The following is a 54,936-nucleotide window of genomic DNA, read 5'->3' as shown; positions in this document are numbered from 1 at the left end:
TTGACGGCGTTGAGTCGGTAGACGATGGCGTAGCGGTTGGCTGCGTCCAGTTGGTCGAAGGTCGCGGCCGCGGCGGGATTGGCCGCCAGCGCCTGAGCTAGATCGGGCGGGGTCTTCATGTCGGCCTGCCCGCGGTAGGCCGCTTGCCACCGTCCTTGCGCCTTGGCCGCATCGACGGCCGCGACTCCGGCCGGCCGCATCCGTCCGGCCTGGGCGAGGCGGGCGACGTGCTCGACGTTGCGCGCGGACCAAGGGCTGTTCGGCCGACGGGGCGTGAAGCGCTGGCGATAGCTGTCGTCGTCGCGTCGAGCGATCTGTCCGTCGATCCAGCCGAAGCACAGCGCTTCGTCGAGCGCTTCCGCGTAGGTCAGGGCCGTCGTCTGTCCGCCCTTCTTGTGAAGCACCAGCCAGACCCCAGGGTGGTCGGCATGGTGGCTGTCCAGCCAAACGTGCCACGCCTCGGCGTCCTGGACGAGAAGCTCCGTGAGATCGGACACGGCGCGACGCTACGGCGTGGCAGCAGGACGGGGACTCAGGCAGAACGGTTGGCCGTCGGGATCGAGCAGCACCCGCCAGCGCCCGGCGCCGGGTTGGAAGTCAGGTTGACTGGCTCCGATCGCGCACGGGCTCTCGGCCGCCTCGTCGAGGTCGTCGACCTGCAGGTCGAGGTGGAAGCGTTTGGCGCCGGCCGCGTCGGGCCACTGCACGGGCTGGAATCCCTCGACCTTGCCGAAGCCGATCCTGATGCCGTTGCCTTCGACCATCCCGTAGCTGTCGTCGCTGTAGGTGACCTCCCAACCCAGCGCGGCCGCGTAGAACCGCGCCAGTCCGGCTGGGTCAGAGCTGTCGATATTGACCATCGACAGCTCCGCCGTCGATTCGCCGCGTCCTCTTGTAGATTGTGTGTGACTCATACATATAAGCTAGGGCCATGTCGCGAACCAAGTCAAGCCGCCAGCACGCAGCCAACGTCCTCGGTGCCTTGAGCCTCGTAGTCGCCGACCGGATGAACACCGCCGTCGAAGCGATTGCGACGCTCGGCCCGTCGGCCCCGGCCGCACTCGTCGCGATGCACGAGTTCCTCGACGGCGGATCGGTAACGCAGCTGAGCTCCGTGCTCGGCCTGACCCACTCGGGCACCGTCCGTCTCGTCGACCGTCTCGTCGCCAAAGGCCTCGTCGACCGCGTCGGAGCACAGGATGGACGGGCTGTCTGCGTTGTCCTGACCCAACGTGGCCGGCGGACGGCCGCACGGATACTTCAAACGCGCGAGAAGTCACTGGCGAGCGCGCTGTCCGCGTTGTCCACGGACGAGATCGACAATCTTGCGGCAGCGCTGGACACGATGTTGACCACGGTGACCCTCGCCAGCATTGAGGAACGCTCCGCCCCCACCAACGACCGTCCACAGCCTTGGCTGTGCCGCCTCTGTGACTTCGCCGCGTGTGGCCGTAGCGAGGGCAACTGCCCAGTCAATAACGCAGTTACGACCAGCAACAGGAGTTAACACAACGCTGCAACTCGGCTCGGGGTAGGCAGTCGAGTCACCAAATCGACGGTGGCCCACCACTTCCGCATCCTGAAGCAGGACTGACCCTGACACTGGTCGCCGACCGCACCCACTCGCTCCAACTGCGCCGCGCTGAGCTGGGTGTGCGATTCCCCTCGTGGCGTGGAGACGCCAGCGCCGCCCGCTGGCACAGACGCGGCGGGGCCACAGATGTCCAGGAATCTGGCCCCGCCTGTCGTTATTAGAAGGTTTGACGACATCCATGCGAAGCACACCGAGACGGCCAGAAAAACCGGACAACAGGGAATGAAACACCCCGCCGGGTGGCCCGATCCGGGTATTAATTGACGACAGGATTTCCCGACAGATAGAACGGGGCTCCGTACGACCGAGGAGCGCCGGTGCGGATCGTTTACTCTCGCTCGTCCACCGCGACCCAGTCACTGCTCCGGCAGCGGCACATCCTCACCGAGGCCGGCCTGCTGGTCCGGACCGAAGGAGTCGCCGAGGGATTCCACCCGGCCGAGGGGGTGCTGCTGTTCGAGGACCCGGCGACCACCTCCAAGATCCCCGCACTGGAACGTCCCGCGTTCGCCAAGGTCGCCTCCGCCGCCCACCCCGGCGACACCCTCACCGTCTCAGAGCTGTTCCGGCTCTGCCGCGACCTGATGGACATCCACGCCGTCCGGGACTGGTGCCAGGCCCGCGGCGTCGTGCTACGAGTCCTGTCCGGGCCGCTGTCCAACTTCCACGACCTGGCCGACGACGACGCCACCACCGCCCTGATCATCAACGTGATCACCGCCGTCGGGCAGTTCCAGCGCGACCTGCAAAACGAACTGACCGCCGAAGGGATCGCCGCGGCCGAAGCCGAAGGCCGCTACCGCGGCCGGCCACCCGCACTCACCGGAGACCAGCTCGAGGAAGTACGGGCGGCGTTCCGTGACCAGGGCGCCTCGATCGCGGGGCTCGCGCGTGAGCACGGGGTGAGCCGAGTCGCCGTGCGCACCGCACTGGCCGACCTGCTGCCCGGCCCAAGGACCCCGCCCCCTCAGTCCTGATCGACAGATGGGCCACCCGCATTCGGACGGTGGACGGCGGTAACTCCGCCCGCACCGGCTCGCTATCGCCGTTGGCCGTTCGGTTGCTGCTCACGGGCCGATACGTACCAGCGGCCAGCGGAATCCTGGGAAACGGTCACGGTCGAGGGCTCTACACCATCCGGCAATGGCCTCGACCAGACGATGGCCAGCGGCTCGGTCATCTTGGCCAGGGTCAGCTCGCCGTCGCGGAACCGGAAGGCGCTACGCGTATACTCGGCGGATTTCCGCGACTTCTTCTTCGCTTTGAAGCGCGGGTACCTCGCCTGCTTGGCGAAGAAGTTCGTGAACGCCGTCTGCAAGTGGCGCAGTGCCTGCTGCAACGGCACGCAGGACACTTCATTCAGAAAGGCCAGTTCCTCGGTCTTCTTCCAGGCCGTCAGCAGCGCGGACATCACGTTGTAGTTCATCCGCTCGCCGCGGACATGCCACGCCTCGGTACGGGCGGTCAGCGCCATGTTGTAGACCTTCCGCACACACCCGAACGTCCGGGCAAGCTCGGCGGCCTGCTCGGGCGTCGGGTAGAAGCGGTACCTCAACGCCCGCTTCACACGGCTGGTCGACATGGCGCGTAAGTTAACAGCAACTCACAGAGAGCCGCGGGCAGACGACCAATCGCCCCGGCAAGTCGCCTTTGCCAGCCGATGTCAGGGGTCGTCCTCGACGCGGTGTACGCCGAGGACGTGGTGGCTCTGCTGTTCGACGAGGTGTGGGCGGTCGCCGCCGACCTCGAGCACGAATTCCCGCGCCTGCTCACCGATGTTCGCACCATGCGGGTCACCCGGGCGGACGGGGACCGGTTCGAGGCGCTGGCACGGGGACGGTTCGGGCAACGAGCGCGGTTCGACGGCGTGCTCCGCCCGGGATGGTGCTGGATGCAGAGCCGATTCCTGCTCGGCGGGATGGCGGCAGTGGCCGAGGAGGACGGTACGAGGTTCGCGTTCATGGGTGCGCTGCGCGTGCCCGGCGCCCGGCTCGTCCACCCGCTGTCGCACGTCTTCGGCGGTTCCCCGGGCTCCGGCGTGATCCGGCGCGTGGCCGAGCGAGCGGCCGCCCGCACACGGAACTGACCCCCGCGCGCCGGCGTCTTGCGGAATTCTCCGCATTATTGGATAGTTGCAGTATCCAAGATTGGATAGTGACGCTATCCGTTGTGATCGGAGAACCATGGTCTACCTCGTTCTCGCCGGTGGCCTGCTCGGCTTCCGCCTGCTCGGGGCGCTCGGCGTACGCCGGTTCGGCGGTTGGTCGGCCAGTGCGGCGCACGCGCTGGCGCTCATGCTCGTCATGACCGCGAGCGCGCACTTCGTTCCGGCGAGCGTCACCGCAATGCCGAACCACGCGGACCTCGTCCGGATGGTCCCGCCGTTCGTGCCGTTCGCCGACGCGATGGTGTACCTGACGGGAGTGCTCGAACTCCTGGGCGCGGTCGGGCTCGTCATCCCCGCGACGCGCCAGGTCGCCGGGATCGCGCTGGTCGCCCTGTTCATCCTGCTGCTTCCCGCGAACATCTACGCGGCCGTCGACCACGTGCCGTTCCACGGCGAGAAGCCGACGTCCTTGTGGCCGCGCATCGTCGAGCAGGTCCTCTACATCGCCGTCGCACTCTGGGCGACCCGATCGGCCGACGCCACGGCGCTCCGGCGCCTCACTCAGCGCCTGCGCGGCGGCTCCGCCGACCTCGCGCCCACACACTAGGAGACCGCCATGCACGCCCTGACCCTCAGCACCGAGTCGCGGATGATCGCCGGTGCCGTGCTGCTCACCATCGTCACCATCGAGATCGGCGGCTGGTTCATGACCAAGATCGCCCGTGGCGGGGTGCCGATGACCGACTTCCAGAAGTCCTTCGCGCGCGCCGGCCACGGGCACGCCGGGGTCCTCGTGCTGCTCAGCCTGATCGGCCTGCTCTACGCGGACGCCACCGGCCTGAGCGGCGTGCTGCTGTGGGTGGCCCGGCTGGGCGTGCCCGTCGCGGCGATCCTCATGTCCGCGGGATTCTTCGCCGCCTCGGCGGGACGGAACGCCACGGGACCCAACCGGTTCATCTGGGTGGTGTGGATAGGAGCGCTCTCCCTCGCCGCGGGCGTGCTCAGCCTCGGAGCCGGGCTGCTGACCGCCTGAACGGCGCGGCCCGGCGTCCGCCGAGCGGCTCGGCTCGCCGGGTCACTCCAGCACGAAGGTGACCAGCATGTTCACCTTGTAACCGGTGACCTCGCCGCTCTCGGACAACTGCACCTGCTGCTCCTTGATCCACGCGGACTGGAGCTTGCGCAGCGTCTCTCCCGCCCGGCTGATGCCGACCTTCACCGCGTCTTCGAAACTCTTCTCCGAGATGGCGCTGATCTCGGTGACACGCGCCACTGATGCCATAGGTGCCCGACCTTCGTCTCGTCGTGACCGCCGCTCGGCGGCACGGCCGTCATGATCGACGTCTACCCGCACCCACGCTGGACGTATCGGCTACCTACGTAAAGTGATGACGATGGTCGGAGCACTCGGACCAGGAGTCGCTCCGGTGGTCAGAGAGCGGTTCGGACGACCTCGACGAGGCGCTCGGCGACGGCGCGGGCCTGCTCCGTTTCGGGGGCCTCGACCATGACGCGGACCATCGGCTCGGTGCCGCTGGGACGGATCAGCACCCGTCCGCTGTCGCCGAGCTCGGTCTCGGCGGCCTCGACCGCGGCGGCCAGCTCCAGGGACGTCTTCGCCTTGGACTTGTCGACGCCCTTGACGTTGATGAGCACCTGCGGCAGCCGGGTCATCACCTTGGCGAGCTCGTCGAGCGGGCGGCCCCGGCGGGCGACGGCGGCCAGGAGGTGCAGTCCGGTGAGCACGCCGTCGCCGGTGGTGGCGTGGTCGAGCATGATGACGTGGCCGGACTGCTCACCGCCGAAGGCGTATCCGCCGGCCTTCATCGCCTCCAGGACGTAGCGGTCGCCGACGGCCGTCTCGACGACGCTCAGGCCCTGGTCGCGCATGCCGAGCTTGAACCCGAGGTTCGACATGACCGTGGCGACGACCGTGTCACCGGGCAGCTTGCCGGCGTCCCGCAGCTCGAGCGCGAGGATCGCCATGATCTGGTCGCCGTCGATGGCCTCGCCGGAGGCGGTGACGGCGAGGCAGCGGTCGGCGTCGCCGTCGTGGGCGATGCCGGCGTCCGCGCCGTTCTCGAGCACCGCGCGCTGCAGCCGCTCCATGTGAGTGGAGCCGTAGCCGTCGTTGATGTTCAGGCCGTCGGGCGAGGCGCCGATGGCGACGACGGACGCGCCGGCGCGGCGCAGGGCCTCCGGGGAGACGCCCGAGGCGGCGCCGTGGGCGCAGTCGACGACGACGCGCACGCCGTCCAGGGAGCCGGGCAGCGTCGACAGCAGGTGGGCGATGTAGCTCTCGACCTCGCCCTGCGCGTCGCGGACCCGCCCCACGCCGGGTCCGGTCGGGCCGGCCCACTCCTGGCCGAGGTGAGCCTCGATCTGGTCCTCAATGTCGTCGGGGAGCTTGTGCCCGCCGCGCCCGAAGAACTTGATGCCGTTGTCGGGCGCGGGGTTGTGCGACGCGGAGAGCATGACGCCGAGGTCCGCGCCGAGCGACTGGGTGAGGTACGCCACGGCGGGGGTGGGGAGCACGCCGAGCCGGAGGACGTCGACGCCGGCGGAGGCGAGGCCGGCGACGACGGCGGCCTCGAGGAACTCACCGGAGGCGCGCGGGTCCCGGCCGACCACCGCGACGGGCCGATGTCCCTCGAACGCGCCGACCTCGCCGAGGACGCGGGCGGCCGCGACCGACAGGTCGAGCGCGAGGTGAGCCGTCAGGTCGCGATTCGCGACCCCACGTACGCCGTCGGTCCCGAACAGACGCGCCACTACAACACCCCACGATCGAAAGCACGGACTGGCCGCGCCCCGATCCGCTCGCCGAGACGCGACCGCGGAAGAAAAGCGATCAGCGGCCCCGCCGCGTGGCGGGACCGCCGAGATCCTGTCCGCCGACCCGGGCCGCCACACGGGCGGAACGGTCGGAGCGGCGGACAGGCAGGATCAACGCTTGCTGTACTGCGGAGCCTTACGGGCCTTCTTGAGGCCGTACTTCTTCCGCTCCTTCGCCCGCGCGTCACGGGTGAGGAAGCCGGCCTTCTTCAGGGCCGGGCGGTTGTCGGGGTCGACCAGCTGCAGGGCGCGGGCGATGCCCAGCCGCAGCGCACCGGCCTGGCCGGTGACGCCGCCGCCGCCCACGCGGGCGATGACGTCGAACTGGTCCTCAAGGCCGAGGGTCACGAACGGCTCGTTCACGACCTGCTGGTGGACCTTGTTGGGGAAGTACGTGTCCAGGGAGCGGCCGTTGATCGTCCACTTGCCGGAGCCCGGGACGATGCGGACGCGCGCGATGGCCTCCTTGCGGCGGCCGGTGCCGGCGGCCGGGCCGGTCAGCACCGGGCGAGGAGCGTCTTCAACGACGACCTCCGCGGACTCGGAGGTGTAGTCCCCCACGTACTCTTCGAACTCGGCGCCCTCAATGGGCGTCTCGACACCGGTGGGCTCGGCCACGGTACTCCTCAGATCTCTTTCGATGCCGCGCGTTACTGCGCGATCTGCTTGATGTCGTAGGGAACCGGCTGCTGCGCCTGGTGCGGGTGGTTCGGGCCGGCGTAGACCTTCACCTTGCTGGCCATCTTGCGGCCCAGCGTGTTCTTGGGAAGCATGCCCTTGATCGCCTTTTCCACGGCGCGCTCGGGGTTCTTCTTCATCAGGTCGGCGTAGGCCATGGAGCGCAGACCGCCGGGGTAGCCGGAGTGGCGGTAGGCCTTCTTCTGCTCGAGCTTCTTGCCCGACAGCGCCACCTTGTCGGCGTTGATGATGATGACGAAGTCACCCGTGTCGAGGTGTGGGGCGTAGATCGGCTTGTGCTTACCCCGAAGCAGCGTCGCGACCTGACTGGCCAGCCTACCCAGCACGACATCGGTCGCATCGATGACGTGCCACTGACGCTGGACGTCAGCAGGCTTAGGGGTGTAGGTGCGCACGGTCGTAAGCCTTCGTTTCGTGTCTGACAACAGAGACTGGGTCCGCCGGACGGTCTGTGCCGCCGCAGGCCCGGTGGGTCGAGCGACCCGATCACGGGCACGCTGACGCACACAACGAACTAGCAGAATACCGGCCCACGCGCCAGCGAGCAAAGTGAGCGCCGCGAGCCGCCCTTCCGTCGTCAGACGCGACGATCGTACGGCTGTCCCTCTTGGACACCATATACCTGGGAGTATCCAAGAACGTCGCACTTGGCGTGCTTCGCGGGCATATAGTGCTGGTCCTCCGCTCCCCCCAGGAGGCTCCCCTGTCCGCGAAGCGCGTGAAACGCCGCGTCCAGGCATTCGTGTTGCTGGCGATCGCGGTCTTCGTCTCCGGCGGCTTCGCCGCCCGTTCACTCTGGAACGCCGCGCAGCGGCACTCTCCGTCGCCGATCACCAGCCCCGCCCGCGACCTCGTCGTCCCCAGCCCCCAGGGCGCGGCGGTCCACCCTTCCACCCCCAGCGCGCGCCCGTCCGCGACGCCCCACCGGTCCAAGAGCCCGGCCAAGAAGCGGAAGTCGCCCTCGCACAGCGCCACCCGGTCGACCAAGACCGCCACCGCCCCAACGACCGGGGGGACGACGGCCGCCGCCCGGGCGGAGAGCGAGGCCGTCCGCCTCACCAACGTCCAGCGCGCCCAGCACGGCTGCACGGCCCTGCGGGTGGACACACGGCTGCGGACCGCGGCCCGGCTGCACTCGGCGGACATGCGTGACCGAAATTACTTCGACCACAACTCGCAGGACGGGCGGAGCCCCTGGGACCGCATCAAGGCGGCCGGTTACACGACCCCCGGCGCGGAGAACATCGCGAAGGGCTACCCGACTGCGGCGGCCGTTATACAAGGGTGGATGAACAGTCCGGGGCACCGGGAGAACATCCTTAACTGCAAGCTCAAGGCCGTCGGAATCGGCGTCGCGTACGGTTCGGGCGGCCCTTGGTGGACGCAGGACTTCGGCTATCAGTGATCGCCTGATCACGCATTCGACCAGGTAGGGTCGCTTTCATGGCTTTTCCGGGTGATAAACAGCAACCCGGCGGCTGGGGCCCCCCGCAGCCGCCGCAGTCGCAGTACGGCCCGGCCGAGGACCAGGCCACCGGCAGCGGCTCTCTATTCGATCGCCCGTACGGCACCGACGCTCGCCAGGACGAGGAGCCCGCGAACCGATACGGCAGCCCACCCTCGTACGACCAGGCTTCTCCCTACGGCACTCAGCAGCCGAGCGGGGCTTCTCCCTACGGCGCTCAGCAGCCGAGCGGCTCCGACCAGGAGACACGGTTCTACGGCCAGGAGGCCGGTGGCTCCGCGGAAGGCCCGTACGGGGGCGGAGCGGGCGGCTACGGGCCTCCTGGAGACCCGGGCCGGTACGGCGACGGCCCGGGCGGGTACGGCGAGGAGGCGGCGCCCTTCGCCCCTGGCGGCGAGGAACGGTCCGGCTCCGGAAAGAAGCCCCTGATCATCGGTGCGGCCGTCGTCGCCGGCGTCGTGGTCCTCGGCGGTGGAGCGGCCCTGGCGCTGTCCGGCGGCGGTGACGGCAAGCCGAAGCCGGCGGCGAGCACCAAGGCGGCCGCCGCCCCGAAACAGTCGCCGACGGCGAACCCGACGCCCACGCCGACCGAGACCGGAAAGGGCGAGCGGCTCGCGAGCCGGGCGACCGACCCGGAGCCGCTGACGCTGAACGAGGTCTTCAAGAACAAGAAGTTCAAGGCGGGCGGCCGCAGCTACGTGCTGACGACGCGCCGCGCGGACCCCAAGTGCACGACGGCCGTGCACGGCACGACCTTCACCAAGGCCATCAAGCGGGCGGGCTGCACCCAGGTGCTGCGGGCGACGTTCAGCAATGGCAAGTTCATCGGCACCATCGGCGTGCTCAACCTCAAGACGGACAGCGTGGCCAGTGCCGCGCAGAAGGCGTCCCGCCCGAAGGACGCGTACATTCTGCCGCTGCCGGGTGCGGGCAGCACCAGCAAGATCGGTAAGGGCCTGTCGCTCACGACCGCCGATCCCGAGGGCCATTATCTGATCATGAGCTGGGTGCAGTACCCGAACGGAAAGAAGATCGCCACGAGCGATTACTCCGGCGTCACCGCGTTTGTACAGAATGCGACAGTAGGTAGCAATCTGCGACCAGCCCTGAACTATCGGTCAATGGTCGGCAAACCGGCATAATGAACGCCATTCGCTAATAATCTAGTGACCCATGTCTGGCCGTGACGAGACTTTCGTACCGTCCGAAAAGGAAGGGCCGGAGCCTCCGCCGCCGTATCCGCCGCCCCCGGCACCGCCGGGGCCCGGCGGCGGCGACCCCCTGACCGAGGCCCCCCTCGTCACACCCCAGACCGCCGATGCGCCGCCGGGCGACCCGGCCCCTCCCGGACCGCCCCCGACGCCCGACGTCGAGGAGAGCATGACCGCGCCACCCCCGCGCCCCGGGCATTTCCCTCCCGATCCGGACGCAAACGCAACCGTGTCGTTCGCGACCCCGTACGGCTCCGCTCCGACGCCGTCCGGCCCGGCCGCCGGGGCGGCGTCCCCGTTCGCGGACATGGCCGCTGACGCGGCCGAGAAGACCGTGACGGACGTGCTGGAGCCGGAGCCGAGCAGGTCGGTGGCGCGCCGCGAGGGCGAACCGCCGCTGTCCGCGGCGGAGAGCACCACGCCGCCGCTCACCCCCGACGCGATCCTCCCGCCGGGGACGGTCCCGGACGAGGCGGCGGAGCCGGAGCCCGAGCCCGAGATGGACGCCACCCGGCCGACACCTCAGATCGGCTCCGGAGAGCCCGGCGGGCCGCGCGGACCTCGCTGGCCCGGCCGGTCAGGGCGGGGCGGGGCCGGTGTGCCCGGGGCGGTCCTCATCGGCGGCGGCGCCTTGGCGGCGCTGCTGCTCGGGGGCAGCGGTGTCCTCGCCTACACGACGATGTCCGACGACGCGCCGAAGAAGCACACTGCCCCGCCGACGCATGCCACGCAGCCGACGCCGACGCCTGTCGTGACCTCTCCGACACCCGCCAAGACGTCCGAGAAACCCAAGCCGAAGCCCAAGCCGACGCCCATCGACATCAGGGACGAGAAGAAGGATCCGACGCCCCTGGGCGTCAACGAGGTCTTCCCCAACACCAAGATCCAGGTGGCCGGGCATACCTTCGTCCTGATGAAGACCGTGCCCAACGACCACTGCGACCTGGCCGCCAACGGAGCGTTCAGCGACGAGCTGACCCGCCAGCACTGCCGCAGGGTCGTCCGGGCGACCTTCGTCTCCGACGACAAGAAGATCGCCGTGACCACCGGCATCGCGGCGATGCCGACGGACGCCGCCGCATATTCCGCGATGAAGTCCCAGGACACGGCGCACTACGAGTGGTTCCGCGGCATGAAGGCGACCGACGCCCCCAAGATCGACCAGGGTGGCGGATACCCGGTGAGCGTGGTGCGCGGCCGGTACATCATCTACGCGTACGCCATGTACGCCGACGCGCACAAGCCGAAGCCGGACGACAAGACCCTCAAGGACGTCAGCACCGGCTTCCGCGACACGACGATCAAGCCGATCGAGGCTCGCCAGAAGGGCGACTGAGCGGGACGGGTCGGCGGCGCGCGCCGGCCCGGAACGACCGACGGCTCACTCAGTTCGAGTACACCGGCTCCGCCATCGCCCGACCATCATCACGACGACGCTGGGTGTGCACACGTGGTGCACGCCCGGCGTCGTCATTCGTCCGTGTCAGCCGGCCTGGCGCTCCTCCGCCGGTGTCACGCCGAGGACGCGTACCCGGCGGGTCTCCTGGGCCCGGCTGGCCAGCAGCCCGGCCTCCGGGTAGGTGACCTCCTCCAGCGACAGGCCGTGCGGCGGGAGCACCTGGACCGCCGAGTCGCGGGTGCCCGCGGCCAGCACCGCCGCCGGCCACTCGACCGGCCTACGACGGTCCCCGACCGCCAGCAGCGCGCCGACGATGGCCCGGACCATGGAGTGGCAGAACGCGTCGGCGACGACGGTCGCGACGGCGACGTCGGCCGACTCGCGCTCCCAGTCGTAGCGCACCAACCGCCGGATCGTCGTCGCGCCCTCGCGCCTGCGGCAGTACGCGGCGAAGTCGTTCTCGCCCAGCAGCAGCGCGCTCGCGGCGTTCATCCGGTCCAGGTCGAGGGGGCGCGGGTGCCAGAGCACCTCATGACGCCGCAGCGGATCGACGCCGACCGGGTTGTCGCAGACACGGTAGGCGTACCGGCGCGACAGCGCGGAGAACCGCGCGTCAAAGCCCTCCGGCGCCTGCTCGATGCGCCAGATCCGGACGTCGGGCGGGAGAACGCCCGCCATGCGCCGCGGCAGCGTGCCGTTGATCTGGGCGTAGGCGGCGACCGGGACGACGACGTGCGCCACCTGGCCGCGCGCGTGGACCCCGGCGTCCGTACGGCCCGCGACCGTCAGCACCGGCGGCGGGTCGAGCCGCAGCACCCGCCCCAGGGCGTCCTCGATGACGCCCTGCACGGTCCGTCGTCCGGGCTGACGCGCCCAGCCGGCGAAGCCCGCCCCGTCGTAGGCGAGGTCGAGCCGGAGACGTACCAGAGCGGTCATCGGGATCGCGGCGTCCGGCCTTCGGTCAAGCACCGAACCGGGAACGCCGCCGCCCCCCTTCTGTTACCGTGAGCGAGCCGAGGAGGCCATTGAGCCGCGGCCATCCGCGCGAGGCGGAGCGGTCCACCGGCTTCCCCTTCATGAATGGTCGAGCCTCCCGCCGCCGGCGGAAGAGCAGGTCGAAGCACAAGTCTTTCAAACAACGAGCCCGCCGTCCCGTAGGGGCACGGCGGGCGTCGTCGTAAACGTCGGGCTACTTCTTCTCGTCAGGCTCGGTCTCGTCCGCCGGAGCCTCTTCGGCCGGAGCCTCGGCCGCCGGGGTCTCCTCGGCCTCCTCGGCGGCGGGCGCCGGGGCCTCCGTGGCCGGAGCGGCCGTCGTCCGGGTCGTCACCGCGGACGGCGCGGCCTCCTCCACCAGCTCGATCAGCGCCATCGGGGCGTTGTCGCCCTTGCGCGGGCCGAGCTTGGTGATCCGGGTGTAACCGCCGGGGCGGTTCTCGAACCGCGGGCCGATCTCGGTGAAGAGCGTGTGGACGACGCCCTTGTCCTTCACGACGGTGAGAACCTGACGCCGCGCTGCGAGGTCACCGCGCTTCGCCTTGGTGATCAGCTTCTCCGCCAGCGGACGCAGCCGCCGGGCCTTGGCCTCGGTCGTCGTGATGCGGCCGTGCTCGAACAGGGCCGTGGCGAGGTTCGCCAGGATCAGCCGCTGGTGCGACGGGCTGCCACCGAGACGAGGGCCCTTGGTGGGCGTGGGCATGAATCCCTCTCCTTGTTTCAACCCGCACCGGCCGTACGAGGTACCGGTGTCGGTCCGGCGAGGCCGTACGCCTCGCCGAGTGTCGGTGACCGCGGAGCGGCCCCCGGAGGAGCCGCCCGCGACCGAAATGACTAGTACTGCTCGGTCTCCGCGTAGCTCTGGTCCTCGTCGCCGTAGGCGTCCGCCGCCGCGGTCGGGTCGAACCCGGGCGGGGAGTCCTTGAGCGTGAGGCCCATGTCGTTGAGCTTCTGCTTGACCTCTTCGATCGACTTGGCACCGAAGTTGCGGATGTCGAGGAGGTCCTGCTCGCTGCGGGCCACGAGCTCACCCACGGTGTGGATGCCCTCGCGCTTGAGGCAGTTGTAGGACCGAACCGTGAGGTTGAGCTCCTCGATCGGCAGCGCCAGGTCCGCCGCGAGCGCGGCGTCCGTCGGGGACGGGCCCATGTCGATGCCCTCGGCCTCGACGTTGAGCTCCCGGGCCAGGCCGAACAACTCGACCAGGGTCTTGCCGGCGCTCGCCACCGCGTCGCGCGGCAGCATCGCGGGCTTGGTCTCGACGTCGACGATCAGCCGGTCGAAGTCGGTGCGCTGCTCGACACGCGTCGCCTCGACCTTGTAGGTGACCTTCAGCACCGGGGAGTAGATCGAGTCGATCGGAACCCGGCCGATCTCCTGACCCGGCTGCTTGTTCTGGGCGGCGGAGACGTAGCCACGGCCACGCTCCACGGTGAGCTCCATCTCCAGCTTCGCCTTGTTGTTCAGCGTGGCGATGTGAAGCTCGGGGTTGTGCACCTCGACACCGGCCGGCGGCGCGATGTCGGCGGCGGTGACCTCACCGGGGCCCTGCTTGCGGAGGTACATCACGACCGGCTCGTCGTGCTCGGAGGAGACGACGAGCTCCTTGAGGTTCAGGATGATGTCGGTGACATCCTCCTTGACCCCCGGGATCGTGGAGAACTCGTGAAGGACGCCCTCGATCCGGATGCTGGTGACTGCGGCACCCGGGATGGAGGACAGGAGCGTACGGCGGAGCGAGTTGCCGATGGTGTAGCCGAAGCCCGGCTCCAGCGGCTCGATCGTGAACCGCGACCGGAACTCGTCGACCTGCTCCTCGGTGAGGGTCGGTCGCTGTGCGATGAGCATTTCTTACTTCCTTCCCGCGGCGCCCGCTATATGACTGCCGCGATCTCGCACTGCGGGGCGCACGCCAGGGGGCGTGCGCCCGCACGAGTGGACGTCAGCGCTTGGCGTACCACTCGACGATGAGCTGCTCCTGGACCGGCGCGTCGATGTGCTGCCGGACCGGCATGGAGTGCACGAGGATGCGCATCCGGTCGGGGACGACCTCGAGCCAGGCCGGGACCTGACGCTCGCCGACCTCGGCCCGGGCCACCACGAACGGGGTGTCCTCGAGGGACTTCTGGCGCACCTCGATGATGTCGCGCTCGCTCACGCGGAACGACGGGATGTCGACCTTCCGGCCGTTGACCGTGAAGTGGCCGTGCTTGACCAGCTGACGGGCCATGTCGCGGCTCTTGGCGAAGCCCGCGCGGTAGACCACGTTGTCGAGGCGGCGCTCGAGCAGGCTCAGCAGGTTGTCACCCGTCTTGCCCGTCCGGCGGTTCGCCTCCTTGTAGTAGTTGACGAACTGGGCCTCGAGGACGCCGTAGATGCGACGGGCCTTCTGCTTCTCCCGGAGCTGGAGCATGTGCTCGCTCTCCTTGGGACGGCCACGACCGTGCTCACCCGGCGGGTACGGCCGGATCTCGATCGGGCACTTCGGGCCCTCGCACTTGCTGCCCTTGAGGAACAGCTTCATCTTCTCGCGGCGGCACAGCTTGCAGTCGGCGCCGGTGTATCGAGCCATCTCTCTTCTTCCCTAACTCAGACGCGGCGGCGCTTCGGCGGACGGCAGCCGTTATGCGGCACCGGGGTGACGTCCTGGATGGAACCGACCTCGAGGCCGGTCGCCTGCAGCGACCGGATCGCGGTCTCGCGGCCCGAGCCCGGGCCCTTCACGAAGACGTCGACCTTGCGCATGCCGTGCTCCATGGCGCGGCGCGCGGCGGCCTCGGCCGCCATCTGAGCGGCGAACGGCGTCGACTTACGCGAGCCCTTGAAGCCCACGTGACCGGCGCTGGCCCATGCGATCACGGCGCCCACGGGGTCCGTGATCGTGACGATCGTGTTGTTGAACGTGCTCTTGATGTGGGCGTGCCCGTGAGCGACGTTCTTCTTTTCCTTCCGGCGCACCTTCTTGGCGCCGGGGCGGCTCTTTGGCGGCATCTGCTCTCAAGTCTCCTGGAGGTCGTCGATCCGTCGGCCCCGGACGAGGGGCCGAGGACTACTACTTCTTGCCGGCCTTCTTCTTGCCGGCGACCGTCTTCTTCTTGCCCTTGCGCGTACGCGCGTTGGTCTGCGTCCGCTGACCGTGCACCGGCAGGCCACGACGGTGCCGGATGCCCTGGTAACAGCCGATCTCGATCTTGCGACGGATGTCGGCCTGGATCTCGCGGCGCAGGTCGCCCTCGATCCGGTAGTTGGCCTCGATCCAGTCACGGAGCTGGATCAGCTCATCGTCACCGAGCTCGTGGACCCGACGGTCACCGCTGATGCCGGTTTCCTTCAGCGTCTCGAGCGCACGCGTGCGGCCGATGCCGAAGATGTAGGTGAGAGCGACCTCGAGGCGCTTGTCGCGCGGGAGGTCGACGCCGAGGAGGCGTGCCATCTCGGGCAGTTCCCTTCTGTTTCACGGAGGTCTGCGCACCGCACCCCCACCCCTGCCCGGGTGAGGCCCCGGCCTCCGACCGGGGGTTGCTCCTTACGGAGCCGCGGAACGTCGGAATATGTACGGCCGCGCCATGTCACGTCGTGTGGATGGCGCGGCGGTGCCTCTGTCGTCAGCCCTGACGCTGCTTGTGGCGCGGGTCATCGCAGATGACCATGACCCGGCCGTGCCGACGGATGATGCGGCACTTGCTGCAGATCTTCTTGACGCTCGGCTTGACCTTCACTGGGTCTCCTCTTGCAGGGTCACCCCCGCGCTGCCGAGTCCGTCGGCGAGCCACGACGGCATCACTGCCGAAGCCGCTCACCAACCGACTATACGCGGGGAAGGCAACCCCAGTGGGTGGTTACTTGTAGCGGTAGACGATCCGACCGCGCGTGAGGTCGTAGGGGCTCAGCTCCACGACGACGCGGTCATCGGGCAGGATACGGATGTAGTGCATCCGCATCTTTCCGCTGATGTGGGCGAGCACCTTGTGCCCGTTGTCGAGCTCCACCCGGAACATGGCGTTCGGGAGCGACTCGACGACGGTGCCTTCGATCTCGATGGCCCCTTCTTTTTTGGGCATGTCCTCCGCGCTTCACTGATCGGTTCGTCAGGAGAACGGCCTCCGTGGAGCACCCGGCACGCAGCATAGGCGTGCGGGCATGAGCCAACACGGGACCGACAAAAGAGTGTACGTCACACGCCCACGGAATACGAAATCCGCGTCCGGACTCCGTGTCGGAGGCGTCACTCCCTCTCCCCCAACTCACGGAGGGGCCGCTTCATTCCGCCCCGCACCAACCGACCCTCTCGCACCTCGCCTTGACGCCACCCCGGAACGATCACTACCGTTCTACTAACATCATAGAAGAAGGGATGAAGGATGTTCCAGTTCCGATTGGACGGATCCAGCGGCGTCCCGCCCTACCTGCAGATCGTCCACCAGGTGCGCCAGGCCCTGTTGCTGGGTTACCTGCGGACCGGGGATCAGCTGCCGACGGTGAAGGAGGTGGTCGCCGCCTTGGCGATCAATCCGAACACGGTGGTGAAGGCCTACCGCCAGCTGGAGAACGAAGGGACGGTGACCGCCCGGCCGGGGCAGGGCACCTTCATCACCGCCTCCATCGAGCCGGTGGCCCCAGGGCCGTACGCCCGGTTGCGGCGCTCGCTCGAGCAGTGGGTTCGCGACGCCTATGCCGCCGGGCTGGACGACGAGACGGTCACGGCCATGTTCGCCACCATCCGCAACGAGCTGCGGGCCGAGGGGGTGGCATGAGCCCGGCGCTGGAGACCAAGGGGCTGGGCATGCGGTACGGCAGGACGTGGGCGTTGCGTGACTGCTCCGTACGGCTGCCCGCCGGGTCGGTGATCGCCTTGGTCGGCCCGAACGGCGCCGGCAAGACCACCCTCCTGCAGCTGGTCACCGGCCTGCTGCGCCCGACCGAGGGCACCGTCGAGGTCTTCGGCCAGGACGCCCGCGCCGGCTCGGCCGAGGCGCTGGCCCGCGTCGGCTTCGTCGCCCAGGAACACCCGCTCTATCCGGCCTTCTCGGTCGCCGACCTGCTGCGGATGGGCCGTTCGCTCAACCTGCGCTGGGACCAGCCGCTGGCCGAACGGCGGCTGGAGGAGCTCGGGATCCCCCTGGCCAAGCGCGCCGGAGCACTGTCCGGCGGCCAGCAGGCCCAGGTCGCGCTGGCGCTGGCCCTGGCCAAGCGGCCCGCACTGCTCGTACTGGACGAGCCGCTGGCCAGCCTCGATCCGATCGCGCGGCGCGACTTCATGCGCACCGTGATGGCGGCCGTCGCCGAAGACGAGATCACCGTCCTGCTGTCCTCGCATGTGATCGCCGACCTGGAGCCGGTCTGTGACTGGCTGGTGGTCCTCAAGGACGGCCGGCTCCAGCTCGCCGGTGAGATCGAGGACGTACTGGCCGGCCACCGGATGCTCACCGGGCCACGCACCGACGACGAGCCGCCGGTTCCCGGGCTCGTACGGGTCACGCACAGCGACCGCCACACCGATCTGCTGGTCCGCACCGGGACCAACGGGCCCGAACTGCACCCGACCTGGCGATCTCACCCGGTCGGGCTGGAAGAGCTCATCCTCGCCTACCTCGAGCAACCGACGGAGATCGCCCGATGATCTGGCTCACCTGGCGGCAGCACCGCGCCCAGGCGCTCGCCGGCCTGGTGCTGATCGGCCTGGCCGCCCTGCTCTTCCTGCCGTACGGCCACGCGATCCGCAGCTCCTACACACAGCACGGCATCGGTCCCTGCCTCCTCCAGGACACCGGCGGCGACCACTGCCAGTCGGCAATGAACGCGTTCATGGACCAGTTCAACGACATCGCCAATCACCTGTCGACCTGGTTCAGCCCGCTACCGGGCCTGATCGGCGCGATCGTCGGCGCGAGCGTCCTCGCCCGTGAGTACGAGCACGGCACCTGGCGCCTGGCCTGGACCCAGGCCGTCCCCAGGATCCGCTGGCTGACAGTCAAGATCCTCCTGGTCGGCGCGGGGATCGTCGCGGTGACCGCTGCCCTCAGTGCCGTCTTCACCTGGTTCCGCAGCCCGGTCGACCAGGTTTCCGGCAGGTTCGCCCCAGGCGCGTTCGACCTCGAAGGGCTGTCCCTCACCGGGTACACCCTCTTCGCGTTCGCCGTCGGCGTCCTGGCCGGGCTGCTCCTGCGCCGCACCGTACCCGCGATCGTCGCGGCATTCGCGGCCTTCATGGCAGTACGTCTTCCGGTGGAATTCTGGCTGCGGCAGCGCTACCAGACCCCGATCACCCAGGTCCTACCTCCAACGGTCAACCGCACCATGGGCCCGCGTGCCATCCCGACCTCGCCCGGAACCCCGCGCTGGGTGCTCGGCCAAGACCTGGTCGACAAGACCGGCCACCCGATCTCTGCCGCCTTGGAGAACAAAATCTCCCAGCGACCCTTCCATGGCTCGGCCGAGGGCGACGCCTACCTACGCGGGCTCGGATTGCATCTCAGGGTCGTCTACCAGCCCGCGAGCCGGTTCTGGACCTTCCAGATCATCGAGGCCGCACTGTTCATCGGCCTCGCCGCCGTACTCCTCTGCGTCTCGGTCCGGCTGCTGAGCCGCCGCAGCGCCTGACGCCCGAAACCCACCCCTTGAGCACCACGAGCTCTATCGGCATGCCCTGGCAAGGAGAAAGATGATCGTCCGAATCGGCGTCCGTCCGGACGTCTCACCGCATCCGCGGACACGGATCGCGACGGGCCTCGCCGCGGCGGTGCTGCTCACCGCCGCGGCCGGGCGCGGATCCGCGGGCGCCGCCCGACCCGTATCAGCCAGTCCACCCGACGGTGTGGCGACGGCCTGCGATTCCCTGACCACCTGCTATACGCCCCACCGGCTCCGGGTGGCGTACGGCATCCAGCCACTGCTGGACCGCGGGATCGACGGCCGCGGCAAGACCATCGTGGTCCCCGCACTCGCCGCCGAGCAACTGGCTCCGCCGAAGGTCAGCGACATCCGCCAGGACATGAAGACGTTCGACGACCTGTTCGGCCTGCCCGCCGTGCGGCTCAAGGTCGACGCCACCCTCGCCGGGAAGGTCTCGCCCTGGCCGGCCACCGCGGAGGAAGTGCAAGACGTCCAGATCCTGCACGCGGTCGCGCCCGCCGCGACGATCCGCGTGGTGTTGGTCAAGCCGACGGCCCTGAGCAGCCCCGCCAGTGCCATGGCCGCGCTGACCGGTGCCCTGCGGCGCGGCCTCGCTCAAGGTGACGTGATCTCGATCAGCGCCGGTTGGGGCGAACACTGCCTCACCCGCGCTCAGGTCACCCGGCAGCACGCCGTCCTGCGGGCGGCGCGGGACCGCCACGTCACGGTCGTCGCCGGCTCAGGCGACACCGGTGCCGTGAGCCGGCCCTGCCCCGGCTCCACACCCCAGGACGCCTGGGACCCGGTCAAGGAGGTCAGCGCACCGGCCTCGGACCCCCTCGTCCTCGCCGCCGGCGGCACGACCCTCACCGCCGACCACGAGACCGGCGCGTACCTCGGCGAGACCACCTGGAGCGTCCCGTCACACTCCCAGGGAACCGGCGGCGGGTTCAGCCACCTCTTCTCCCGGCCCGCCTATCAGAAAGACGTTTCCGCTCCGGCCCGCGCGGTGCCCGACGTGGCCGCCGACGCCGCTCCCAGCACCGGAATGGCGATGGTCATCAGCGAGAGCGACCAGAAGTACACCATCCGCGGAGCCAGCGGCACCAGCGCCAGCACCCCACTCTGGGCGGGGCTGATCGCCCTGGCCGACCAGGCCGCCGGACACGACCTGGGCTTCGTCAACCCGGCCCTCTACCGCATCGGCCGCAGCGCCCGGACGGCCTTCCACGACGTGACCACGGGCGACAACACCGTGACCGTCTCCGACAAGACCATCACCGGCTACCCCGCGGCACCGGGCTACGACCCGGTCACCGGCTGGGGCAGCCCGAACGCGCACGTACTCGTTCCCCTGCTCGCCCGTTAGTTATGATCTTGAACCGCGTCGACTGAACCCAGGGCGATACGCCGTCGGTCACGGTGCCGGCGGCTCTTGACGGGCTCATGAAGTCGGCCACGCGACGTCGTCGATCGCGAGCCACGGTGCGACGGCCACGGCCGTGGGGGTGAGGCCGGCGAACGTCTTGACCTCGCGGTGGAGGTGCGACTGGTCGACGTAGCCGCACTCGGTGGCAACGCCGGCGGCGGCGTGACCCGCCGCGAGAAGGTGGGCGGCGTGGTCGAACCGCACCAGTCGGGCCGCGCGTTTGGGGCTTATGCCGAGCTGGGACCGGAAGCGGGACCACAGTCGCTTTCGGCTCCAGCCGACCTCGTCCGCCAGGCCGTCGACCCGCACTCGTCCCCGGCTGGTGAGCGTCCGCCGCCAGGTGTGGGCGACCTCCGGATCGACCGGTGGGCGGGCGCCCAGCCGACGAGCGAGGATCTCCGCCGCGATCGTGAACCGTTCGTCCCACGAGGCGGCGGCGCGCAGCCTGTCCTCGGCTCGCCCGGCGTCGCGGCCCCAGACGTCCTCGAGGGAAACCACCGTCCCGCTGAGCTCGGTCGATGCGCCGAGCATCACAGCCGCTACGACCGGCTCCAGCCGGATCTGGAGGCACTCGCCGATCCCTCGGCTGACCGCCCGAAGATCGCCGGGGAGGAGCCCGACGACGACGCTGCCGCGCTGGCGCCGACCCTGGGTGTCGTAGACGATGCCTTTCTCGCTCAGGTCGACGAGCAGGGTGACGGATGGGTGCGCGACCATGGCGATGTCCACATGTGCGGGCGCACGATGGCGGAACCCGGCCATGCTGATCCCCGGCAGCCGATCTGACGGGCGCGGGACTGCGACGTCCACCCACGCCCAGTCGAGTGTCCCGGTCGACAGCACGTGACCAGCGTAGGACTCAGGGATCACGAGCGGGTGTCAGTGGTCCGTCGCCGTGAAGCCGAGCAACAGTTCGCTGGTCGTCTCGGATGCCTCGAGTATGGGTAGGTGCCCGACTCCGGACAGCAGCTCGACCCGCGCGCCGGGCACCGCGTCGTACTGGTGCGCCGAAGACGGGTCCCAGCGGGGGTCGGCACTGCCGAAGATCACCAGCACGGGGACCTCAAGGATGGCGAGACGCTCGGGGACGCTCCGCTCGGCGACGTACGCGGAGTTCCGGCGCAGCACCGCCCTGAACGCGCGGTACGTGATCCCCCGTACCCCGGCGACCAAGTCGTCCGGTACGTCCACCGGGCGAGCGGCCGTCACGCTGATCCCCCTGCGGATCACCGCGTCCGAACGCCTCGACCAGAGAATCGGGCCGAAAGGCGGGCCCAACAGAATCCGGAGGAGGAGAGGCTGCGGAAGGAACGCATCGAGACTCGGCCCGGTGCTGATCAGTGCGAGCGACCTCACCAGGTCGGGGCGCTGTTCGGCGAGCGCGGTGGCGGTGTAGCCGCCGCTGGAGTGCCCCGCCACGGCGACGTGACGAAGGCCGAGGTCGTCGAGCAGCGCCGCCACCCGGCCCGCCTGCGCGGGCACGTCGTATGACGGCGCCGGCGGGGACTGACCGCAGCCCGGGAGGTCGACCCGGATCACGTGATGGTGGCCGGCCAGTGCCGGGACCATCGGACCCCAGCACCCGCCCGCGGCCCCCGATCCGTGGATGAGCAACAGCGGCGGCGCCTGGCGCGGGCCGTCGTGGACCACGTGCATCCCACTCGAGTGCGGGGCGTCGTACTCACTCATGCAGGGGATGATGCACGGGCCGCCGACCATCGGTCTTGGACAAATGTCGTCGTGGAGTTGACGCCCGCCGGGCTACGCGCCGGTCGGCGCTCGAGAGCCAGGTCCCCTACTCCTGCCCGACCGCCGCCGGTCATGGCGCCGACGGCTCTTGACGGGCTCGGGTCAGTGGCGTTCTTCGTGGGATCCGAAGAACTGGCCGGCCAGCAGCAGCGCGCCCCAGGGGCCGGCGACCCAGATCCACCAGGGGTACCAGGCGCCCGACGACACGGCGGTCAGCAGCCAGATCACGATGCAGACCAGGTTGATCGAGGCGTACGACGCCCAGCCCGCGCGCATGCCCTTCCGGTACACCGCGCCCGACGGACGGCGCGTCGGCGTCGAGCGGCGGTACGCCGGCACTGGAAGCTCGTACATGTCCTCTTCGGGAAGGTCGCTCGTCACCTTCTGCAGGTCGCCGAGCGTCCGCGCACGGTAGGCGACGTCGAGGCGCTCGTTGAGCTCGTCGACGCCGATACGTCCCTGAGCACAGTGCTCCCGAAGCGCCGCAGCGACCCGATCGCGATCCGCGTCGGAGGCTCGTATCTCAGGATTGAACGCCATTGTTGATCCTCTCCCGAAGCCCCCAAGTTCCCACAATCCAGAGGCTACGCTGCGCCGCGCCCGTTTCCACCGCCACCACGGCTGTCAGCTCCCTCAGGCGCTCCGGGCCGAAGCGTCGGGCCACGGACATCGGGCGTGCCCTACGCGGCGGCTCTGGCGTCTCGTACGCGGCGTTTCGGGCGGTGCCTCGTCGCCACCGACGGCAAGGCGTCAACGCCGGCGGCAAGTGGCGCGGTGGTCAAGCGCTCTTCAGCCGCTCCTGGCCACCGTCCAGGGCGGTCAGGACCCACGGGCCGTCCTCGGTGACGGCGAAGGTGTGCTCGAAGTGCGCCGAGCGGCGGCCGTCGGCGGTGATGACCGTCCAGTCGTCCTCGAGCAGGATCGTCTCGGCCGTCCCCAGGTTGACCATCGGCTCGACCGCGAAGCACATGCCGGGCACCAGCAGCGGCCCGCGGCCCGGCTGCCCATAGTTGGGCACCGCCGGGTCCATGTGCATCTCGGTGCCGATGCCGTGACCGACGTACTCCTCGACGATGCCGTAGTCGCCCTGGCCGCGGACGTACGTCTCGACGGCGTTGCCGATGTCGCTCAGCCGGCCGCCGACCCGCCCGGCCGCCAGGCCGCGCCACAGCGACTCCTCGCAGACCTCGAGGAGCCTGCGCTCCTCGGGCGTGATCTCGCCGACGGGCACGGTCACGGCCGAGTCGCCGTGCCAGCCGTCGACGATCGCGCCGCAGTCGATGGAGATGACGTCGCCCTCGGCGAGCACCTTGGACGGGTTGGGGATGCCGTGCACGATCTCCTCGTTGATCGAGGTGCAGATGCAGGCCGGGAACCCCTGGTAGCCCTTGAACGACGGTGTCGCGCCCGCTGAGCGGATCGACTCCTCGGCGATGGCGTCGAGGTCCGCCGTCGTGATGCCGGGCTTGACGGCCTCGACGAGCCGCTCGAGCGTACGGGCGACGACGAGGCCCGCCTCGCGCATCACGTCCAGTTCGCCCGGCGTCTTGATCTGAATGGCCGGCTTACGCTTCTTCCACACTCTTCGCTCCGCAGGTAGATCCGGGGCGCGCCCGAGGAATCCGGCCGCGCCTCCCCACCGGATCAGTCGGTGAACGGACGAAGCGCGGCGAGCGCCCTCTCGGTGACCTCTTCGACGGGCCCTGTCGCGTCGATACCGACCAGAATGCCCTCATCGGCGTAGAACGACGCGAGAGGCGCGGTCTGTTCCTGGTAGACCTCCAGGCGGTGCCTGATGGTCTCCTCGCGGTCGTCGTCACGCTGGAACAGCTCGCCGCCGCAGACGTCGCAGACGCCCTCCTTGGACGGCGGGTCGAACGCCACGTGCCAGATCCGCCCGCACTTTCGGCAGGTACGGCGCCCGGACAGCCGGCGTACGACCTCGTCGTTCTCGACCACCAGCTCGAGGACCAGGTCGAGCCGCTGATCCATCTCGGAGAGGATCTTCTTGAGGGTCTCCGCCTGCGGCACGTTGCGCGGGAAGCCGTCGAGCAGGAAGCCTTCCTGCGCGTCCTCTTCGGCCAGCCGGTCCCGCACCATCGCGATGGTGACCTCGTCGGGGACGAGGTCACCGCGGTCCATGTACTCCTTGGCCTTGCGGCCGAGGGGCGTATTGCCGCTCACGTTGGCGCGGAAGATGTCACCTGTCGAGATCTTCGGGACCGACAGATGCGATGAGATGAACTGGGCCTGAGTCCCCTTGCCCGCTCCCGGGGGGCCCACAAGCACGATACGCACTACCGCAGGAAGCCCTCGTAGTTACGCTGCTGGAGTTGGCTCTCGATCTGCTTCACCGTGTCCAGCCCGACGCCGACCATGATCAGGATGCTGGTGCCACCGAAGGGGAAGTTCTGGCTGGCCCCGATGAGGCCGAACGCCACCATCGGCACCAGCGCGATCAGACCGAGGTAGAGCGCACCGGGCGCGGTGATCCGCGTGAGCACGTAGTCGAGGTACTCGGCGGTCGGCCGCCCCGGACGGATGCCCGGAATGAACCCACCGTACTTCTTCATGTTGTCCGCGACCTCGGTCGGGTTGAACGTGATCGCGACGTAGAAGTAGGTGAAGAAGATGATCAGCAGGAAGTACAGGGCCATGTAGATCGGGTGATCGCCCTTGACCAGGTACTTGGAGATGAACGTGGCGATCGGGTTCGAGCTGTGCCACATCTGCACGATCAGCTGCGGGAGGTACAGCAGCGACGAGGCGAAGATGACGGGGATGACGCCCGCCTGGTTCACCTTGAGCGGGATGTAGGTCGATGTGCCGCCGTACATCCGGCGGCCGACCATCCGCTTGGCGTACTGCACCGGGATGCGGCGCTGCGCCTGCTCGACGAAGACCACGCCGGCGACGATCGCGACGCCCACGGCGAGCACGATCCCGAAGACGAAACCGCCCTTGGTCTTGTAGATGTTCCAGAACTCGGACGGGAAGACCGCCACCACCTGGGTGAAGATCAGGATCGACATGCCGTTGCCGATGCCCCGGTCGGTGACGAGCTCACCGAGCCACATGATCACCGATGTGCCTGCCGTGATCGTGACGACCATCGTGACGATGGTGAACCAGCCCTTGTTCCAGAGCAGTTCCTCGGTGCAGCCCTGCAGCAGGTTGCCGGTGCTCGCCATGGCGACGATGCCGGTGCCCTGGAGGATCGCCAGCCCGATCGTCAGATAACGGGTGTACTGGGTGATCTTCGTGGTCCCGGCCTGGCCCTCCTTCCGGAGCGCCTCCAGACGCGGGATCACCACGGTCAGGAGCTGCAGGATGATGCTCGCCGTGATGTAGGGCATGATGCCCAGGGCGAAGATCGAGAGCTTCAGCAGCGCACCGCCGCTGAACAGGTTGACCAGGCCATAGACGTTGGCGTTGGCCCCCTTGCTCACCGTGTCGATACAGCGGTGCACGGCTCCGGTGTTCACGCCCGGTGCCGGCAGCTGAGAACCCAGCCGGAACACCGCCATGATGAACAGCGTGAAGAGAAGCTTCTTGCGCAGGTCGGGTGTTCGAAACGCCCGAGTGAACGCGGTCAGCACCATTCCTCCTGCGCGGTTTCCGGCCTATGGCCGCTCACGGGCCTCAGTCGATCCTCAAGTTGCGGCGAAAGTGTCGCCGGTCGAACTCTAACAGCCCTTGTGGGGATTGCCGCCCCCGCCACCGTATGGCGGGGGCGAATCCCACAAGGGCTTTGACTCACAGCTCTTCGGCCGTGCCTCCGGCACCAGCGATCTTCTCCTTCGCGGAGCCGGAGAAGGCGTGCGCCTTGACCTGAACCGTTACGGAGATGTCACCGGTACCGAGGATCTTGACCGGACGACCGGCGCGCACGGCGCCCTTCGCCACCAGGCCCTCCGGCGTGACCTCGCCGCCCTCAGGGAAGAGCTCGGCGATCTTGGCCACGTTCACGACCTGGTACTCGACCCGGAACGGGTTCTTGAAGCCCTTGAGCTTCGGAACCCGGCGGATCAGCGGCATCTGGCCGCCCTCGAAGCCGACGGGCACGGTGGTACGAGCCTTCGTGCCCTTCGTGCCGCGTCCGGCGGTCTTGCCCTTGGACGCCTCACCACGGCCCTTGCGGGCCTTGGCCTTGTGCGCGCCCGGCGCCGGCCGCAGGTGATGCGGCCTCAGCGGGGTCTCTGCGCCCATGTCAGTCGACCTCCTCGACGGTCACGAGGTGGCGAACGGTGTTGATCATCCCGAGAACCTCGGGGCGGTCCTCGCGGACGACGCTGTGGCCGATCCGCTTGAGCCCGAGGGTACGCAGGGTGTCACGCTGGTTCTGCTTGCCACCGATCTGCGACTTGACCTGCGTGATCTTCAGGTTGCTCACGATGCCGCCTCCTGCCGGGGCTCGCTGCCCGCGGCACGGGCACGGAGCATCGCGGCCGGAGCGACGTCCTCGATCGGCAGCCCACGCTTGGCCGCGATCTCCTCGGGCCGGTTGAGCTGCTTGAGGGCCGCGACCGTCGCGTGCACGATGTTGATCGCGTTGGACGAGCCCAGCGACTTCGACAGGACGTCGTGGATGCCCGCGCACTCCAGCACCGCGCGCACCGGGCCACCCGCGATCACACCGGTACCGGGGCTGGCCGGCTTGAGCATGACGACGCCCGCGGCCTCCTCACCCTGGCTGGTGTGCGGGATGGTGCCCTGGATGCGCGGCACCTTGAAGAAGTGCTTCTTGGCCTCCTCGACACCCTTGGCGATCGCCGCGGGCACCTCCTTGGCCTTGCCGTAACCGACTCCGACGGTGCCGTTGCCGTCGCCCACGACGACGAGCGCCGTGAAGCTGAAGCGCCGGCCGCCCTTGACGACCTTGGCGACACGGTTGATCGCTACGACGCGCTCGATGTACGACTGTCCCTTGTCGGCGCCACCGCGGCGGTCATCACGCCGGTCGCGCCGCTCGCCGCCGCCACGACGTGGTGCTGCCATTAGTGGTTCCTCTTCTCGTGCGTCATCAGGTGCGATTCGCGGGCCATCAGAACTCCAGCCCGCCCTCTCGAGCACCGTCGGCCAGGGCCGCGATACGGCCGTGGTAGCGATGCCCGGCGCGGTCGAAGACCACCGCGCTGATGCCCGCCTCGCGCGCCCGCTCGGCGAGGAGCTCGCCGACCTTGCGCGCCTTGGCGCTCTTGTCGCCCTCGGCCGTACGGAGCGTGGCGTCCAGCGTGGACGCCGACGCCAGCGTGTGACCGGCCAGGTCGTCGATGATCTGCGCGAACATGTGCTTCGTCGAACGCGTCACCACCAGGCGCGGCCGCTGCGGCGTGCCCTGGACCTTCTTGCGGACGCGCAGGTGCCGGCGGGTCCGCGACGCGGCGCGCGCAGCGGTCCGCGAACGGACCTGAGTCTTGCTCGCAGCCATGTCTACTTACCAGCCTTTCCGACCTTGCGGCGGATCTGCTCACCCTGGTACCGCACGCCCTTGCCCTTGTACGGGTCGGGCTTGCGCAGCTTGCGGATGTTCGCGGCGACCTCGCCGACCTTCTGCTTGTCGATGCCCTCGACGACGAACTGCGTCGGCCGCTCGACACGGAAGTTGATGCCCGACGGGGCCTCGACCGTGATCGGGTGGCTGTAGCCGAGCGAGAACTCGAGGTTGCTGCCCTTGGCCTGGACGCGGTAGCCGACGCCGACGATCTCCATCGTCTTGCTGTAGCCCTGCGTCACGCCGATGACCATGTTGTTGATCAGCGACCGGGTGAGGCCGTGCAGCGCACGGATCGGACCCTCGTCGCTGGGGCGACCGACCTTGATCTCGCCGTTCTCCTGAACGACCTCGATCGGCCGGGCCACCGTGTGCTTCAGCTCGCCCTTGGGGCCCTTGACCGTGACCTCCTGGCCATCGACCTTGACGTCGACGCCGCTGGGGACGGGAATGGGCAGACGTCCAATACGCGACATGCTTGTGTCCCTCCCCTCACCAGACGTAGGCGAGGACTTCCCCGCCCACGCCGTGCTTGCCGGCCTGCTTGTCGGTCATGAGGCCGGAGGACGTCGAGATGATCGCGACGCCGAGACCACCGAGGACCTTCGGCAGGTTGTCCTTCTTCGCGTAGACCCGCAGGCCAGGCTTGGACACCCGCTTGAGCCCGGCGATCGAGCGCTCCCGGCTCGGGCCGAACTTGAGGTCGACTACGAGCTTCTTGCCGACCTCGGCGTCCTCGACGCTCCATCCCGAGATGTAACCCTCCTGCTGGAGGATCTCGGCGATGTGCGCCTTGATCTTCGAGTACGGCATATTCACGGTGTCGTGGTACGCCGAATTCGCGTTCCGCAGACGCGTCAGCATGTCTGCGATCGGGTCGGTCATCGTCATGGCCTACTGGCCCTCCTCGCCGCGGTTTCCGTACCTCACGGACCTACGACGCGGTCGTGGGCGCCTCTGTCCAGGCGCCCGGTCGGTCATTATCGAAAGCCGGTTGTTACCAGCTGGACTTGGTGATGCCGGGCAGCTCGCCACGGTGCGCCATCTCCCGGAAGCAGATCCGGCACAGGCCGAACTTGCGGAAGACGGCACGCGGACGCCCGCACCGCGAGCACCGAGTGTAGGCGCGCACGGCGTGCTTGGGCTTCCGGTTCGCCTTGGCGATCAGAGCCTTCTTCGCCATCTCAGTTCTCCTTGAACGGGAAGCCCAGGGCTCGCAGGAGCGCCCGGCCCTCGTCGTCGGTCTTCGCGGTGGTCACGATCGTGATGTCCATGCCGCGCTGGCGGTCGACCTTGTCGGGGTCGATCTCATGGAACATCACCTGCTCGGTGAGCCCGAACGTGTAGTTGCCGTTGCCGTCGAAGTGCTTCGGCGACAGGCCGCGGAAGTCACGGATGCGGGGCAGCGCCAGCGAGAGCAGCCGGTCGAGGAACTCCCACATACGGTCGCCGCGCAGCGTCACGTGCGCGCCGATCGGCATGCCCTCACGCAGCTTGAACTGCGCGATGGACTTCTTCGCGCGGGCGACCGCGGGCTTCTGGCCGGTGATGGTCGTCAGGTCGCGCACCGCGCCCTCGATGAGCTTCGAGTCGCGGGCGGCGTCACCGACGCCCATGTTGACCTTGACCTTGGTCACGCCCGGGATCTGCATGACGTTGGCGTAGCCGAACTCTTCCTTCAGCGCCTTCGCGATCTCCTCGCGGTAGCGCAGCTTGAGCCTCGGCTGCGGGGTCTCTTGCGTAGTCGTGTCGGCGGTCATCAGATTTCCTTACCGGTACGGCGCGAGATACGAACCTTCGTGCCGTCGTCGTTGATGCGGTAGCCGACGCGAGTGCGCTTGCCGTTCTCCAGCAGCATCACGTTGCTGACGTGGATCGGCCCCTCCTTGGTGACGACCCCGCCTTCCTTGGCGCCACGCGGGCCCTGGTTCGTCTCCTTGGTGTGGCGCTTCACCATGTTCACGCCCTCGACGACCACGCGCTCGCCCTTGGGGTCGGCCACGATGACCTTGCCCGTCGCGCCCTTGTCCTTGCCCGCGATGACGACGACCTCGTCGCCCTTCTTGATCTTCATCACAGCACCTCCGGCGCCAGCGAGATGATGCGCATGAACCGCTTCTCACGCAGCTCCCGGCCGACCGGGCCGAAGATACGCGTGCCGCGGGGGTCGCCGCCGTCCTTGATCAGGACGGCCGCGTTCTCGTCGAAGCGGATGTAGGAGCCGTCGGGACGGCCCCGCTCCTTGCGGGTGCGCACGACGACGGCCTTAACGACATCACCCTTCTTGACGCCGGCACCGGGAAGAGCGTCCTTCACGGTGGCGACGATGATGTCACCGATGCCCGCATAGCGCCGACCCGAGCCGCCGAGAACGCGGATGCACAGAATCTCCTTGGCACCCGTGTTGTCGGCGACCTTGAGTCGCGACTCCTGCTGGATCACGTCAACTCCTGTTTTTCACGCCGGTTCTCGTTGTGAGCCTGGCGGATTCGATCCTCAGTCGCTCGGCGGCGACTGCCAGTTACTTGGCCTTCTCAAGGATCTCCACGACGCGCCACCGCTTGGTGGCGGACATCGGCCGGGTCTCCATGAGACGAACCCGGTCGCCGACACCACAGGCGTTGCCCTCGTCGTGCGCCTTGTACTTGGTCGTACGGCGAATGATCTTGCCGTACAGCGGGTGCTTGACGCGGTCCTCGACGGCGACGACGACGGTCTTGTCCATCTTGTCGCTGACCACGAGACCCTCACGGATCTTGCGGTAGTTCCGCGTCTCGGTGTTCTGCTCACTCATCGGTGGACTCCTCCACGGGCTCTTCGGCGAACTCGACGATGCCGAGCTCACGCTCCCGCATCACGGTGTAGATGCGGGCGATCTCCCGCTTCACTTCCCGAAGCCGTCCGTGAGTCTCGAGCTGGCCCGTCGCCGCCTGGAAGCGGAGGTTGAACAGCTCCTCCTTCGCCTCCTTGAGCTTGGTGACGAGCTCAGCCTCGGGCTGGGTCCGCAGATCGTCAGCGGTAAGGCCCTTGGCCATCACGCCTCACCCACTTCACGCTTCACGAACTTGCACTTCATCGGGAGCTTGTGCATCGCGCGGCGGAGCGCCTCGCGAGCCAGCGGCTCCGGAACGCCGGCCAGCTCGAACATCACGCGTCCGGGCTTGACGTTGGCGATCCACCACTCCGGCGAACCCTTACCGGAACCCATCCGGGTCTCGGCCGGCTTCTTGGTCAGCGGACGGTCGGGGTAGATGTTGATCCACACCTTTCCGCCACGCTTGATGTGCCGGGTCATGGCGATACGAGCGGCCTCGATCTGCCGGTTGGTCACGTAGGCGCCCTCGACGGCCTGAATGCCGTACTCGCCGAAGGTGACCTTCGTGCCGCCCTTGGCCATCCCACGCCGCTTCGGGTGGTGCTGCTTGCGGTGCTTGACCCTGCGAGGGATCAGCATTGGTTATTCAGCTCCCCTCACCCGTGCTGGACGGCGCGGCCGCCTCGTTGGACTGCTGCTCGGCACCGGCGGACGCGGTCTGCTGCTGCTGCCGACCGCCGCGGTCGCCACCACGGTCGCCACCGCGCTCGCCGCGACGGCCACCGCCGCCGCCACCGCCACCGCCACCGCCACCGCCACCGCCACGACGCTGCGGCCGCTCGCGGCGACCGCCACCGGCGGCCCGCTCCTTGGCCTGCTGCGCCTCGCGCTCGGCGCGACTCGTCGGCGCCTCGCCCTTGTAGATCCAGACCTTCACGCCGATCCGGCCGAAGGTGGTCCGGGCCTCGTAGAAGCCGTAGTCGATGTCGGCGCGGAGCGTGTGCAGGGGCACCTGGCCCTCGCGGTAGAACTCCGAGCGCGACATCTCGGCGCCGCCGAGGCGGCCGCCGCACTGGACCTTGATGCCCTTCGCGCCGCTCTTCATGGCGCTCTGGATGGCCTTACGCATCGCACGGCGGAACGCGACCCGGCTGGACAGCTGCTCGGCAACGCCCTGGGCGACGAGCTGAGCGTCGACCTCCGGGTTCTTGACCTCGAGGATGTTCAGCTGGACCTGCTTGCCGGTCAGCTTCTCGAGGTCGCCGCGGATGCGGTCGGCCTCCGCGCCCCGCCGGCCGATGACGATGCCGGGACGGGCGGTGTGGATGTCGACGCGGACACGGTCACGGGTGCGCTCGATCTCGACCTTGGAGATGCCGGCGCGGTCCATGCCGCGGGTCAGCATCCGGCGGATCGCCACGTCTTCCTTGACGTAGTCCTTGTACAGCTTGTCGGCGTACCACCGGCTCTTGAAGTCGGTGGTGATGCCCAACCGGAACCCGTGCGGGTTGATCTTCTGCCCCACTAGCGGGTCCTCCTAGTCTTCTTACGGCCGTTGGACTTCTCGCCCTCGGACCGCGACTCGACCACGACCGTGATGTGGCTCGTGCGCTTGTTGATGCGGTACGCACGCCCCATCGACCGCGGGCGGTAACGCTTCAGCGTCGGTCCCTCGTCGACCCACGCCCGGCTCACCCAGAGCGTGTCGGCCTCGAGCTGGCTGTTGTGCTCGGCGTTGGCGATGGCGCTCGAGAGCACCTTGTACACCGGCTCACTCGCAGCCTGAGGGGCGAACCGCAGCACCGCCTGAGCCTCCGTGGCCGGCAGGCCACGGATGAGGTCCACCACGCGGCGGGCCTTTCTGGGCGTGACGCGGGCGTACCGCGCCTGGGCCCTGGCTTCCATCGCTGTTTCCTCGCTCTCGCTACTTCTCTGCGATTTCGCTCAGCCTCGACGGCTGCGGCGGTCTTCCTTGATGTGGCCCTTGAACGTCCGCGTCGGGGCGAACTCCCCGAGCTTGTGACCGATCATGGCCTCGGTGACGAACACCGGAACGTGCTTGCGTCCGTCGTGCACGGCGATCGTGTGCCCGAGCATGTCGGGAACGATCATGGAGCGCCGCGACCACGTCTTGATGACGTTCTTGGTGCCCTTCTCGTTCTGCACGTCCACCTTCTTCTGAAGGTGGTCGTCCACGAAAGGGCCCTTCTTAAGGCTACGTGGCATCGTGGGCTCCTACCGCTTCTTCTTGCTACGACGACGGACGATGAGCCGATCGGACGGCTTGTTCGCCTTACGGGTGCGGCCCTCGGGCTGGCCCCAGGGGCTCGACGGGTGACGACCACCGGAGGTCTTGCCCTCACCACCACCGTGCGGGTGGTCGATCGGGTTCATGGCGACACCGCGGACGGTCGGGCGCTTGCCCTTCCACCGCATACGGCCGGCCTTACCCCAGTTGATGTTCGACTGCTCGGAGTTGCCGACCTCACCGACGGTGGCGCGGCAGCGGACGTCGACCATGCGCATCTCACCGGAGGGCATGCGCAGCGTGGCGTACTTGCCCTCCTTGGCCAGCAGCTGCGCGCCGGAGCCGGCCGACCGGGCCAGCTTGGCGCCGCCGCCCGGCCGCAGCTCGATGGCGTGCACGACCGTACCGGTGGGGATGTTGCGCAGCGGCAGGCAGTTGCCCGGCTTGATGTCGGCGCCCGGACCGTTCTCGATCGCGTCGCCCTGCTTCACGCCGGTCGGGCAGAGGATGTAGCGCTTCTCCCCGTCGGCGTAGTGCAGCAGCGCGATCCGCGCGGTGCGGTTCGGGTCGTACTCGATGTGCGCGACCTTCGCGGGGACGCCGTCCTTGTCGGCGCGCCGGAAGTCGATTACTCGGTACGAGCGCTTGTGACCGCCGCCCTGGTGGCGAGCGGTGATACGGCCGTGCGTGTTACGGCCGCCCTTCTTCGGGAGCGGACGCACCAGCGACTTCTCGGGCTCGGTCCGGGTGACCTCGACGAAGTCGGCCACACTCGAACCGCGACGGCCCGGGGTCGTCGGCTTGTACTTACGGATGCCCATCTTTTTCGTTCATCCCTTATTTCGTCTCTTCGGTTCCCCCGGTCAGCTGACCGGGCCTCCGAAGATGTCGATCCGCTCACCGTCGGCCAGGCTCACGATGGCCCGCTTGGTGTCCTTGCGCGTGCCGTAACCGAACCGGGTGCGCTTGCGCTTGCCCTGCCGGTTGAGGGTGTTCACGCCCGTGACCTTGACCCCGAAGACGGCCTCGACGGCCTGCCGGATCTGGGTCTTGTTGGCGTCGGTGCGGACCTCGAACGTGTACTTGTTCTCATCGAGCAGCCCGTAGCTCTTCTCAGAGATCACGGGCGCGACGAGGATGTCGCGCGGGTCGGCGATCTTCACTTCGCGCTCTCCTTCCCGCTCGCACGGCTCACGAACGCCTGGTACGCGGCCTCGGTGAACACCACCTCGTCGTTGCAGAGCACGTCGTAGGTGTTGAGCTGGTCCTCGACGATCACGTGGATCTCGGGGACGTTGCGGAGGCTCTTCCAGGTGAGCTCGTCCTCGCGGTCGAGCACCAGGAGCACCTTCTGCGCCTCGGTGATCCCACGGAGCGCGCTCAGCGCCGTCTTGGTCTTGGGCGTGTCGCCCTCGATCAGGCTCGACACCACGTGCACCCGGCCGTAGCGGGCGCGGTCCGACAGCGCGCCGCGCAGCGCGGCCGCCTTCATCTTCTTCGGCGTCTTCTGCTCGTACGAGCGCGGCTGCGGGCCGTGGACGATGCCACCGCCGGCGAACTGCGGCGCACGGGTGGAGCCCTGACGAGCGCGGCCGGTGCCCTTCTGCCGGTACGGCTTCTTGCCGCCACCGGAGACCTCACCGCGGGTCTTGGTCTTGTGCGTGCCCTGGCGAGCGGCGGCCAGCTGGGCCACGACCACCTGGTGGATCAGTGGCACGTTGACCTTGGCCTCGAAGAGCTCCGGGGCCAGCTCGATCTCCAGCTTGGTGGTCACTTACTTCGCCCCCTTCGCGGCGGTGCGAACCAGGACGAGGCCGCCGTTCGGACCGGGAACCGCGCCCTTGATCAGCAGCAGGTTCTTCTCGGTGTCGATGGCGTGCACGGTGAGGTTCTGGACGGTGATACGCGCGTTGCCGTGCCGACCGGCCATGCGCAGGCCCTTGAACACGCGACCCGGGGTGGCACACCCGCCGATCGAACCCGGCGAACGGTGCTTGCGCTGGGTACCGTGCGACGCGCTGAGGCCCTTGAAGCCGTGGCGCTTCATGACACCCGCGGTGCCCTTGCCCTTGCTGCGGCCGGTGACGTCGATCCGCTGGCCCGCCTCGAACACCTCAACGGTGATCTCCTGGCCGAGCTCGTACTCGGTGGCGTCGTCGGTGCGCAGTTCGATGAGGTGACGGCGCGGTGTGACGCCGGCCTTCTCGAAGTGCCCGGTGGCGGGCTTGTTCACCTTGCGCGGGTCGATCTGGCCGAAGCCGAGCTGGACGGCGGAGTAGCCGTCGGTCTCTGGCGTGCGGACCCGGGTGACGACACACGGCCCGGCCTGGACGACGGTTACCGGCACGATCCGGCCCTCATCGTCGAAAACCTGGGTCATGCCGAGCTTCTCGCCCAGGACGCCCTTTCTCTGCTTACTCATCTCTCGAAGCGTCCTTAGAGCTTGATCTCGATGTCGACGCCGGCCGGAAGGTCGAGCCGCATGAGCGAGTCGACCGTCTTGGGCGTCGGATCGATGATGTCGATCAGGCGCTTGTGCGTGCGCATCTCAAAGTGCTCGCGGCTGTCCTTGTACTTGTGCGGCGAGCGGATGACGCAGTACACGTTCTTCTCGGTCGGCAGCGGCACCGGGCCGGCGACCTTCGCGCCCGTGCGCGTCACCGTTTCGACGATCTTGCGCGCCGAAGAGTCGATGATCTCGTGGTCGTAGGCCTTGAGCCGGATGCGGATCTTCTGTCCCGCCATGGTGGCCTCGGTGTCCTTTGCTTCCTAGTGCCGCTGGGTCTGCTATCTCGCGGTGCGGCGGCCGGACTCTGTGGCGAGCCCGGCCGCCGCCTCGCGGTGGTTACTACTTGAGAATCTTGGTCACACGGCCGGCACCGACGGTGCGGCCGCCCTCGCGGATCGCGAAGCGGAGGCCTTCCTCCATCGCGATGGGCTGGATGAGCTCGACGCGCATCTCGGTGTTGTCGCCCGGCATGACCATCTCGGTGCCCTCGGGCAGGTGCACGACGCCCGTCACGTCCGTGGTCCGGAAGTAGAACTGCGGGCGGTAGTTGTTGAAGAACGGCGTGTGCCGGCCGCCCTCGTCCTTGGACAGGATGTAGACCTGCGCCTCGAACTCGGTGTGCGGGGTGTTCGTGCCCGGCTTGATGACACACTGGCCGCGCTCGACGTCCTCGCGCTTGATGCCGCGGAGGAGCAGGCCGACGTTGTCGCCCGCCTGGCCCTGGTCGAGCAGCTTGCGGAACATCTCGACGCCGGTGACCGTGGTGGTGGTCGCGGTCTCCTTGATGCCGATGATGTCGACGGTCTCGTTGACGTTGACGACGCCACGCTCGATGCGGCCGGTGACGACGGTGCCGCGGCCGGTGATCGAGAAGACGTCCTCGATCGGCATCAGGAACGGCTTGTCCGTCTCGCGGACCGGCTCCGGGATGTTCTCGTCGCAGGCGTCCATGAGCTCGACGATCTTCGCGCCCCACTCGGCGTCGCCCTCGAGGGCCTTGAGCGCCGAGACGCGGACGACCGGAAGGTCGTCGCCCGGGAACTCGTACTCGCTGAGCAGCTCACGGACCTCCAGCTCGACGAGCTCGAGGATCTCCTCGTCGTCGACCATGTCGGTCTTGTTGAGCGCCACGACGATGTACGGAACGCCGACCTGGCGGGCCAGGAGCACGTGCTCCTTGGTCTGCGGCATCGGGCCGTCGGTCGCCGCCACCACCAGGATCGCGCCGTCCATCTGGGCGGCACCGGTGATCATGTTCTTGATGTAGTCGGCGTGACCCGGGCAGTCGACGTGAGCGTAGTGACGCTTCTCCGTCTGGTACTCGACGTGGGCGATCGAGATCGTGATGCCCCGCTCGCGCTCCTCCGGCGCCTTGTCGATGTCCTCGAACGGCGTGAAGGGGTTGAGGTCGGGGTGCTTGTCATGGAGCACCTTGGTAATCGCCGCGGTAAGCGTGGTCTTACCGTGGTCGATGTGTCCAATGGTGCCGATGTTTACGTGCGGCTTCGTCCGCTCGAACTTGGCCTTGGCCACCGGTGTCTCCTTGTTCCGATCCTCGGCCGTCTGAACGACCGCATTCCTTCAGTGGTTGGTCTTGCGCCGCGGTGCGGTTATTCGCCCCGTACCTTGGCGATGATCTCCTGCGCGACGTTCCCCGGAACCTCGGCGTAGGAGTCGAACTGCATGGTGAACACCGCCCGGCCCTGGGTCTTGCTGCGCAGGTCACCCACGTAGCCGAACATCTCCGAGAGCGGGACGATCGCCTTGATGACGCGGACGCCGGAGCGCTCGCCCATCTCCTGGATCTGGCCTCGGCGGCTGTTCAGATCGCCGATGACGTCGCCCATGTAGTCCTCGGGCGTGGTCACCTCGACGGCCATCATCGGCTCCAGCAGCGTGGCGTCGGCCTTGCGGGCCGCCTCCTTGAACGCCATGGATCCGGCGATCTTGAACGCCATCTCCGAGGAGTCGACCTCGTGGTAGGCGCCGTCCCGCAGCGTCACCTTGACGCCGACGAGCGGGTAGCCGGCGAGCACGCCGAACTCGGCCGCCTCCTGGCAGCCCGCGTCCACCGACGGGATGTACTCCCGCGGGATGCGGCCACCGGTGACCTTGTTCTCGAACTCGTAGCCGTCGCTACCGCCGCCGAGCGGCTCCAGGTCGATGATCACGCGACCGAACTGGCCGGAGCCACCCGTCTGCTTCTTGTGGGTGTACTCGACCTTCTCCACCTTGCGGCGGATGGTCTCGCGGTACGCGACCTGCGGCCGGCCGACGTTGGCCTCGACCTTGAACTCGCGCTTCATGCGGTCGACCAGCACCTCGAGGTGCAGCTCGCCCATGCCGGAGATGATGGTCTGGCCGGTCTCCTCGTCGGTCCGCACCTGGAAGGACGGGTCCTCCTCGGCGAGCCGCTGGATCGCGGTGCCCAGCTTCTGCTGGTCGACCTTTGTCTTCGGCTCGATCGCGACGTTGATGACCGGGGCCGGGAAGGTCATCGACTCCAGGATGACCGGGTTCTTGTCATCGCACAGCGTCTCGCCGGTGGTGGTCTGCTTCAGACCCATCACCGCGACGATGTCGCCGGCGCCCACGCGCTCGATCTCCTCACGCTTGTTCGCGTGCATGCGGTAGATCTTGCCGATGCGCTCCTTGCGGTCCTTCACGCTGTTCAGGACCGAGGAACCGGACTCCAACACACCCGAGTAGACACGGATGAAGGTCAGCTTGCCGAGGTGCGGGTCGCTCATGATCTTGAACGCCAGCGCCGAGAACGGCTCGTCCTCGCTCGGCTTGCGCTCGATCACCTTCTCCTCGTCGCGCATGTCGTGGCCCTTGATGGCCTCGACGTCGAGCGGCGAGGGGAGGTAGTTGACGATCGCGTCGAGCAGCGGCTGGACGCCCTTGTTCTTGAACGCGGTGCCGCAGGTGACCGGCGTGAGGTTGCCCGCGATCGTGGCCCGGCGGATGGCCGGGATCAGCTGCTCCGTCGTGGGCTCGTGGCCCTCGAGGTACAGCTCCATGATCTCGTCGTCGGCCTCGGCCAGGGTCTCGACCAGCTTGTCGTGCCACTCACGCGCGGCGTCGACGTGCGTGTCGGGGATGTCGACGACGTCGTACATCTCGCCCTTGGCGGCCTCGGCGCTCCACACCAGGGCCTTCTTGCGGACCAGGTCCACGACGCCCTTGAAGTCGGCCTCGGCGCCGATCGGGATCTGCAGCACCAGCGGGGTGGCGTTCAGCCGGTCCACGATCATGTCGACGCAGCGGTGGAACTCCGCGCCGACGCGGTCCAGCTTGTTGACGAAGCAGATCCGCGGCACGTTGTAGCGGTCGGCCTGCCGCCAGACCGTCTCCGACTGCGGCTCGACGCCGGCGACGCCGTCGAACACCGCCACCGCACCGTCGAGAACGCGCAGCGAGCGCTCCACCTCGACGGTGAAGTCGACGTGACCGGGCGTGTCGATGATGTTGACGGTGTGATCGACGTCGTCAACCGTCCAGTGGCAGGTGGTCGCGGCGGACGTGATCGTGATGCCGCGCTCCTGCTCCTGTTCCATCCAGTCCATGGTGGCAGCGCCCTCATGAACCTCACCGATCTTGTAGTTGACGCCGGTGTAGTACAGGATCCGCTCGGTGGTGGTGGTCTTGCCCGCGTCGATATGGGCCATGATCCCGATGTTCCGGACCTTGGCCAGGTCTACGCCGGTCTTGGTAGCCACTTCTCGCGTCCTCGTGTTCTCGTACGACTAGGTGCTGGTGATTACCAGCGGTAGTGCGCGAAGGCCTTGTTGGACTCCGCCATCTTGTGGGTGTCCTCGCGCTTCTTGACACTCGCGCCGAGGCCATTGCTCGCGTCGAGCAGCTCGTTCATCAGCCGCTCGGTCATCGTCTTCTCGCGGCGCTGCCGGGCGTACAGCACCAGCCAGCGCAGCGCCAGCGTCGTGCTGCGGGCCGGGCGCACCTCGACCGGCACCTGGTACGTGGCGCCACCGACACGCCGGCTGCGGACCTCAAGGGTCGGCTTCACGTTGTCGAGCGCACGCTTCAGCGTCACGACCGGGTCGTTGCCGGTCTTCTCGCGGCAACCCTCGAGTGCGTCGTAAACGATGCTCTGCGCGATCGACCGCTTGCCGTCGAGCAGGACCTTGTTGACCAGCGAGGTGACCAGCGGCGAGTTGAACACCGGGTCAGCGATCAACTGGCGCTTGCCTGCGGGACCCTTGCGAGGCATGTCAGCTCTTCTCCTTCTTCGCGCCGTAGCGGCTGCGCGCCTGCTTCCGGTTCCGAACACCCTGGGTGTCGAGCGACCCCCGGATGATCTTGTAGCGAACACCGGGGAGGTCCTTCACACGGCCACCGCGCACGAGCACGATCGAGTGCTCCTGCAGGTTGTGTCCGACGCCGGGGATGTAGGCCGTGACCTCGATCCCGCTCGTCAGCCGGACACGGGCGACCTTGCGAAGCGCCGAGTTGGGCTTCTTGGGCGTCGTCGTGTAGACGCGCGTGCAGACTCCACGGCGCTGCGGGCTCCCCTTGAGCGCCGGGGTCTTGTTCTTGGTCACCTTGTCCTGGCGGCCCTTGCGGACCAGCTGCTGGATCGTGGGCACCGCGTCTCCGTCTTCCTCGTACCGAGCCGGTAAGTCTGGTTGGCTGCCGTGCTCTCGCACGACACCAGGTCTCGAACCACTTACGCGGCCAGGACCTGCAGTTTTGTCCTCGTCCCCCACCCCCGTGGTCGGGCGTGTCGCGCCGGCCACATCTTCGGCGGCCCACAAATGGGCCGACCAACTCGGGGGAGTCGAATCCGCACCGCACGCTGGTCAGGATCACCATCGCGAGGATGGTCGCCACGACCGGCTGTGCACGCACGCTGAACCCGCGAACCCGCGGGCACGAAGGGAGAGACTACCTAACACCTGCGCGTGAGGTCAAAACAAGCCCCGCCACGCCGAAAATCGCCGGGGGACGTTCACCCTGAGAACGTCAGAATGCCGACGGATGTTCCCGTCGGCATTCTGACCTACCCGTCCGCTCGGGGGAAAGAGGCACCCCCGAACTCCCGGGCTCACAAGGCGAGGATCAGCACGAGGATGAGGATCACCAGTACCACCGCGCCGGCACCAAGGGCGATGAAGAGCTTGCGCCGCGACTCGTCCTCTCGGGAGGAGGACTGCGCCTGGCCGTAGCCGGGGAAGCCGCCCTCCTGGCCGAAGGACTGCTGCCCGCCGTACGGCGACGGCTGCTGCCCGTACGCCTGCTGCTGGCCATAGCCCTGCTGACCGGGCTGCTGCTGACCGGGCTGGCCGTAACCCTGCTGCTGGCCGTAGCCCTGCTGACCGTAAGCCTGCTGGCCCTGAGGCTGCCCCTGCGGACCGGTGCCCTGCTGGTCCTGCCGCTGCTCGCCGTAGCCCTGCTGACCATAGGCCTGCTGGCCCTGAGGCTGCCCCTGGGGGCCGGTGCCCTGCGGGCCTTGGGCCGGCTGCTGCCCGGGGCCCGGCTGCTGGCCGTACCCCTGCTGCTGACCGTAGGCCGGCTGGGCATAGCCCTGCTGCGGGAAACCCTGCGGCTGCCCTGGCCCCTGGCCGAAGGGCTGCGGGCCGGAGTCGTGCTGCGGTCCCCCGCCCGACTCTCCACCGGGCGTCGGAGGCGCCCACGGCTGCGGACCGGACTCACCGACCGGCTGCCCGCCGTACGGCGGCTGCTCCCCGGTCGAGGAGGGCGCGGGAGCCGGCGGCTGGCCGAAGGCGGTGGTGCTCATGCCGTCGATGTCCGACGCCGCGCCAGGAGGCTGGTCCGAACCGTACGGACGGGGATCCTCGTCCACACGGCTCTGGGCCGCGAAGCCCGCCTCCGGAGGCGGCACGAGCATCGTGCGCTCCGTGCCGCCGCTCTCGTCATCGCTCTGGTCGTCGCCCGGCTGGGACCCGCTCGGCGCGGACTCGCCCTCACCCGGGGCGCCGAACGCGGGGACGTCGCCCGCGGGAGCGCCGAAGACCGGCAGATCGCCGGTCCCCGACGACTGCTCGCCGCCGGAGGACTCCACGTCGAGCGGCCGGTCCAGCATCGTGGAGGGCGGCTGCGGCAGGTCGGTGCCGCCCGCCGCCGGAGACGCCGCCCCGAACGACGAGGGAGGCAACTGCTCGCCCGTGCTCCCGGTGCCTTCCTCGCCCTCGGAGGGCCGGAAGGCCGTGGTCGCGGCGACGTTGAAGCCACCGTCCGCAGGCGGAGCCGGCTGTTCACCGGAAGAGGCGTCTTGCCCGACCAACCCACCCCGACCGACCTCCCGGGGCGGCGCGACCGTGGTGCGCTCGCCCTCGTCCTCCTCCGGGCCCGGCGACGGAACCGAGGACCCGCTCGCCGGCTCGCCGAACGGTGGAGCGCTCTGGCCGAACGGCTGCTGAGCGTACGGCTGGGAGTACCCGGGCTGCCCGTAGGGCCCCGGCTCGCCGTACGACGGCTGCTGCTGCCCGCTCTGCTCGCCGGACGGCTGGCCGTACGAGGACGGGCCCGCGGGCGACTGTCCGTACGGCTGCTGCCCGTATGGCGGCTGCTGGCCCGGCTGACCGTAGGACGGGCCCGGCTGCTGGCCGGGCTGACCGTACGGGGAGCCGGGCTGCTCCCCCGGCTGACCATAGGGCGCAGCACCCGGCTGCTCACCCTGCTGGCCGTACGGGGTCTGCTGACCCGGCGCGGTGTACGGAGGGGCCTGCTCGCCCGGCTGACCGTAGGGCTGCTGCCCGTACGGCGGAGGCGTGCCCGGCTGGCCATAGGGCTGCTGACCGTAGGGAGGCGGCGTGCCCGGCTGCCCGTACGGCTGCTGGCCGGCGGGCGGCTGGCCGGCGGGCGGCTGGCCATAAGGCTGCTGGCCGTACGGCGGCGGGGGCTGCTCACCCGGCTGACCGTAGGGCTGCTGTCCATAGGGCTGCTGGCCGTACGGCGGGGGTGTGCCCGGCTGGCCGTACGGCTGCTGACCGTAGGGAGGCGGCGGAGGCGGTGCCCCCGGGGTGCCGTACGCGGGTGGCGTGCCCGGCCCGCCCGGAGTCCCCGGCTGCCCGGGAGTCCCGTACGACGGCGGTGCCTGCTCGCCGGACGTGCTCGCGCCGCTCTCCGCCTGGTCGTCGCCCTCGGCGGGCGCGGGCGGGGTGGCGGGACGCCTCGGGGCGCCGAACATGACCGTGCGGCCCGACTCGAGGATGTCCTCGGACGGCTCCTCGGGCACGGGCGGCGCCGGGTCCTTCGGCTGGTCCTGCCCGCCCGGGGCGGCACCCTTGTCGCTGTCGGGCGGTTCGGACGATCCTTGTTGGTCAGGCGGTGGCCAGTGGGATCCCTGGCCGCCGTTCTGCTCGGTCATCGTCAGACTCCTTCAGCGCTGGCTCCGCGGGCGACTCGCCTTCGGCAGGCCGGCCGCACGACCTCACCCGAAGGCCGGTGTCGCACGGCCTTCCCGGTCAGATCGTCGGCCACCGGCCGATGCGTCCTCCGCTGGTTCACCGCACCAGAGTGCCTGGTCACCGGCATGACCGCAAATCACCGACCTCGTACGCGGTTGTGGCGGAAAAGGCCCAGGGGCCGCCCCCGGAAACCCGGAGGCGGCCCCTGGCCTGGCTGGAAACTAGCGGTTGTACTGACCGAAGTCGTACTCCTCCAGCGGAACGGCCTCGCCGGAGCCCTGACCGAAGGCGTACTCGGCGCCCTCGTCGTAGGACCCGACGGAGTAGACCGCTGCCTTGGCCTCTTCGGTGGGCTCGACCCGGATGTTGCGGTACTGCGGCATGCCGGTACCGGCCGGGATGAGCTTACCGATGATGACGTTCTCCTTCAGGCCGACCAGCGGGTCGGACTTGGCGTGGATCGCCGCGTCCGTCAGGACCCGCGTCGTCTCCTGGAAGGAGGCCGCCGACAGCCACGACTCGGTGGCCAGCGACGCCTTCGTGATGCCCATGAGCTGCGGACGGCCGACCGCGGGCTGACCGCCCTCGGCGACGACGGCGCGGTTGAGCTCCTCGAACTTCGGGCGCTCGACCAGCTCGACGCCGGGCAGCATGTCGGTGTCGCCGGACTCCAGCACCTGGACCCGCTTCAGCATCTGCCGAACGATGATCTCGATGTGCTTGTCGTGGATCGACACACCCTGCGAACGGTAGACCTCCTGCACCTGGTCGACCAGGTGCAGCTGGACCGCGCGCGGGCCGAGGATGCGCAGCACCTCGTGCGGGTTGATCGCGCCCTGGGTGAGCTGCTGCCCGACCTCGACGTGCTCGCCCTCCTGGACCTTCAGCCGCGACCGCATCGGCACCGGGTAGGCGATCTCCTCGCCGCCGTCGTCCGGGACGACCACGATCTTGCGGGTCTTCTCGGTCTCGTCGATGCGGATCCGGCCGGCCACCTCGCTGATCGGGGCGACGCCCTTGGGGATGCGCGCCTCGAACAGCTCCTGGACACGCGGCAGACCGTGCGTGATGTCGACACCCGCCACACCACCGGTGTGGAAGGTCCGCATGGTCAGCTGGGTGCCGGGCTCGCCGATCGACTGGGCGGCGATGATGCCGACCGCCTCGCCGACGTCCACGAGCTTGCCGGTGGCCAGCGAACGGCCGTAGCACATCGCGCAGACACCGATCTTGGACTCGCAGACCAGCGCGCAGCGGGTGCGCACCTCGGCGACGCCCGCCTCGATGAGGCGGTTGAGCACCACGTCGGTGAGGTCCGTGCCCGCCCGGAACAGGACGGTGCCGTCCACCTCGATGTCGTTCGCGATGTTGCGCCCGACGAGGCTGTTCTCGGAGTTCGCCACCTTGGTGAGGGTGCCGTCGGCGCCCTTGGTCGCGATCGCGAACTTGATCGTACGGTCGGTGCCGCAGTCGTCCTCGCGGACGATCACGTCCTGCGCGACGTCCACCAGACGACGGGTCAGGTAACCCGAGTCGGCGGTACGCAGGGCGGTGTCGGCCAGACCCTTACGGGCACCGTGCGTGGCGATGAAGTACTCGACCACGGACAGGCCCTCACGGAAGGACGACTTGATCGGCCGCGGGATGGTCTCACCCTTCGGGTTGGAGACCAGACCACGCATACCGGCGATCTGCCGGAGCTGCAGCGGGTTACCGCGCGCACCGGAGTTGATCATCATCCAGATCGGGTTGGTGGCGGGGAAGGCCGCCTCCATGTCCTTGGCGACGTCGGCCGTGGCGTGGGTCCAGATCTCGATGAGCTCCTGACGGCGCTCGTCGTCGGTGATCAGACCACGGTCGTACTCGCGCTGGACCTTGTCGGCCCGCCGCTCGTACGACGCCATGATCTCCGCCTTGTTCGGCGGGGCGATGACGTCGTCGATCGCGATGGTCACGCCGGACCGGGTCGCCCACCGGAAGCCGGTGTCCTTCAGCGCGTCCAGCGCGTTCGCGACATCGACCTTCGGGTAGGTCTCGGCCAGCTCGTTGACGATCACCGACAGCTGCTTCTTGCCGACCTCGTAGTTGACGAACGGGAAGTCCGGCGGCAGCGCCTCGTTGAACAGCGCCCGGCCGAGCGTCGTCTCGAGGCGGATCGGCTGACCGGTCTCCCAGCCCTCCGGGGCGACCCAACCACGCGGCGGCGGGACGTCCTTGAGCCGGACGTTGACCTTGGCCTGGATGTCCAGGTCGCCCCGGTCGTAGGCCATGATCGCCTCGGACAGGGTGGAGAACGCGCGGCCCTCGCCGTCGGCGCCCTCCTTCTCCGTCGTCAGCCAGAACAGGCCGATGACCATGTCCTGGGTCGGCATGGTGACCGGCTTGCCGTCGGACGGCTTGAGGATGTTGTTGGTCGAGAGCATCAGGATGCGCGCCTCGGCCTGGGCCTCGGCCGACAGCGGCAGGTGCACGGCCATCTGGTCACCGTCGAAGTCCGCGTTGAACGCGGTGCAGACGAGCGGGTGGATCTGGATGGCCTTGCCCTCGACCAGCTGCGGCTCGAAGGCCTGGATGCCCAGGCGGTGCAGCGTCGGCGCCCGGTTGAGCAGCACCGGGTGCTCGGTGATGACCTCTTCCAGCACGTCCCACACGGCCGGGCGGGCCCGCTCGACCATGCGCTTGGCGCTCTTGATGTTCTGCGCGTGGTTGAGGTCGACCAGCCGCTTCATCACGAACGGCTTGAACAGCTCCAGCGCCATCTGCTTGGGCAGACCGCACTGGTGCAGCCGCAGCTGCGGGCCGACGACGATGACCGAACGGCCGGAGTAGTCGACGCGCTTACCGAGCAGGTTCTGCCGGAAGCGACCCTGCTTGCCCTTGAGCATGTCGGACAGCGACTTGAGCGGACGGTTGCCCGGCCCGGTGACGGGCCGGCCGCGGCGGCCGTTGTCGAACAGCGCGTCGACGGCCTCCTGCAGCATCCGCTTCTCGTTGTTGACGATGATCTCGGGCGCGCCGAGGTCGAGCAGCCTCTTCAGCCGGTTGTTCCGGTTGATGACCCGGCGGTACAGGTCGTTGAGGTCGCTCGTCGCGAACCGGCCACCGTCGAGCTGCACCATCGGGCGCAGGTCCGGCGGGATCACCGGGATGCAGTCGAGCACCATGCCGCGCGGGCTGTTGCGGGTGTTGAGGAACGCGGAGACGACCTTGAGGCGCTTGAGGGCGCGGGCCTTCTTCTGGCCCTTGCCGCTGCGGATGGTCTCCCGCAGCCGCTCCGACTCGGCGTCGAGGTCGAAGTTCTCCAGGCGCTTCTGGATGGCCGCGGCGCCCATGCCGCCCTCGAAGTAGCGGCCGAAGCGGTCGCGCATCTCGCGGTAGAGCAGCTCGTCGCCCTCGAGGTCCTGGACCTTGAGGTTGCGGAAGCGGTTCCAGACCTCGTCGAGCCGGTCGAGCTCGCGCTGCGCCCGGTCGCGGAGCTGCTTCATCTCCCGCTCGGCGCCCTCACGCACCTTGCGACGCTGGTCGCCCTTCGCCCCGGCGGCCTCAAGCTCGGCGAGGTCGCCCTCGAGCTTCTTCTGCCGGGCCTCGATGTCGGCGTCGCGACGCTGCTCGAACTGCTGCCGCTCCACGGAGACCTTGGCCTCCAGCGACGGCAGGTCGCGCTCACGCATCTCGGTGTCGACATGCGTGATCATGTACGCGGCGAAGTAGATGATCTTTTCGAGGTCCTTGGGCGCCAGGTCGAGCAGGTAGCCCAGCCGGCTCGGCACACCCTTGAAGTACCAGATGTGCGTCACGGGCGCGGCCAGCTCGATGTGGCCCATCCGCTCACGCCGGACCTTGGCGCGGGTCACCTCGACGCCGCAGCGCTCACAGATGATGCCCTTGAAGCGGACGCGCTTGTACTTACCGCAGTAGCATTCCCAGTCCCGGGTCGGACCGAAGATCTTCTCGCAGAAGAGCCCGTCCTTCTCCGGCTTGAGAGTCCGGTAGTTGATCGTCTCCGGCTTCTTGACCTCGCCGTGCGACCACTGCCGGATGTCGTCAGCCGTGGCCAGGCCGATCCGCAGCTCGTCGAAGAAGTTGACGTCGAGCACTTTGTTAACCAGTCCCCTGTTGTCGTATGCCGATTCCGAGGCCCGTGGTGCCTTCTCGCTCACTCCGCGGGTGGGCGGCCGGGCGCTGTCGCGCGCCCGTGCCGCCCCCCACGTCGTTCACTCGTCGGCTCCCCGTTCCTCAGACCTCTTCGACACTGCTCGGCTCACGCCGGGACAGGTCGATGCCGAGCTCTTCCGCGGCGCGGAAGACGTCCTCGTCGGTGTCACGCATCTCGATGGACATACCGTCGCTGGAGAGCACCTCGACGTTGAGGCACAGCGACTGCATCTCCTTGATGAGCACCTTGAAGGACTCAGGGATGCCCGGCTCAGGGATGTTCTCGCCCTTGACGATGGCCTCGTACACCTTCACGCGGCCGAGGACGTCGTCGGACTTGATGGTGAGCAGCTCCTGGAGGGCGTAGGCGGCGCCGTACGCCTCCAGCGCCCAGACCTCCATCTCACCGAAGCGCTGGCCACCGAACTGGGCCTTACCGCCGAGCGGCTGCTGGGTGATCATGGAGTACGGGCCGGTCGAACGCGCGTGGATCTTGTCGTCGACCAGGTGGAGCAGCTTCAGGATGTAGATGTAACCGACCGCGATCGGGTCCTTGAAGGGCTCACCGGTGCGGCCGTCGAACAGCCGCGCCTTGCCGGTCTTCTGCACCATGCGGTTGCCGTCACGGTTCGGCATGGTGCTGTCGAGCAGCTCGGTGATCTCCTCCTCGCGGGCGCCGTCGAACACCGGCGTGGCGACGTTGGTGCCCGGCTCGGCCGCGTCCGCGCCGATGGCCTTCAGCTGGCGCTTCCACTCGGCGTCGTCCCCGTCGACCTTCCACCCTCGGCTGGCGACCCACCCGAGGTGGGTCTCCAGGACCTGGCCGACGTTCATTCGGCCGGGCACACCGAGCGGGTTGAGGACGATGTCGACCGGGGTGCCGTCCTCGAGGAACGGCATGTCCTCGATCGGCAGCACCTTGGAGATGACGCCCTTGTTGCCGTGACGGCCGGCGAGCTTGTCACCATCGGTGATCTTGCGCTTCTGGGCGACGTACACCCGGACCAGCTCGTTCACGCCCGGCGGGAGCTCGTCGCCCTCTTCCCGGCTGAACACGCGGACCCCGATGACCTTGCCCTCTTCACCGTGCGGCACCTTCAGGGAGGTGTCGCGGACCTCACGGGCCTTCTCGCCGAAGATCGCGCGCAGCAGGCGCTCCTCCGGGGTCAGCTCGGTCTCGCCCTTCGGGGTGACCTTGCCGACCAGGATGTCGCCCGTGGTGACCTCGGCGCCGATGCGGATGATGCCCCGCTCGTCCAGGTCGGACAGGACCTCTTCGGAGACGTTCGGGATGTCCCGGGTGATCTCCTCCGGGCCCAGCTTGGTGTCACGGGCGTCGACCTCGTGCTCCTCGATGTGGATCGAGGACAGGACGTCGTCCTGCACCAGACGCTGGGAGAGGATGATCGCGTCTTCGTAGTTGTGGCCCTCCCACGGCATGAACGCCACCAGGAGGTTCTTGCCGAGCGCCATCTCGCCGTTGTCGGTGCACGGACCGTCGGCGACGACCGTGCCGACCTCGACCCGCTGGCCCTCGTCGACGATGGGCTTCTGGTTGAAGCAGGTGCCCTGGTTGGACCGCTTGAACTTGGCGACACGGTAGGTGGTGCGCGTGCCGTCGTCGTTCATCACGGTGATGTAGTCGGCCGAGACCTCCTCGACGACACCCGCCTTCTCAGCCGTGATGACGTCGCCGGCGTCGGTGGCCGCGCGGTACTCCATGCCGGTGCCGACCAGCGGCGCCTCGCTGCGCAGCAGCGGGACGGACTGGCGCTGCATGTTGGAGCCCATGAGCGCGCGGTTGGCGTCGTCGTGCTCGAGGAACGGGATCATGGCCGTCGCGACCGACACCATCTGGCGCGGCGAGACGTCCATGTAGTCGACCTCGGACGGCGGGATGAACTCGACCTCGCCACCCTTCCGGCGGACCAGGACGCGGTTCTCGACGAAGGTGCCGTCGTCCTCGAGAGGCGTGTTCGCCTGCGCGACGACGTGCCGGTCCTCCTCGTCCGCGGTGAGGTAGTCGATCTGCTCGGTGACCCGGCCGTCGACGACCTTCCGGTACGGCGTCTCGATGAAGCCGAACGAGTTGACCCGACCGTACGAGCTCAGCGAGCCGATCAGGCCGATGTTCGGGCCTTCCGGCGTCTCGATCGGGCACATGCGGCCGTAGTGCGACGGGTGGACGTCACGGACCTCCATGCCCGCCCGCTCACGGGACAGACCGCCCGGGCCGAGGGCGTTCAGACGCCGCTTGTGCGTCAGGCCCGCGAGCGGGTTGGTCTGGTCCATGAACTGCGACAACTGCGAGGTGCCGAAGAACTCCTTGATCGAAGCCACGACGGGGCGGATGTTGATCAGGGTCTGCGGCGTGATCGCCTCGACGTCCTGCGTGGTCATGCGCTCGCGGACGACGCGCTCCATGCGGGCCAGGCCCAGGCGGACCTGGTTCTGGATCAGCTCGCCGACCGAGCGGATACGACGGTTGCCGAAGTGGTCGATGTCGTCGGTCTCGACGGGGATCGTGCGGCCCGCCGGACCCGTCATCTCCTCCTCACCGGCGTGCAGCCGGACGAGGTAGTCGATGGTCGTGACGATGTCGTCCTCGGTCAGGGTGCCCTGGGCGAGGTCCAGGTCCAGGCCGAGCTTCTTGTTGACCTTGTAGCGGCCGACCTTGGCGAGGTCGTAACGCTTCGGGTTGAAGTAGAGATTCTCCAGCAGCGTCTGCGCGGACTCCTTCGTCGGAGGCTCGCCCGGACGCAGCTTGCGATAGATGTCGAGCAGGGCGTCGTCCTGCCCGGTGGTGTGGTCCTTCTCGAGGGTCACACGCATGGACTCGTAGTCGCCCCAGCGCTCCAGGATGCGCGCGTCGTCCCAGCCGAGTGCCTTGAGCAGGACGGTGACGCTCTGCTTGCGCTTGCGGTCGATACGGACGCCGACGTTGTCGCGCTTGTCGACCTCGAACTCCAGCCACGCACCGCGCGACGGGATGACCTTGACGCCGAAGATGTCCTTGTCGGACGTCTTGTCCAGGGCCCGGTCGAAGTAGACGCCGGACGAACGGACGAGCTGCGAGACGACGACGCGCTCGGTGCCGTTGATGATGAACGTGCCTCGCGGGGTCATGAGCGGGAAGTCGCCCATGAACACCGTCTGGCTCTTGATCTCCCCCGTGGAGTTGTTGATGAACTCCGCCGTGACGAACATCGGGGCGGAGAAGGTCATGTCCTTGTCTTTGCACTCCTCGACGGAGTACTTCGGCGGCTCGAACCGGTGATCGCGGAACGAGAGGGACATGGTGCCGGAGAAGTCTTCGATGGGACTGATCTCTTCGAAGATCTCCTCAAGTCCCGACTGGGTCGGGACATCCTTACGACCGGCCTGCTGGGCCGCATTGACCCGGGCCTTCCACCTCTCGTTACCGAGCAACCAGTCAAAGGACTCGGTCTGCAGCGCGAGGAGATCCGGGACTCCCAGAGGCTCCTTGATACGCGCGAAAGAAACGCGGTTCGGACCGGTTGCGGTTGTCGAGGCGTTGCGCGAGGCTGCCAAGAGTGGTCCTTCCGAGGGCTCGCGGCGGACTGACGACGCGCGCACGCCAGACGATCCACGCCGATGGACCCCGCCGAAACGGGGGTGTCGATGTGTGGATAGTCAGAGGGCAGCGCAAAGGGGCAGTGTAGCCGAACGCTACACCGCTGTCGAGCGCAGTGCCACGGTATGCATCACAGTTGCTCCGCAGCATCGCTCGTCAGCGGCCCCACGTCAAGACTAGACATGGACATTCCGCCCCCTGGGCGAGGGTGAGGAAGCCCATAGTTTACAGGGAAGCGGGCACCTGTCCGTCCTCGCGCACGCCACCGGCCGCCCCCGCGCGGGACCGCGCGACGGCTCGGATGTGGATCAATGTCACTTTTTCGATGCGGAAGGACTCGGCGCCGGGGTCGGGCCCGACGACGACGGCGGCGGGGTGGTCATCCGCGGGCCGTCGATCAACCACTTCTTGCCGATCTTCTTCATCTGCAGCCGCGGCCAGGACGTGTCGACCTGAGGCTCCTTGTGCGCGGCGTTCACCGAGATCATCTTGACGAAGAAGAGCACCTCGACGCGGTGGGGCGTCGCCTGCGTCACCGCCGCGACCTGGATCTGGGTCAGCGCCTGGGTCTGGCTCTTCTCCACCGACGGCCGGAAGATCTTCCAATACGCGTCGTAGGACTTCGCCATCGCCGGCGTCATCTCGGAGCGCGCCTTGCCGAGGTCGTAGTCCAGCGTCCGGTAGTTGTACGACAGTAGGTCCTTGGCCGCGGACTGTGCGGCGGCCAGGCCGTCCTCGCGGGCGCTCTCGACCGCGTCGTCCTCGCTCCACTGGTGCCACAGGGCCAGGCAGCCGATGGCGGCGACGAGGACCGCGCAGGCCAGGACGACCAGCGGCGTGGTGGCCGACGACCGCGGCGCCGCGCCCTCCGCCGCCGTCTTCTCGGCAGAGGTCTCCTCGGCCTTCTTGTCCTTGCGCCTGGTGACCGCGGTCATTGCAGCCCTCCCATCCCGGAGACCCGCCAGTGACCGCCGACCTTGGTGAGCTGGACCTGCGCGCTCTGCCACGTCGCGGACGGCGTCGTGACCTGGGCGGACTGCGCGGTCCGCCGTACGGTGACCATGACCTCGGCCGACTTGGTGTCGATGTTGATCACCCCGCAGGCGGAGACCGCCGCGCTGGAGACCAGCTTGTTGGTCACGACCGTCTGCTTCCAGTTGGTGCCGAGTTGCTGGACGGCCTGCGCCTTGAATTTGTCGGACATGTCGGCGTACACGCGCTGAGCGTCCTCGTCGAAGCTCTGGTAGCTGATCGAGTAGAAGTTGGTGACCACCCGGCGGGCGACGGTCTGCACCGCCTCGATGTCGGTCTTGCGGGTGTCGGCGGCGTACGTCTTGGGCACGAGCCAGACCGACGCCCACACAACGAGGGCCACGAGGGCCACCCCCAGCAGCGCGAACGCCACCCCCAGGCGGCGGGCGCTCAGCCGACGATCGGGCTCAGCAGAAGCGTCTGCCATGAAGCGTCTCCCGTCAGTTGACTCACCTTGCCCAGGCGATAGCGCTTACCGTCGGGCCCCACGTAAACGCGGGTCCGGGGATCGTAGCCGCTGACGAACAGCGTCTGCAGACCGGAGGATGCCTCCTGTCCGGAACCGGAACTGCCCGCCGACGCGCCGCCCGTCGACGACGACCCGCCGGTCGCCGACGTCTGCTTCGCCGCGTCCGAACGGCCGCCGCTCGACCCGTCCGAGGTCTCGTACGGGAAGCCGGCGCCGTCCGTCGCGCCCTCGGGCAGCTTCGGGTACGGACCGGCCGGGGGCGCGTTGCGGGAGCCGCGGACGGCCGTCGTGGCGTCCTTGGGCGCCTTGCAGGAGGCCTTCGGGTTGATGGTCGCCGGCCGGGTGTCCTGCGGGTAACGCACCTTCGTCTGCTTGTACCCGTCGGTGCACACGGGCGGCTGGTTGAAGTTGAGCTCCAGGCCGAAGTGCACCGTGCCGTCGCCGGGGGTGACGCTGAAGGCGCCGCCGACGATGAGCGGGTAGGTGGTGAGCAGCGTCCGCAGCTGCGTCGTGCGCGAGGTCAGCACCGACCCGACCACCGAGCCGTTGGCGAGCAGGGTGGGCAGGGTCGGCTCGAGGCGGTCGAGCAGGTCCTGGCCCTGGTCGAGCGCGCCCGGCGTGACGTTCAGGAACTTGCGGACGTCGGGGTCGTCGCGCTTGAGCTCGGCCGTCAGCGAGGCGAGGTTGGCGGAGAACTCCCGGAAGACCGACCCCTCGTCGACCTGCGTGTCCAGGACCGTACGGCCGTTGTTGAGCAGCGCGATCGTCTCGGGGTAGGTGTCGTTCAGCGCGGCCAGGATCTTCCTGTTGGAGTCGATCAGCGACTGCAGGTCCGGGCCCTCGCCCGACAGGCCCTTGTCGAGCTCGTCGATGACCGTCCCGAGGTCCTTGGGGTTCACGGTACGCACGAGCGCGTCGATGTTGTGCAGCAGCTCGTACGTCTGGACGGGCAGGTGCGTGTGGCTTCGCGGGATGACGTCGCCGCTCTTCAGCGACGGGCCGTTGCCGGCGGGGCGCAGGTCGACGTACTGCTCGCCGACGCCGGACCGGTTGAGGACGTACGCCTGCACGTCGTTGTCCGGGACCTTGCGGTCGCGGTTGATGCGCAGTTCGACCCGGACGCCGTCCTTCGTCAGGTGGAGCGGCCCCACCCGGCCGACCGTGACCCCGCGGTAGGTGACCTCGGCGTTGGTGAAGATGCCGCCGGAGTCGGCCATGTCGAGGTAGACGCGGTAGCGCAGGTCGAGGACGGACTGGCCGAGCCCGATGATGTTCACGAGGGTGTAGGCCATGGTCAGCGCCGTGATGATCGCGAAGATCGTCAGCTGGATCTTGACGCCACGCTTGATGATCATGCGGTGCCTCCGCTCAGCACGGCGCCCAGGTCGTCGCCCGGCGCGCCGCCGCGCATGCCCAGAGGCGGCAGGATGCCGCCGCCGCCCTGCTGCGAGCCGCCGGTCCCGCCCTGGTCGGACCCGCCCGTGCCGCCCTGCGGGAGGACGCCGAGCGGATTGTCGGGGACGGCGGTGCGGGGCGCCGGCAGGGACGCCTGCAGCTTCTCGGCCGTCTTGGCCGCGCCGTCGAGCGCCGTGCCGGCGAGGAAGTTGTGCGCGATGTTGCCCACGTTGAGATCCAGGGTGGCGAACAGGTTGCCGTAGTCGCCCTTGAGCGCCTGGGAGACCGTCTGTGGGAAGGGGAAGGTGAAAAGGCCGCCGAGGACCTTCGGGATGACGCTGCTGGCCTTGTCGGTGTTCTGCAGCACCGTCTGCAGCGACTTGAGGTTGGCGACCGTGTCGTCGTGCGAGCGGTTGATCACCCGGGTGGCCACGGTGCCCAGCTTGTCCATGTTCACGAGGAGCTTGGTGAGGTCCTGCCGCTGCTCGGCGAGGATCTTCACCGCCGGGCCGGTGCTGTCGATCGTGTCGGCGATCGTCTGGTTGTGCCGGGCGAGCGTGGCGGCCAGCCGGTCGACCTTGTCGATCGTGGTGACGATCTGGGCCTTCTGCCGGTCGAGCGTGCCAACGAAAGTGTTCACGCGGTCGAGCAGGTCGCGCATCTGCGTGGTGCGGCCCTGCATCGCGGCGTTGAGCTCATGGTTGATCGTGGAGACCTGCTCGAGGCCGCCGCCGGTGATGAGCATGGACATCGCCGACAGCACCTCCTCGACCTCGGTGTTGCGGGTCGTGCGCTCGAGCGGGATCACCGCGCCCTGGGCCAGCTTGCCCTGCGCCGTCTGCCCCTGCGGCGCGGACAGCGCCACGAACTTCTCGCCGAGGAGGCTGGTCTGGGAGATCGTGGCGACGGCGTTGCCGGGCAGGTCGACCGAGCGGCGGAGCCGACAGGTGACCTCGGCGTTCCAGTTCACCAGGCGGATCTTGGTGACCTTGCCGACCGGGACGTCGTCGACCCGGCACTGCGACTGCGGCACCAGGTCCAGGACGTTCGAAAAGACCATCTTCACGTCGTACGCGTCGGACCCGGTGTCGATGCCGCCGGGCAGCGGCACCGATGACACCCCGCGGAACGAACAGCCCGAGACCGCCGTGGTCAGCGTGAGCGCCGCGGCGAGGATCCGCGTCGCTCTCCCGCGTCGCGTCGGCCGCTCCGATCGAGACACCTCGTTCGTACCTCTCATCTCACTCACGGCCCGCGCCCGCCGTGCTCGTGCCGCTGGGGGCGCGCTTCCCGGTCCCGCTCTTCTGGTCATTGATCGGGGGCTGAGCCGGGCCGATGCTGACCGGGAGCGGGATGAGGTTCTGCAGGTAGCCGTCGAACCACCGGCCCTGGGCGGTGGCGTCCGCCGAGACGGTGACGAAGGGACCCAGGGTCTTGAGCGACTTGTCGATGTTGCCCTGATTGCGTTGCAGGATGTTCACGACGCGGTGGAGCTGGACCATCGCGGGGTTCAGCGTCGCGCGGTTCTCCTCGATCGCCCCGGTGATCTGGTTGGAAAGGCTGACCGTGCCGGACAGCAGCGAGGTGATCACCTGGCGCCGGTCGTTGAGCTCCTGCAGCAGCAGCCCGCCGCCGGACACGAGCTGGGCGAGGTCGCCGCTGCGGTCGGCGAGCAGTCCGGTCAGGCTGCGCGTGTGGCCGAGGAGGCTGCCCAGCTCGTCGTCGCGCGAGGAGATC

The 54,936-nt window shown here is 68.6% G+C and carries 65 protein-coding genes and 1 pseudogene (2 of these 66 cut by a window edge); 12 read left to right on the top strand and 54 right to left on the bottom strand.

The window, feature by feature from the left end; all coding sequences use genetic code 11:
- Together AB0I04_RS35130 and AB0I04_RS35125 are read right to left on the bottom strand one after the other, a co-directional pair.
- Positions 1–497, bottom strand: the 5' portion of a protein-coding gene (locus AB0I04_RS35130) for a YdeI/OmpD-associated family protein (RefSeq protein ID WP_360894510.1). Its footprint begins 100 nt before the window's first position; only the first 497 of its 597 coding nucleotides appear in the window; its start codon is at positions 495–497; its stop codon lies off the left edge, out of view.
- A gap of 9 nt (positions 498–506) precedes the next feature.
- Positions 507–860, bottom strand: a complete 354-nt coding sequence (locus tag AB0I04_RS35125) for a VOC family protein (protein WP_360894507.1) — start codon at positions 858–860, stop codon at positions 507–509.
- 71 nt (positions 861–931) lie between these two features.
- Here AB0I04_RS35125 and AB0I04_RS35120 point away from each other — a divergent pair, with 71 nt between their 5' ends.
- Together AB0I04_RS35120 and AB0I04_RS35115 are read left to right on the top strand one after the other, a co-directional pair.
- Complete coding sequence (locus tag AB0I04_RS35120; protein WP_360894504.1) at positions 932–1,507, top strand: MarR family transcriptional regulator; 576 nt, start codon at positions 932–934, stop codon at positions 1,505–1,507.
- A gap of 404 nt (positions 1,508–1,911) precedes the next feature.
- Positions 1,912–2,571: a recombinase family protein gene (locus tag AB0I04_RS35115; protein ID WP_360894501.1), complete on the top strand. Its 660-nt coding sequence runs from the start codon at positions 1,912–1,914 to the stop codon at positions 2,569–2,571.
- A gap of 98 nt (positions 2,572–2,669) precedes the next feature.
- Here the strand turns inward: AB0I04_RS35115 and AB0I04_RS35110 are convergent.
- Positions 2,670–3,176: pseudogene (locus tag AB0I04_RS35110) on the bottom strand (transposase); the annotation flags it as partial.
- A gap of 78 nt (positions 3,177–3,254) precedes the next feature.
- Between AB0I04_RS35110 and AB0I04_RS35105 the strand changes: the two are divergent.
- From AB0I04_RS35105 to AB0I04_RS35095, 3 genes are all read left to right on the top strand, one after another.
- Positions 3,255–3,680: a hypothetical protein gene (locus AB0I04_RS35105; protein WP_360894498.1), complete on the top strand. Its 426-nt coding sequence runs from the start codon at positions 3,255–3,257 to the stop codon at positions 3,678–3,680.
- A 97-nt stretch (positions 3,681–3,777) separates the two neighbouring features.
- The gene (locus AB0I04_RS35100) at positions 3,778–4,308 is read left to right on the top strand and encodes a hypothetical protein (protein ID WP_360894495.1); all 531 of its coding nucleotides are present in this window, start codon (positions 3,778–3,780) and stop codon (positions 4,306–4,308) included.
- A 9-nt stretch (positions 4,309–4,317) separates the two neighbouring features.
- Positions 4,318–4,734: a hypothetical protein gene (locus tag AB0I04_RS35095; RefSeq protein WP_360894492.1), complete on the top strand. Its 417-nt coding sequence runs from the start codon at positions 4,318–4,320 to the stop codon at positions 4,732–4,734.
- 42 nt (positions 4,735–4,776) lie between these two features.
- On the opposite strand, the gene AB0I04_RS35090 is transcribed toward AB0I04_RS35095, so the two are convergent.
- The 4 genes from AB0I04_RS35090 to rplM all read right to left on the bottom strand — a co-directional run bounded on the left by AB0I04_RS35090 (position 4,777) and on the right by rplM (position 7,630).
- Entirely contained in the window at positions 4,777–4,983 is a 207-nt protein-coding gene (locus AB0I04_RS35090; RefSeq protein ID WP_360894489.1) for a dodecin family protein, read from the bottom strand.
- 149 nt (positions 4,984–5,132) lie between these two features.
- On the bottom strand, positions 5,133–6,473 hold the full coding sequence (gene glmM / locus AB0I04_RS35085) for a phosphoglucosamine mutase (protein ID WP_360894486.1): 1,341 nt from the start codon (positions 6,471–6,473) through the stop codon (positions 5,133–5,135).
- A 174-nt stretch (positions 6,474–6,647) separates the two neighbouring features.
- Positions 6,648–7,154: a 30S ribosomal protein S9 gene (gene rpsI / locus AB0I04_RS35080; protein ID WP_360894483.1), complete on the bottom strand. Its 507-nt coding sequence runs from the start codon at positions 7,152–7,154 to the stop codon at positions 6,648–6,650.
- Between the two features lie 32 nt (positions 7,155–7,186).
- Positions 7,187–7,630 (bottom strand): 50S ribosomal protein L13, encoded by a 444-nt coding sequence (gene rplM / locus AB0I04_RS35075; RefSeq protein ID WP_360894480.1) that lies wholly within the window; start codon positions 7,628–7,630, stop codon positions 7,187–7,189.
- A gap of 212 nt (positions 7,631–7,842) precedes the next feature.
- Between rplM and AB0I04_RS35070 the strand changes: the two genes are divergently transcribed.
- From AB0I04_RS35070 to AB0I04_RS35060, 3 genes are all read left to right on the top strand, one after another.
- Positions 7,843–8,640 (top strand): CAP domain-containing protein, encoded by a 798-nt coding sequence (locus tag AB0I04_RS35070; RefSeq protein ID WP_360894478.1) that lies wholly within the window; start codon positions 7,843–7,845, stop codon positions 8,638–8,640.
- Between the two features lie 38 nt (positions 8,641–8,678).
- Entirely contained in the window at positions 8,679–9,842 is a 1,164-nt protein-coding gene (locus tag AB0I04_RS35065) for a hypothetical protein (protein WP_360894475.1), read from the top strand.
- 238 nt (positions 9,843–10,080) lie between these two features.
- Positions 10,081–11,247 carry a hypothetical protein gene (locus AB0I04_RS35060; protein ID WP_360894473.1) on the top strand — a complete coding sequence of 389 codons (1,167 nt, stop codon included), beginning with the start codon at positions 10,081–10,083 and terminating at the stop codon, positions 11,245–11,247.
- Between the two features lie 147 nt (positions 11,248–11,394).
- Here the strand turns inward: AB0I04_RS35060 and truA are convergent, their stop codons facing one another.
- From truA to infA, 8 genes are all read right to left on the bottom strand, one after another.
- A complete protein-coding gene (gene truA, locus AB0I04_RS35055; protein WP_360894470.1) occupies positions 11,395–12,246 on the bottom strand; it encodes a tRNA pseudouridine(38-40) synthase TruA in 852 nt (283 codons plus the stop codon).
- A gap of 253 nt (positions 12,247–12,499) precedes the next feature.
- The gene (gene rplQ, locus AB0I04_RS35050; protein WP_360894467.1) at positions 12,500–13,006 is read right to left on the bottom strand and encodes a 50S ribosomal protein L17; all 507 of its coding nucleotides are present in this window, start codon (positions 13,004–13,006) and stop codon (positions 12,500–12,502) included.
- A 131-nt stretch (positions 13,007–13,137) separates the two neighbouring features.
- Entirely contained in the window at positions 13,138–14,151 is a 1,014-nt protein-coding gene (locus tag AB0I04_RS35045) for a DNA-directed RNA polymerase subunit alpha (RefSeq protein ID WP_252840846.1), read from the bottom strand.
- Between the two features lie 94 nt (positions 14,152–14,245).
- On the bottom strand, positions 14,246–14,875 hold the full coding sequence (rpsD, locus tag AB0I04_RS35040) for a 30S ribosomal protein S4 (RefSeq protein ID WP_360894464.1): 630 nt from the start codon (positions 14,873–14,875) through the stop codon (positions 14,246–14,248).
- Between the two features lie 17 nt (positions 14,876–14,892).
- Positions 14,893–15,294 (bottom strand): 30S ribosomal protein S11, encoded by a 402-nt coding sequence (rpsK, locus tag AB0I04_RS35035; protein ID WP_345352785.1) that lies wholly within the window; start codon positions 15,292–15,294, stop codon positions 14,893–14,895.
- Positions 15,295–15,355: 61 nt separating this feature from the next.
- Entirely contained in the window at positions 15,356–15,736 is a 381-nt protein-coding gene (rpsM, locus tag AB0I04_RS35030) for a 30S ribosomal protein S13 (protein ID WP_252780566.1), read from the bottom strand.
- 172 nt (positions 15,737–15,908) lie between these two features.
- On the bottom strand, positions 15,909–16,022 hold the full coding sequence (gene rpmJ, locus AB0I04_RS35025; protein ID WP_252780562.1) for a 50S ribosomal protein L36: 114 nt from the start codon (positions 16,020–16,022) through the stop codon (positions 15,909–15,911).
- A 120-nt stretch (positions 16,023–16,142) separates the two neighbouring features.
- Positions 16,143–16,364, bottom strand: a complete 222-nt coding sequence (gene infA / locus AB0I04_RS35020) for a translation initiation factor IF-1 (protein WP_067912209.1) — start codon at positions 16,362–16,364, stop codon at positions 16,143–16,145.
- Between the two features lie 300 nt (positions 16,365–16,664).
- Here infA and AB0I04_RS35015 point away from each other — a divergent pair, with 300 nt between their 5' ends.
- The 4 genes from AB0I04_RS35015 (at position 16,665) to AB0I04_RS35000 (ending at position 20,284) form a co-directional block, all read left to right on the top strand.
- Positions 16,665–17,057: a GntR family transcriptional regulator gene (locus AB0I04_RS35015; RefSeq protein ID WP_360894460.1), complete on the top strand. Its 393-nt coding sequence runs from the start codon at positions 16,665–16,667 to the stop codon at positions 17,055–17,057.
- Positions 17,054–17,923: an ABC transporter ATP-binding protein gene (locus tag AB0I04_RS35010; RefSeq protein ID WP_360894457.1), complete on the top strand. Its 870-nt coding sequence runs from the start codon at positions 17,054–17,056 to the stop codon at positions 17,921–17,923. Before AB0I04_RS35015 ends, AB0I04_RS35010 begins: the two co-directional genes overlap by 4 nt.
- The gene (locus AB0I04_RS35005) at positions 17,920–18,903 is read left to right on the top strand and encodes an ABC transporter permease subunit (protein WP_360894454.1); all 984 of its coding nucleotides are present in this window, start codon (positions 17,920–17,922) and stop codon (positions 18,901–18,903) included. Before AB0I04_RS35010 ends, AB0I04_RS35005 begins: the two co-directional genes overlap by 4 nt.
- 61 nt (positions 18,904–18,964) lie before the next feature.
- Complete coding sequence (locus AB0I04_RS35000) at positions 18,965–20,284, top strand: S53 family peptidase (protein WP_360894452.1); 1,320 nt, start codon at positions 18,965–18,967, stop codon at positions 20,282–20,284.
- Between the two features lie 75 nt (positions 20,285–20,359).
- On the opposite strand, the gene AB0I04_RS34995 is transcribed toward AB0I04_RS35000, so the two are convergent.
- From AB0I04_RS34995 to AB0I04_RS34805, 39 genes are all read right to left on the bottom strand, one after another.
- A complete protein-coding gene (locus tag AB0I04_RS34995) occupies positions 20,360–21,187 on the bottom strand; it encodes a helix-turn-helix domain-containing protein (protein WP_360894450.1) in 828 nt (275 codons plus the stop codon).
- Positions 21,188–21,223: 36 nt separating this feature from the next.
- Positions 21,224–22,033 carry an alpha/beta fold hydrolase gene (locus AB0I04_RS34990; protein ID WP_360894447.1) on the bottom strand — a complete coding sequence of 270 codons (810 nt, stop codon included), beginning with the start codon at positions 22,031–22,033 and terminating at the stop codon, positions 21,224–21,226.
- Between the two features lie 162 nt (positions 22,034–22,195).
- Positions 22,196–22,633 carry a DUF1707 domain-containing protein gene (locus AB0I04_RS34985; protein ID WP_360894445.1) on the bottom strand — a complete coding sequence of 146 codons (438 nt, stop codon included), beginning with the start codon at positions 22,631–22,633 and terminating at the stop codon, positions 22,196–22,198.
- A 238-nt stretch (positions 22,634–22,871) separates the two neighbouring features.
- Positions 22,872–23,675, bottom strand: coding sequence for a type I methionyl aminopeptidase (map, locus tag AB0I04_RS34980; protein ID WP_360894442.1), 804 nt, complete (start codon positions 23,673–23,675; stop codon positions 22,872–22,874).
- Positions 23,676–23,737: 62 nt separating this feature from the next.
- Complete coding sequence (locus AB0I04_RS34975; protein WP_360894439.1) at positions 23,738–24,391, bottom strand: adenylate kinase; 654 nt, start codon at positions 24,389–24,391, stop codon at positions 23,738–23,740.
- Complete coding sequence (secY, locus tag AB0I04_RS34970; protein WP_360894540.1) at positions 24,391–25,692, bottom strand: preprotein translocase subunit SecY; 1,302 nt, start codon at positions 25,690–25,692, stop codon at positions 24,391–24,393. Before secY ends, AB0I04_RS34975 begins: the two co-directional genes overlap by 1 nt.
- Before the next feature lie 157 nt (positions 25,693–25,849).
- On the bottom strand, positions 25,850–26,302 hold the full coding sequence (gene rplO, locus AB0I04_RS34965; RefSeq protein WP_360894436.1) for a 50S ribosomal protein L15: 453 nt from the start codon (positions 26,300–26,302) through the stop codon (positions 25,850–25,852).
- Position 26,303: 1 nt separating this feature from the next.
- Entirely contained in the window at positions 26,304–26,486 is a 183-nt protein-coding gene (rpmD, locus tag AB0I04_RS34960; RefSeq protein WP_360894433.1) for a 50S ribosomal protein L30, read from the bottom strand.
- Positions 26,483–27,091, bottom strand: a complete 609-nt coding sequence (gene rpsE, locus AB0I04_RS34955; protein WP_345429315.1) for a 30S ribosomal protein S5 — start codon at positions 27,089–27,091, stop codon at positions 26,483–26,485. The genes rpmD and rpsE overlap by 4 nt, the downstream gene beginning before the upstream one ends.
- Before the next feature lie 46 nt (positions 27,092–27,137).
- A complete protein-coding gene (rplR, locus tag AB0I04_RS34950) occupies positions 27,138–27,524 on the bottom strand; it encodes a 50S ribosomal protein L18 (protein ID WP_360894430.1) in 387 nt (128 codons plus the stop codon).
- A 2-nt stretch (positions 27,525–27,526) separates the two neighbouring features.
- Positions 27,527–28,063 carry a 50S ribosomal protein L6 gene (rplF, locus tag AB0I04_RS34945; RefSeq protein WP_360894426.1) on the bottom strand — a complete coding sequence of 179 codons (537 nt, stop codon included), beginning with the start codon at positions 28,061–28,063 and terminating at the stop codon, positions 27,527–27,529.
- A 16-nt stretch (positions 28,064–28,079) separates the two neighbouring features.
- Entirely contained in the window at positions 28,080–28,478 is a 399-nt protein-coding gene (gene rpsH / locus AB0I04_RS34940) for a 30S ribosomal protein S8 (protein WP_360894424.1), read from the bottom strand.
- A gap of 106 nt (positions 28,479–28,584) precedes the next feature.
- Complete coding sequence (locus tag AB0I04_RS34935; protein ID WP_252780511.1) at positions 28,585–28,770, bottom strand: type Z 30S ribosomal protein S14; 186 nt, start codon at positions 28,768–28,770, stop codon at positions 28,585–28,587.
- Position 28,771: 1 nt separating this feature from the next.
- Positions 28,772–29,347 carry a 50S ribosomal protein L5 gene (gene rplE, locus AB0I04_RS34930; RefSeq protein ID WP_360894420.1) on the bottom strand — a complete coding sequence of 192 codons (576 nt, stop codon included), beginning with the start codon at positions 29,345–29,347 and terminating at the stop codon, positions 28,772–28,774.
- Positions 29,347–29,661, bottom strand: coding sequence for a 50S ribosomal protein L24 (gene rplX, locus AB0I04_RS34925; protein WP_360894417.1), 315 nt, complete (start codon positions 29,659–29,661; stop codon positions 29,347–29,349). Before rplX ends, rplE begins: the two co-directional genes overlap by 1 nt.
- Positions 29,661–30,029, bottom strand: a complete 369-nt coding sequence (gene rplN / locus AB0I04_RS34920) for a 50S ribosomal protein L14 (RefSeq protein ID WP_252780494.1) — start codon at positions 30,027–30,029, stop codon at positions 29,661–29,663. Before rplN ends, rplX begins: the two co-directional genes overlap by 1 nt.
- Positions 30,030–30,108: 79 nt before the next feature.
- Positions 30,109–30,381 (bottom strand): 30S ribosomal protein S17, encoded by a 273-nt coding sequence (gene rpsQ, locus AB0I04_RS34915; RefSeq protein ID WP_345352726.1) that lies wholly within the window; start codon positions 30,379–30,381, stop codon positions 30,109–30,111.
- Positions 30,374–30,622, bottom strand: a complete 249-nt coding sequence (rpmC, locus tag AB0I04_RS34910) for a 50S ribosomal protein L29 (protein WP_252780978.1) — start codon at positions 30,620–30,622, stop codon at positions 30,374–30,376. The genes rpsQ and rpmC overlap by 8 nt, the downstream gene beginning before the upstream one ends.
- The gene (gene rplP / locus AB0I04_RS34905; protein WP_252780460.1) at positions 30,622–31,041 is read right to left on the bottom strand and encodes a 50S ribosomal protein L16; all 420 of its coding nucleotides are present in this window, start codon (positions 31,039–31,041) and stop codon (positions 30,622–30,624) included. Before rplP ends, rpmC begins: the two co-directional genes overlap by 1 nt.
- A 7-nt stretch (positions 31,042–31,048) precedes the next feature.
- Positions 31,049–31,927 (bottom strand): 30S ribosomal protein S3, encoded by an 879-nt coding sequence (rpsC, locus tag AB0I04_RS34900; RefSeq protein WP_360894413.1) that lies wholly within the window; start codon positions 31,925–31,927, stop codon positions 31,049–31,051.
- Positions 31,927–32,307 (bottom strand): 50S ribosomal protein L22, encoded by a 381-nt coding sequence (gene rplV / locus AB0I04_RS34895; protein WP_360894410.1) that lies wholly within the window; start codon positions 32,305–32,307, stop codon positions 31,927–31,929. Before rplV ends, rpsC begins: the two co-directional genes overlap by 1 nt.
- 39 nt (positions 32,308–32,346) lie before the next feature.
- Positions 32,347–32,628, bottom strand: coding sequence for a 30S ribosomal protein S19 (gene rpsS, locus AB0I04_RS34890; RefSeq protein ID WP_360894407.1), 282 nt, complete (start codon positions 32,626–32,628; stop codon positions 32,347–32,349).
- 9 nt (positions 32,629–32,637) lie between these two features.
- Complete coding sequence (gene rplB / locus AB0I04_RS34885) at positions 32,638–33,471, bottom strand: 50S ribosomal protein L2 (protein WP_360894404.1); 834 nt, start codon at positions 33,469–33,471, stop codon at positions 32,638–32,640.
- Between the two features lie 42 nt (positions 33,472–33,513).
- Positions 33,514–33,813 (bottom strand): 50S ribosomal protein L23, encoded by a 300-nt coding sequence (rplW, locus tag AB0I04_RS34880; protein ID WP_360894402.1) that lies wholly within the window; start codon positions 33,811–33,813, stop codon positions 33,514–33,516.
- A complete protein-coding gene (rplD, locus tag AB0I04_RS34875; protein ID WP_360894399.1) occupies positions 33,810–34,424 on the bottom strand; it encodes a 50S ribosomal protein L4 in 615 nt (204 codons plus the stop codon). Before rplD ends, rplW begins: the two co-directional genes overlap by 4 nt.
- Entirely contained in the window at positions 34,425–35,072 is a 648-nt protein-coding gene (rplC, locus tag AB0I04_RS34870; protein WP_360894396.1) for a 50S ribosomal protein L3, read from the bottom strand.
- Positions 35,073–35,086: 14 nt separating this feature from the next.
- Entirely contained in the window at positions 35,087–35,395 is a 309-nt protein-coding gene (gene rpsJ, locus AB0I04_RS34865; RefSeq protein WP_360894393.1) for a 30S ribosomal protein S10, read from the bottom strand.
- 103 nt (positions 35,396–35,498) lie between these two features.
- Complete coding sequence (tuf, locus tag AB0I04_RS34860; RefSeq protein WP_360894391.1) at positions 35,499–36,692, bottom strand: elongation factor Tu; 1,194 nt, start codon at positions 36,690–36,692, stop codon at positions 35,499–35,501.
- A gap of 77 nt (positions 36,693–36,769) precedes the next feature.
- The gene (gene fusA / locus AB0I04_RS34855; protein WP_360894388.1) at positions 36,770–38,881 is read right to left on the bottom strand and encodes an elongation factor G; all 2,112 of its coding nucleotides are present in this window, start codon (positions 38,879–38,881) and stop codon (positions 36,770–36,772) included.
- Between the two features lie 41 nt (positions 38,882–38,922).
- Positions 38,923–39,393: a 30S ribosomal protein S7 gene (gene rpsG, locus AB0I04_RS34850; protein ID WP_360894386.1), complete on the bottom strand. Its 471-nt coding sequence runs from the start codon at positions 39,391–39,393 to the stop codon at positions 38,923–38,925.
- Between the two features lies 1 nt (position 39,394).
- Positions 39,395–39,769: a 30S ribosomal protein S12 gene (gene rpsL / locus AB0I04_RS34845; protein ID WP_019632621.1), complete on the bottom strand. Its 375-nt coding sequence runs from the start codon at positions 39,767–39,769 to the stop codon at positions 39,395–39,397.
- A gap of 458 nt (positions 39,770–40,227) precedes the next feature.
- Complete coding sequence (locus tag AB0I04_RS34840; RefSeq protein ID WP_360894383.1) at positions 40,228–42,513, bottom strand: hypothetical protein; 2,286 nt, start codon at positions 42,511–42,513, stop codon at positions 40,228–40,230.
- Between the two features lie 261 nt (positions 42,514–42,774).
- Positions 42,775–46,650, bottom strand: a complete 3,876-nt coding sequence (locus AB0I04_RS34835) for a DNA-directed RNA polymerase subunit beta' (protein ID WP_360894380.1) — start codon at positions 46,648–46,650, stop codon at positions 42,775–42,777.
- Positions 46,651–46,789: 139 nt separating this feature from the next.
- Positions 46,790–50,260 (bottom strand): DNA-directed RNA polymerase subunit beta, encoded by a 3,471-nt coding sequence (gene rpoB, locus AB0I04_RS34830; RefSeq protein WP_360894377.1) that lies wholly within the window; start codon positions 50,258–50,260, stop codon positions 46,790–46,792.
- Positions 50,261–50,617: 357 nt separating this feature from the next.
- Positions 50,618–51,238, bottom strand: a complete 621-nt coding sequence (locus tag AB0I04_RS34825; RefSeq protein ID WP_360894374.1) for a hypothetical protein — start codon at positions 51,236–51,238, stop codon at positions 50,618–50,620.
- The gene (locus AB0I04_RS34820) at positions 51,235–51,762 is read right to left on the bottom strand and encodes a hypothetical protein (RefSeq protein WP_360894371.1); all 528 of its coding nucleotides are present in this window, start codon (positions 51,760–51,762) and stop codon (positions 51,235–51,237) included. The genes AB0I04_RS34825 and AB0I04_RS34820 overlap by 4 nt, the downstream gene beginning before the upstream one ends.
- Positions 51,726–53,159 (bottom strand): MCE family protein, encoded by a 1,434-nt coding sequence (locus AB0I04_RS34815; protein WP_360894368.1) that lies wholly within the window; start codon positions 53,157–53,159, stop codon positions 51,726–51,728. The genes AB0I04_RS34820 and AB0I04_RS34815 overlap by 37 nt, the downstream gene beginning before the upstream one ends.
- Entirely contained in the window at positions 53,156–54,421 is a 1,266-nt protein-coding gene (locus AB0I04_RS34810; protein ID WP_360894365.1) for an MCE family protein, read from the bottom strand. Before AB0I04_RS34810 ends, AB0I04_RS34815 begins: the two co-directional genes overlap by 4 nt.
- 19 nt (positions 54,422–54,440) lie before the next feature.
- A protein-coding gene (locus AB0I04_RS34805; protein ID WP_360894363.1) for an MCE family protein crosses the window boundary here: on the bottom strand, positions 54,441–54,936 show its 3' end. Its footprint extends 548 nt past the window's final position; the window shows 496 of its 1,044 coding nt (coding positions 549–1,044); its start codon lies off the right edge, out of view — the gene reads right to left on this strand; it ends in the stop codon at positions 54,441–54,443.

This window comes from Actinoallomurus sp. NPDC050550, from assembly GCF_040655075.1.
In the GTDB taxonomy this organism is placed as follows: Bacteria; Actinomycetota; Actinomycetes; order Streptosporangiales; family Streptosporangiaceae; genus Actinoallomurus.
The sequence above is the reverse complement of the archived record's forward strand: the minus strand, read 5'-3'. Positions and strand labels throughout refer to the sequence as shown.

Excerpts from the sequence above, each read along its gene's own strand:
- rplE (WP_360894420.1), bottom strand. The coding sequence starts at position 29,347 with ATGACCGCCGACACGACTACGCAAGAGACCCCGCAGCCGAGGCTCAAG.
- AB0I04_RS35005 (WP_360894454.1), top strand. The coding sequence starts at position 17,920 with ATGATCTGGCTCACCTGGCGGCAGCACCGCGCCCAGGCGCTCGCCGGC.
- rplF (WP_360894426.1), bottom strand. The coding sequence starts at position 28,063 with ATGTCGCGTATTGGACGTCTGCCCATTCCCGTCCCCAGCGGCGTCGAC.
- rpsQ (WP_345352726.1), bottom strand. The coding sequence starts at position 30,381 with ATGAGTGAGCAGAACACCGAGACGCGGAACTACCGCAAGATCCGTGAG.
- rplX (WP_360894417.1), bottom strand. The coding sequence starts at position 29,661 with ATGAAGATCAAGAAGGGCGACGAGGTCGTCGTCATCGCGGGCAAGGAC.
- rplQ (WP_360894467.1), bottom strand. The coding sequence starts at position 13,006 with ATGCCCACGCCCACCAAGGGCCCTCGTCTCGGTGGCAGCCCGTCGCAC.
- rplB (WP_360894404.1), bottom strand. The coding sequence starts at position 33,471 with ATGGGCATCCGTAAGTACAAGCCGACGACCCCGGGCCGTCGCGGTTCG.
- rplP (WP_252780460.1), bottom strand. The coding sequence starts at position 31,041 with ATGCTGATCCCTCGCAGGGTCAAGCACCGCAAGCAGCACCACCCGAAG.
- rpsS (WP_360894407.1), bottom strand. The coding sequence starts at position 32,628 with ATGCCACGTAGCCTTAAGAAGGGCCCTTTCGTGGACGACCACCTTCAG.
- rplO (WP_360894436.1), bottom strand. The coding sequence starts at position 26,302 with ATGGGCGCAGAGACCCCGCTGAGGCCGCATCACCTGCGGCCGGCGCCG.
- rplV (WP_360894410.1), bottom strand. The coding sequence starts at position 32,307 with ATGGAAGCCAGGGCCCAGGCGCGGTACGCCCGCGTCACGCCCAGAAAG.
- rpmC (WP_252780978.1), bottom strand. The coding sequence starts at position 30,622 with ATGGCCAAGGGCCTTACCGCTGACGATCTGCGGACCCAGCCCGAGGCT.
- rpsD (WP_360894464.1), bottom strand. The coding sequence starts at position 14,875 with ATGGCTCGATACACCGGCGCCGACTGCAAGCTGTGCCGCCGCGAGAAG.
- AB0I04_RS35105 (WP_360894498.1), top strand. The coding sequence starts at position 3,255 with ATGTCAGGGGTCGTCCTCGACGCGGTGTACGCCGAGGACGTGGTGGCT.
- AB0I04_RS35045 (WP_252840846.1), bottom strand. The coding sequence starts at position 14,151 with ATGCTCATCGCACAGCGACCGACCCTCACCGAGGAGCAGGTCGACGAG.
- AB0I04_RS34840 (WP_360894383.1), bottom strand. The coding sequence starts at position 42,513 with ATGACCGAGCAGAACGGCGGCCAGGGATCCCACTGGCCACCGCCTGAC.
- rpsK (WP_345352785.1), bottom strand. The coding sequence starts at position 15,294 with ATGCCGCCAAAGAGCCGCCCCGGCGCCAAGAAGGTGCGCCGGAAGGAA.
- AB0I04_RS34820 (WP_360894371.1), bottom strand. The coding sequence starts at position 51,762 with ATGGCAGACGCTTCTGCTGAGCCCGATCGTCGGCTGAGCGCCCGCCGC.
- rpsG (WP_360894386.1), bottom strand. The coding sequence starts at position 39,393 with ATGCCTCGCAAGGGTCCCGCAGGCAAGCGCCAGTTGATCGCTGACCCG.
- AB0I04_RS34815 (WP_360894368.1), bottom strand. The coding sequence starts at position 53,159 with ATGATCATCAAGCGTGGCGTCAAGATCCAGCTGACGATCTTCGCGATC.
- truA (WP_360894470.1), bottom strand. The coding sequence starts at position 12,246 with ATGACCGCTCTGGTACGTCTCCGGCTCGACCTCGCCTACGACGGGGCG.
- AB0I04_RS35120 (WP_360894504.1), top strand. The coding sequence starts at position 932 with ATGTCGCGAACCAAGTCAAGCCGCCAGCACGCAGCCAACGTCCTCGGT.
- infA (WP_067912209.1), bottom strand. The coding sequence starts at position 16,364 with ATGCCCAAAAAAGAAGGGGCCATCGAGATCGAAGGCACCGTCGTCGAG.
- rplR (WP_360894430.1), bottom strand. The coding sequence starts at position 27,524 with ATGGCTGCGAGCAAGACTCAGGTCCGTTCGCGGACCGCTGCGCGCGCC.
- rpsH (WP_360894424.1), bottom strand. The coding sequence starts at position 28,478 with ATGACGATGACCGACCCGATCGCAGACATGCTGACGCGTCTGCGGAAC.
- AB0I04_RS35010 (WP_360894457.1), top strand. The coding sequence starts at position 17,054 with ATGAGCCCGGCGCTGGAGACCAAGGGGCTGGGCATGCGGTACGGCAGG.
- rpsM (WP_252780566.1), bottom strand. The coding sequence starts at position 15,736 with ATGGCACGCCTCCTCGGCGTCGACCTCCCGCGCGACAAGCGCCTCGAG.
- AB0I04_RS35090 (WP_360894489.1), bottom strand. The coding sequence starts at position 4,983 with ATGGCATCAGTGGCGCGTGTCACCGAGATCAGCGCCATCTCGGAGAAG.
- AB0I04_RS35000 (WP_360894452.1), top strand. The coding sequence starts at position 18,965 with ATGATCGTCCGAATCGGCGTCCGTCCGGACGTCTCACCGCATCCGCGG.
- AB0I04_RS35095 (WP_360894492.1), top strand. The coding sequence starts at position 4,318 with ATGCACGCCCTGACCCTCAGCACCGAGTCGCGGATGATCGCCGGTGCC.
- rpsJ (WP_360894393.1), bottom strand. The coding sequence starts at position 35,395 with ATGGCGGGACAGAAGATCCGCATCCGGCTCAAGGCCTACGACCACGAG.
- AB0I04_RS34990 (WP_360894447.1), bottom strand. The coding sequence starts at position 22,033 with ATGAGTGAGTACGACGCCCCGCACTCGAGTGGGATGCACGTGGTCCAC.
- AB0I04_RS34935 (WP_252780511.1), bottom strand. The coding sequence starts at position 28,770 with ATGGCGAAGAAGGCTCTGATCGCCAAGGCGAACCGGAAGCCCAAGCAC.
- AB0I04_RS34985 (WP_360894445.1), bottom strand. The coding sequence starts at position 22,633 with ATGGCGTTCAATCCTGAGATACGAGCCTCCGACGCGGATCGCGATCGG.
- AB0I04_RS35060 (WP_360894473.1), top strand. The coding sequence starts at position 10,081 with ATGACCGCGCCACCCCCGCGCCCCGGGCATTTCCCTCCCGATCCGGAC.
- AB0I04_RS35015 (WP_360894460.1), top strand. The coding sequence starts at position 16,665 with ATGTTCCAGTTCCGATTGGACGGATCCAGCGGCGTCCCGCCCTACCTG.
- rplC (WP_360894396.1), bottom strand. The coding sequence starts at position 35,072 with ATGAGTAAGCAGAGAAAGGGCGTCCTGGGCGAGAAGCTCGGCATGACC.
- AB0I04_RS34825 (WP_360894374.1), bottom strand. The coding sequence starts at position 51,238 with ATGACCGCGGTCACCAGGCGCAAGGACAAGAAGGCCGAGGAGACCTCT.
- AB0I04_RS35100 (WP_360894495.1), top strand. The coding sequence starts at position 3,778 with ATGGTCTACCTCGTTCTCGCCGGTGGCCTGCTCGGCTTCCGCCTGCTC.
- AB0I04_RS35065 (WP_360894475.1), top strand. The coding sequence starts at position 8,679 with ATGGCTTTTCCGGGTGATAAACAGCAACCCGGCGGCTGGGGCCCCCCG.
- rpsE (WP_345429315.1), bottom strand. The coding sequence starts at position 27,091 with ATGGCAGCACCACGTCGTGGCGGCGGCGAGCGGCGCGACCGGCGTGAT.
- AB0I04_RS35125 (WP_360894507.1), bottom strand. The coding sequence starts at position 860 with ATGGTCAATATCGACAGCTCTGACCCAGCCGGACTGGCGCGGTTCTAC.